The organism is Mucilaginibacter sp. P5_A4, from assembly GCF_056400605.1.
This window is the reverse complement of sequence record NZ_JBFUKX010000007.1, coordinates 113,353-169,254: the sequence shown is the minus strand read 5'-3', so window position 1 is coordinate 169,254 and position 55,902 is coordinate 113,353. Positions and strand designations below refer to the sequence as shown.

Sequence of the window (55,902 nt, the reverse complement as noted above, 5' to 3'; positions counted from 1 at the left end):
AAAGGATGCCTAAGCCCATTTATTGGCCAAATTCCTTTTTTTACATTTACGGAAATTCCTACTTTAAGAAATGAAGGGGATTCATAGAAAGGTGAGGCATACTGCTCACATACTATTTTTTGTTCTTTATTGTAATCCACGTAGTGTTTTGTATTTTAGAGTATTTGCCATTTCTGCGCCTTGTGTAGCTGAACACGTTGAACATTGATTGTACAGAACTTACAATCCTCATTTTTCTCTTATCTACTTTACTGTTGCATTAGACCAAGCCCGTATTCACGTCGATCCTTAACGTTACATTTGCATATTCAATACTTAGCATGCGAACCACAAGGCGAAGAGGCCTGCGGTAGTAACCAAAAGCCCTTACTGCAGCTAAAGAGGGGTTGCATAGTGCATAACAATATTGTAAACGTGTAACAGGATTATCAATTAATCAACTTTTTTAAAATGACACATTAATTTGACTTTGTTACAATCCATTTCGAATTTTGATTTTGCCGAATTGCTTCGTTTCCCTTTTTTAGGTTCAAAATCTGTTGAATAGTTTCATCTTGTTTAACTATTTGCCCTACAGTCACCATTATCATGTCCTCAACTGACACTATTTCATTGCTGAGAAACTGCCATTCATCCTCTTCGTCATGCACTACATATAAAATGGCTTTTTCATTATTAATTACCGATTTCAAGGTAAATACAGCTTTTTTTAAACCTTCTTTAGTTACCACGTTTTTTTAGATTTTGTTTTTTTGTTGTTAACTGCAAATTAGTGTTACTGTTTGTTCCATCTTTTACTTTAGCCAGTTTATGATCTCCTTCGACCTGATTCATGTCTGCTTTTACCCCCCCCCCGTCGGGATTGTTTAGATGGATTCATTAGTTGACCATCTACGTCACTTCTTAAAACTCCACTATTTTGTTTCGTGTTTAATTCCTTAGCGGCTTTAAGTTGCCCTGCTGCAAGGCTCCAGCCTTGTGACCCTCATCCTCATGCTAAGTATGCGCCATGCATTTAGGACACTATTATGTCAGCCACACGTGCGCCAGCCAAGGAAACGCGGCACTAGCGAGGAGGCAATTTGATGAGCCACGTTTTATCTTGTATGACAGGTCATTTCTCCCAGTCATACCTATCCAATATTTTTTCAAAATAAATTTCTTTAAACCCCGCCGCTTTAAGTTTATTTTTTGTTTCCTGTCCTATAATGTACAAAGGAGATTTTCTATGATAGCTTCCAAAACATATATCCGTTCTAAAAAAATTATCAGGTATTATTGATTTGTTTTTTAAACAAGCTGGGGTTGCCCCTATAATTTCCTCATATCCATTACAATGCTCGCTGTAGTTAATAAATTGGGTGCCCCTTGCCTTGCCATCATAATTAATAATATTATCAATTTTAAACCAATAAAATCCAGGGGTAGATAAACTGATAAATTCAAGATYCTCATACCCTTCAGTCTCACAAAAAAGCTTGAACCTATCGGACACAATTTTATAGCCATCATATGTTTCTGTAATATCCTTTTTTTTAGATACTTTAAATTCAGGATCTATTTTATCCGTATCATAGATGTTCCTATATTTTGTGCATTCATCTATCTCAAGTTTATAAAACATATACTCTCCATTGTCTGGGGGAGATAATACATAACCTAAAATCATATCTATATAAAATTAAAGTGAATGCTATTTAAAAAAATCTATCGCTCTTTGCCCAAGGCTCCAGCCTTGTGACCCGCATGCTAAGTATGCGCCATGCTTTAGGACAGCACTACGTTAAGCAATCAAAATATTGCATCCTTACAAAAACATCTATCTAAAAAACGGTTGCAAAACTTACAAAATATAATCCTTCCGGATTTCTGAATTTACAATTGTGGCACATGCGTTAAAAATACAAAATCCCGGATGAAACGTACATCCGGGATTTGCATATTCAATACCTTGCATGCGGGCCACAAGGCTGGAGCCTTGCGGCAGCTTTGGATCAAAAAGCCCTTGCAACAGCTTGAGTAAGTGTACCTCGCAAAAGTTTGATAGTCGCCTTTTATAAAGGCCTGCCCCATTAAATTTGACTGTTGTAGCATGCAAACATGCATTGAGTCTTTATAGATAGCCGGGGTTTGATCACGCCAATTTGACGTCACTAACATGAAGAAAATAAACAGTAGTTCATCTTATTTTATTTATTGTACAAGTAAATCTCTTAAATGATAACGAATCTTGCCATTAATAATCTTAATGTTACACACTAATGTATAATCGCTTCTTTGGTTATCATACCATAATACACAATCTATATCATATTCGTCTTCAGACCGCTTGTAAACCCTCATTAAATCAAATGCTGAATCAGGAAGTGGTGTTATATGGCCTGGATAATCTTCAACTGCTTCTTTAAGTTCTTCTAAACTCCCTAACTTATTGTAGTCATTATTGTATACTTTTTCATAATTTTCATCAACTAAATCAGCGACTACGCTTTTAATGGTATTTTGGATGTCGTTTATAGTCATAATACTTGTTATCTTCCAGGAATTCGTGTTATTGTATTCATGTTTACGCCTATCGAATGAAAATATCCGTCCGCTTGTCTTACAATACGCTTTGCTGCAGCTTCCTGAATATCTCGCTTTTTTTAATGCTTTGTAAGCTATTACTCTTTCTCTTGCATAAGTCCGTCTACGAAGTCCAATACTTACCCTTTGGGTTACCGTGGCGGCATTATGTCTTGTCTTCCCCCGCTGTCGCAAGGCTCTTGCCTTGTGACCCCGCATGCTAAGTATGCGCCATGCTTTTACGGGGGCACTATGTCAGGCAATCAAAATATTGCAGCCTTACAAAAACATCTATCCAAAAAACGGTTGCAAAACTTACAAAATATAATCCTTCCGGATTTGTGAATTTATAATTGCGGCTCATACGTTAAAAATACAAAATGAAACTAACATCAGGGATTTGCATATTAATCCTGTAGTTCAAAATTTTATGATCAGTGGTCCCTACAACCGGGATACATACAAAGTTACACAGCCCCTGCCATACCTATGGTGGCACTACTTTGTCAGTAGATATTTAATCCTCTTTTGGGGTCAAAAGCGCGACCGGGAAGCAGGCAAGGGTGTTAATCCGGTTAAAAAAATGCATCATATAATATTTGTATATTTTTCTCGATTTTTTTAAACTATTTCTATTCTTTATATCAATTATTGTCCATTTTTTTGAACTTAACTAAACATATTTTCCCGGATGCAGGTTGGCTTAACCGCAGGCCAAAATCCCACCAAATTTTTGACTTAAACAGAGGTTCGCATTTTTAAAAAACAGGTGTCCGGGCCGGTACTTGCAAATGCCAGACCATACTATTGTATGGTAGAATTACGGGTGGTGACGCTACTTTGTCAGTGTTTATATTTGAGATAGTTAAAGTGATGGATTATTTGATGTTTGGCAGGGTGTTTGCTGTATTTTACCTGTTCCAAAACACACAGTTTTTCAAGGGAATAACTGATCATAGTCATTTTTTTTAGTTTAAAAAATGGGGATATTTGTTTATCAATTCCCGGTAAACACCCGCATTGAATCTTGCCAGTTTATTACTCATTTATATTAATTCAATAGTAATGAAAACTATACTTGTTCTCACCGATTTTTCAGATAATGCTGCTCATGCAGCTCAGTCAGCTGTGAAACTTGCCGGCAAGCTTCAGGCTAATGTTTTGTTATTTAATGCTTACCAAACTATTCCGGTAACCAATTATTATACCAGTACGCCATGGGGAGGAGAAGATACTTCTTACTGGGAAAATCAGAGTAAAAATCATATTGCTGATTTTCAAAATCACCTCGAATCAGTTGTCAGTGAGATCCCTCAGGAAGAATTTAAACCGGCCATCAGCAACTTATGCGGGGAAGGGAATTTGGGAGAGCTGGTAAAAGAAATTGATAAACGGTATGATATTGAGTTGATTGTGATGGGTTCCCGGTCTGATAACTCGTTTGAGCATATCTTTTATGGGAGTGATACCTATTCTGTAATTGAGCATGCCAGCCGTCCTGTTTTGATCTTACGGACAGAAACCGAATTAACAAAGCTTAATAATGTTATAGTGGCAACCAACTTTAGCCAGGAGGATCTCAAAAGCCTGCGCTACCTCATTAGGCTTGGTCAAATATTCAACACAAAATTTGAGCTGGTACATATTATGCCATCGGAGGAAACCGGCACGTTAAAAACAGAAAAGGAGATTGATTTTATGGAGCAGGTAGCCGGTTTAAAGTATCCGCATATTGCTTTTAAAGACGTTAGGGGGAAAGAGGTGATTCAAAGGCTCAATCGTTTGTGCGAAGAGGATAACGCGGATGCTCTTGCCATTATTCATCATCCGCGCTCGTTTTTTTCACGGATGCTTAAACTAAGCCTTGCCTATAAAGCGCTCGACAAGCAGAAGATCCCGTTGCTGGTATTCCCGGCAAAAATGGATTTAGAAAACTAATATCCGTCAACAAAAATTATTGGATGGCAACATTCCCTTCGTATGACTTTTTAAAAACCTGGGGCGAAAAAGAAAGCATAAACTCTTCTGCTTTCTTAACCATATCTGCCGAGCCAATAAAAATTGCCGATCGCTGGTGAAGTTCTTCTACTTCAACATCAAGTATTCTTTTGTATCCATTGGATGCCCGTCCGCCTGCCTGTTCAACAATAAATGCCATGGGATTACATTCATACACCAATCTCAGTTTACCTTTATGTGCTCCTGAAGTGGGGGGATAAATAAAAACACCACCTTTAATCAAAGTCCGGTGTAAATCAGCTACCATTGATCCTGTATATCTTGAAGTATACGGCCTGTTTGTTTCTTTATCTTCTACCTGGCAATATTTTATATACTTTTTCACTCCATCGGGGAAATAATTATAATTTCCTTCATTTATAGAATAGATATTGCCTGTATCCGGTACCCGCAGATCGGGATGAGATAAACAAAACTCTCCTATGGAAGGGTCGAGCGTAAAGCCATTTACCCCCTTCCCTGTAGTATAAACAAGCATCGTGGAAGAACCGTAAATAATATAGCCTGCGGCTACCTGTTCGGTTCCTTTCTGAAGCGTATCATCAAGTGTAGCGGCCCCGGTTAACGATTTGCGCCGGTAGATGGAAAAAATTGTACCAATGCCTACGTTGACATCAATATTGGAGGATCCATCTAAAGGATCAAGCGCTACTATATATTTTGCATCCTTTGATACTTCAGAATCAATGTAAATGTATTCGTCATTTTCTTCCGAAATAACGATGCAGCACTCGCCTCCGCACTGCAGGGCCGCAATAAATTGCTCATTGGCATAAAGGTCTAATTTCTTTTGATTTTCACCCTGCACATTGACAGAGCCGGCTTCCCCTAAAATATCAATAAGACCTGCTTTATTAATTGCCCTGTTAACAATCTTTGCTGCGATCGCTAAATCCCGGAGCAGTCTTGACAATTCTCCTTTAGCAAATGGAAAATCCTGTTGCCTTTCAATAATAAACTGGCCTAATGTTTTAACAATACTCATAATTCTTATCTAAAACTGTTTCTCCTCAACTTTTATAAAACTGCTTTACGGCATTATAGAGATTACCAAAAAGATTGACTAATTATAATTTATGAAGCGGAAGTCAACCTGCATCTTTTACAGCCTGAAATATTTAAATATACCGCTATTGATGGCAATTCTTACAGGAATTCATCAAGATATTTACTACAACGATATCGTTCTCCTGTATTTGGTTAGTGATGTATATTGGTACTCCGGGCTCATTATTTATTATCTCTTGTAAAATCATTAATAGCCATCTGCCAGTTAAAGAATTGGCTTCCGTTTTTTGATGTGCCTGATATAACTGTTAAGTAGCTTCGGTCAAAAAATGAAGCTAAAGCAAATACCTGTAAGCCGCTTTGTGGGTTAAACAGTGTACCGGGCGCATAACCTTTCTCGTTATTTTTTGCACGCTTCTGGTCGAATGCAACCTTGCTGTTTACAAATTCGGGATGTGTTTTTTCACCAGTCATAAAAGGTACCATGTAATCAACCGATTTTTTGATGGAGGCTCCATTTGGAGTTTGATAAACAAAATAATTTTTGCCGGTATTCCTGTAAATGGCAATGCAGGTTGATAGGAGTGGTTCAAGGTCATAAATATGATAATGAAAAGCATCCCTTTGTTCAAGATCATGAGTGGTGCCGTCGGGATTTAAATTAACAGCAAGTTGTTTTTCCAGCTCAGTTATAATAAGATCATCATACTTATGATCATGCAAGGAATAGGCTATAAGCGTGATCATTTTGATCCGGTGCGAATTCCAGTTGTTTATGGCTGTGCTTTTGCCTGGCTTTGCCGATGGGCTGTTTACCTCAGCATCGGCAATACTTTGCAGCCATTGATCAATTATTACCCTGTTGGCTAATTGCACATCATTCCGGACCAGGTCATAGCCGGTAACCATATCTTCCAGCTTGGTTTCATTGATCGGGTCGCCGGTGGCAACGTTGGTTTTTGCCCAGGCCAGCAGGTATTCAGTGGCTTTATCCAAGTTGGTTTTGTTACTATCGTACTTATAAGCAAGTGCCAGCGCGTATACTTTATAAGCATCCTCAACAGCCTTTAAGCTTGCTGTTTTTTTAGGATCGCCTTCCAATAATCCCTGTGATAATATTTCCTTTATAGGATTTGGCGATTGGCTAAGTGCCTGTTTCGCGGTCATTAAATAAGGATCAAAGGCTTTTTTGTAACTTAACGATTCCTTTTCATCAAGATGTATAGCCTTACGCATTGCAACAACCTCCTTGTTATTAAGGCTTACCAATTGCGCTTTAGCTGGCAAAATCATAGCTAACAAACCCAACCCGCATATTATTTTCTTCTTCATTTTTTTAGTTTCCAATTTTAACTGCCTAATAATGCAGGTAGTTTATAAAGCATACTTTTCGCCATCAATCCTGGTGAAATCCCATCGCGCCGGGCTAAAAGCATCAACCAGCATACCTTCTTCCAAGCAAACGCAACCATGTATGGTATAAGGCGGTACATAATAACCATCGCCTTTGCTAATGATTTTTTTGGTATCGCCCATGGTCATTTCAAAAACGCCACTTTCCACATAACTCACCTGCGAATGTGCATGGCTATGTAAAGTGCCGCAGCTGCCTTTGTTAAATTTTACTTTTACCAGCATTAGCTTATCATCAAACCCTAAAACCTGGCGCTGAACGCCGTCGCCCGTTATTTCCCAGGTAGTATTATGTTCGTACAGAAATAAATTGCTTTGTATCATATTATTAGTTTTTTAAGCTGCCGGCCGCATTGATAACATTTTTTTTGTTGGCCAAACGTTTTTGTCGCAGCAAAGCTTCAAGGTAATAGTAATCAGCATAAATAATTGGTACATCTATCTCGCCTTGGGCGGGTTTATGCCCAGTGCTGTGTAACAGCAAAAAGCCTTTGGCACTATCAGGCTGTGCCTGGTAATTTTTGTTCAGGCTGTTCAATATCTTATCGGCGGTTGTTTTGTATACCCTGGCATTTTTACTATAAGTGCTCAGCTCGTAAAGAGCCGATGCCGCAATTGCCGCCGCCGACGCATCACGGGGCTGACTAGGTAGTTTGGCAGCATCGTAATCCCAGTAAGGAACCAGGTCGGCAGGCATGGCAGGATTACTAAAAATATATTTGGCAATTTTTTCGGCTTGTTGCAGGTATATTTTATTACCGGTTTCCCTGTAGCACATGGTATAACCATATAATCCCCAGGCTTGTCCCCGGGCCCAGGAAGAACTATCGGCGAAGCCCTGGTGGGTTTGTTTATGCAGTACTTTACCAGTCTGCGGGCCATAGTCAATTACGTGGTAAGAGCTATAATTGGGCCTGAAATGATTTTTCATGGTTGTATTAGCGTGTGCCACGGCCACTTTGTAAAAACTGGAATCACCGCTTAATTTGGTGGCTTCAAACAGCAATTCGAGGTTCATCATATTATCTATGATCACGGGAAACTGCCAGTCTTTACGGTTATCCCATGATTTGAGGCAGCCTACAACAGGGTTAAAACGGGTTATTAACGTTTTGGCCGATTGGATGATCACCTCTTTATATTCAGCATCGTGCGTAAGGCGATAGGCATTACCAACGCTGTTATAAACTTTAAAGCCCATGTCATGTGTTACACCGTTGGTTTTTTCGGTCTCCATAGCAGTGGTATAGGGTATGGATTGTTCTTTCCAGAACTTATCGCCGGTATATTCATACAGGAACCAAAGATTCCCGGCAAAAAAACCGCTGCACCAATCTTTAGTAGGTACAATAACCAAATCGCCGGTAACATTTAGTGCGCGCGGAGATAACAGGTTGGGATTGGTTGCTGCTTTTTTTGCCTTATAAGTTTCATTAAGCAACAATTTGGTTTGATGCTGGGCAAAAACGAAGGCTTTATCAGCATTATTTTGCGCAAAAAGACTGAGCGTTATTCCGTTAAATAAAATCAGTGGCAGTAAGTGTTTAATTTTCATAGAATATTTTAAAAAAAATGCCAGCGTTAATTGGCTACCTTAATTTTGATCACCAGTTTCTTTACAATGTCATAGCCGGGTACCTTGATGGTAGGTCGGTGTGCGTCCTGCGGAAAAAACAGGTAAAAGGTTCCGGGTTCTGCAGTATAGTAAGTGCCCTCGGCAGTGTAAGCGGCTCCATCTTTTGCTTCATTATAAGGTTTTGTAACAGTTGCACTGCTTACAGCAGCCACGCCTATTTGTTCTTTGCCTTTTATTACATATTGCAGGTCTATATATTTTTTATGCGATTCCCAACTTGTTTTTTCCAGGTCTTTTGATGGGCTTTCAGTAATACTGGCATAGGCGTTTTCTCCATCAATGGGATGTTTACCTACACTAAGCGTATCTAAGTTTTGCTCTTTTATAAACAGGAATACCTTATCCCAAACCGCTTTATTGGCATGGTATTGTTTATAAAACTCAACCGCATTAACCGATGGATACACATTCAACCTGATATGGTTGCTCCAGTCTTTGCTTTTCAGCCATTTTTCGGCGGTTTTTGGGTTGATGCTATCATTCTTAATTTGTTGTGCGGTCACGGTGTTTTCCATGGTTACCAAACTAATTATTGCTAAGATCAGCTGATGTACGGGTTTAATTTTCATAGTTTTATTTGGCTTGATTTATTAGTTAATGGAAACCGTAATTGGTAAAACAGTACCATGATAAATCAATATTACAATGTATTCCCTTAAATTGCATCGCAAACGGGTATTAATTCTACGCAAACGTTATAGTTATGGCAGGCAGATTTATAAGGCTGATTGCAACCTTATAAGCACTATTTGTGTTTTGGTTTACGTGTACATTTAAGCTGATTAAGCCGTAGCTGCAATTAAATTGCTAATGTTATTTAAGATTTTTTATATTGTGGAACTGCCCGCATAATCCGGTCGAAATTGCTTCGAGTTAACAGTTATGAATTTCAACGCTATTACAATAAAAGACATTGCCCGGGAACTTAATCTGTCTATATCCACGGTTTCAAAAGCATTAAGGGATAACTACGAAATCAGCGAGAAAACAAAAAAGAGAGTAAACGATTACGCAGAAAAACATAATTACCGGCCCAATCCTTTTGCCCAAAGTTTAAAACATGGCCATAGCAGGTCACTGGGTATAGTTGTATCAACTTTTGAAAATCAATTTTTCTCGCAGGTGATTAATGGGGTCGAATCCGTTGCCCACAAAACGGGATATAACGTTATCATTACGCAATCGCATGAATTATATGACCTCGAGGTAAAAAATATAAATCATCTTGCCCATCTCTCCATTGATGGTTTGCTTATCTCCTTATCAAGTGAAACCAGGGATTTTGAGTGCCTGCAAAAACTGCATCAGCAGGGCTTACCAATTGTTTTTTTTGATCGCATTACTGATGAAATAGATACACACAAGGTAATTGCCGATAATTTTAAAGGAGGCTATGATGCTACCCGCCATCTCCTCGATTCGGGTTATAAACGGATAGCCCATATTACAAGCCCGCCCAATATATCAATTACAAAAGAAAGGCTTGCCGGTTACAATCATGCATTGGCCGAAGCCGGGATAACAGTACCTGATAATTACATTAAACATTGCCCGGATGGCGGCAGGGACATAAACGAGATTGAGAATGCGCTGAAGGAATTGCTTTCGCTGAATGAAAAGCCGGATGCCATTTTCACAACATCCGACAGGATCACAACCGTTACCCTTTACCTGCTGAATAAATTTAAAATAAAGATCCCCGAAGAAATTGCCCTGATCGGTTATACCAACAACTCCCTGGCAGAAGTGTTAAACCCTGCATTAAGCTCTATTTATCAACCGGCTTTTGAAATGGGACAAAAAGCGACAGAAATGCTGCTAAATCTCATATTAAGCAAGAAACCCGCCACCCGGTTTGAAACTTTGGTTTTGCCAACCCAGCTATTTATACGTAAGTCAACCACTCCAAAAAAGTAGAAACTGTTTTCTGTTTATTTATACCCTTAGTGTTCCCAGATTGAGATAGTGTATCCTCTTGTTATAAGCCGGACTTTAGACTTATTTTTTAGGTTAACGAAAACGATGTCGTAAATAAATATGCCAAAAGCATCTGCACGGTGTCGTAATCGGGATATTTTTGATAGGTGCAGTAAAACATATTCCAATTATAGATCCTGCATACCTGGTAAAATATTTAATAAAAATGAAACGAAAGCTGTTCAATGATATGCCCTTCGTGTTTTTAATTGTATTAAATACAATCATTGACGTTGGTGGGTATAGCCCCGGCCTGTATCAATCATCTAAGAAGCTGTCTAAAAATAAAGAAACAGACCGTCATTGCGAGGAACGAAGCAATCCCCGACTATGCAGATCGGATTTGCAAAGCTACCCTGTAAGGTGGGGATTGCTTCGTGCCTCGCAATGACGCGTGGAGATGTGCTTCATTAGAAGTATAAAAATATTAATAAATCAAATTTAGACATCTAACATCAATAATTGAAGCTGATAAATGGTTTCTAATTAAAGGCCGTTAATTACTAACAAAAAAGTAAATGCTACTTACAAAAAGGTTAATATTCTTAACACTAATTTCCTGCATCGGGCTAACTCCAATCTGTTTTGGCCAGCAAAAGATCCGTTTAACCAATAACTGGGAATTTTTGAAAAAAGACCTGGGTGGAATATGGGAAGCCGTAAGGCCTGTAGGAGCCGGAAAACCCGAATCGCTGCCTATATGGACACCGGTATCCCTTCCACACTGCTTTAATGACCGCGACGCCGTTGACCCGGATGGAAATTATTACCAGGGCCCCGGCTGGTACCGCACCCGCCTAAATATAGATAACCCTTATCAAAACGGACGCACCTTGCTACACTTTGAAGGTGCAGGGCAAAAAACAGATGTGTATGTTTACGATATAAAAGTAGGTTCGCATTTGGGAGGCTATGATGAGTGGACAGTAGATATTACACAAGCTGTTGCCGACTTTAAAAAAACTGCCATTTTCACCAAACAATTTAAAGGGAAAATCCCTGTAGAAATTCGCTGCGATAACTCACGTAACCTGGAAACCATCCCCTCGCAATTATCTGATTTTAGTGTATACGGAGGATTATACCGGCATCTTAACCTGGTTTACCAGCCCGTTTTAAGCATCGATAAAATATTTGCCAGCGCCGTTGTTGATGCAAAAGCTGCAAACGGCTGGCTAAATACCAACTTAAGCTTTTACAACCCAACAGGTATAGGATCGGTCACCGGTGAATTGCTGGTTGAGGATGCCTTGGGCAAGGTAGTTGGGCGGAAAAAATATACAGCTGATAATTTACAGCAAGGTAATACCTGTTCCGTCGGGAAAATAAACATCAGTAAACCTCATTTATGGACCACCGATGCCCCTTATTTGTATACCATTGAGGTTACCTGCATTGCCGGGGGACAAACCTATAAACAAACAGACAAGGTTGGGTTTCGCAATTTCCTGTTTGCAGACCACGGACCTTTCTATCTTAACGGCAAGCGCCTGTTGCTTAGGGGAACCCACCGCCATGAAGACCATGCCGGTGTTGCCGCAGCCATGACAGATAGCATGATGCGCGAGGAAATGCAGCTGATAAAAGATATGGGTGCCAACTTTATTCGCCTGGGGCATTACCAGCAATCGCGTACCATTTTAAACCTGTGCGATAGTTTAGGTATTTTGGTTTGGGAAGAAGAGCCCTGGTGCCGTGGCGGTTTAGGCGGCGATGCTTATAAAGCGCAGGCCCACAGCATGCTTACCAATATGATACAGCAGCATTATAATCATCCTTCCATTATATTATGGGGCCTGGGTAACGAGAACGATTGGGACGGCGATTTCAAGGAATTTGACAAGCAAAAGATAAGGGCATTCATGAGCGAACAAAACAACCTGGCCCATCAGCTTGATCCATCCCGCAAAACTACGCTGCGCCGTTGCGATTTTTGTAAAGATATACCCGATGTATATTCCCCAACGATATGGGCCGGGTGGTACAGGGGATTTTATACCAGCTATAAAAAATTCACCCGGGATGAATTTGAAAAAGTGCCTCATTTTATCCATGCCGAATGGGGTGGCGATAGCCATGCAAACCGTCACTCAGAAGACCCTGACAGGGCCCTGGAAAAAATAATTACCGATACGGGCATTAATAAGCTTTTAGTTGATTCCACTTTATTTGGCGGCACTACACACATATCAGAAAACAGCGATTGGAGCGAAAGCTATATATGTAACCTGTTCGACTGGCATTTAAAGGAACAGGAAAATATGCCATGGTTAACCGGCTCCGCTTTTTGGACCTTCAAAGATTTCTCAACCCCCATCCGCCCGGAAAACCCTGTGCCTTATGTGAATCAAAAAGGGGTGGTTGAGCGCGATCTTACAAAAAAGGAATCATACTATGTAATTCAATCTTATTGGAGCACTAAACTAATGGCGCACATTTACGGGCACAGCTGGCCGGTAAGGTGGGGCGAACCCAATGAGGCCAAAATGATAAAAGTATACGCTAATGCCGATAAGGCCGAGTTGTTTGTAAACGGGAAAAGCTATGGCATTAAAAAACGCAATCCGCAAAATTTCCCGGCGGCGGGCTTAAGATGGATGGTTGTTTACAATAAAGGGAAAAACAATATTAAAGTTGTTGCCTATAAAGGAAAAGCCGTAGTAACTGATACCATAAGCCAGGATTATCAAACCGAAAAATGGGATAAACCGGCCAGGTTGCTGTTAACCAAAATAGCCGATAAAGATGGTGTGGCTACCGTACAGGCAACCCTGGTAGATAAAAATGGCATACTATGCCTTGATGCCGCAAACTGGATAAATTTTTCGCTGGCTGGCAAGGGCACATTACTTGATGACCTGGGTACATCCAAAGGCTCGCGTAAAGTGCAGGCTTATAACGGCAGGGCAATCATAAGTGTTAAACTGAATGCTGGTAGTTCTGTTATCGGTGTACAATCTGCCGGTTTACCCGCCCAATTTTTAAACCTGTAGCATAATGAATTATAAAATTATTTCTCCGTTATGCCTTATCACCTTATTGTTTTGCGGGTTTAAAACTGGTAACGATATTAAACAACAGGTTGAAAGCACCTTACGCCCATATGTTTTAAAAGAGGCAGCCTGGGCTATGCAGCAGCAGCCGGTAACCGTTACTGCACAAACCTGTGCCCGTAGTGCCGGGGCTAAACATGATTTTTATTCGGAAGGGGATTACTGGTGGCCCGACCCTAAAAATCCAAACCGCCCTTACATTCAAAAAGATGGCCTCACCAATCCCGATAATTTTGTAGCGCACCGTTTAGCTATGATTCGCTTTAGCCGTATTATAGGTGCGTTATCTTCGGCATATAAACTTACACATAATACAAAGTATATTAAGCAGGCTATTATCCATCTGCGGGCCTGGTTTATCAATCCCGAAACCTTAATGAACCCCAATTTGCAATATGCACAGGCATTAAAAGGTATCACTACCGGCAGGGGTATTGGTATTATTGATACCATCCAGCTAATGGAGGTGGTGCAGGGTTTAATGGTTATGGAGAATGATCCCGAAATGGATAAAATATTAGTAAAGGGTATACGCAACTGGTTTGCACAATACCTTACCTGGCTAACCACCAGCAAAAACGGGTTGGAAGAAAAGGCAGCGAAAAACAACCACGGTACCTGCTGGACCATGCAGGTTGCCTGCTTTGCCAGGTTTACACATGATACCGCTTTGATGGATACTTGCACTAACCGTTACAAAACTATTTTATTGCCCAACCAGATGGCTGCTGATGGCAGCTTGCCCCTGGAGCTAAAGCGAACCAAGCCCTTTGGTTATTCCATATTTGATTTGGATGCTTTGACAACGCTTTGCCAGGTATTATCCACGCCACAAAATAATTTATGGGAATATAAAACAACCGATGGCCGATCTGTAAAAATGGGTATAGCATATTTGTACCCTTACCTTGCCGACAAAAATAAATGGCCGTTTGCACATGATGTAATGTATTGGGAAAACTGGCCTGTAGCACAGCCATCACTTCTTTTTGGAGCCGTTGCCTATAATAATAAGGAATGGCTTAACACCTGGAAAAGCTTGGACCATGACCCTAAAGTAGAAGAAGTGATCAGGAATTTGCCGGTAAGGCATCCGCTGATATGGATTGATTAAATCATGATGAGAAGAAATTTAACTATAACCGGATGTTTGCTTACAGCATTATTAAGTACCGGCTTGGCTTTTGGCCAGGACAAAGGTGATGAGGATAAAACAATGGCAAACCAGGCGAAGAGCCGCGACAAAAAAGCTATTGACGATGCTCTAAGCGGCTGGTGGACAGCCAGCATGAAAACACATGATGCACGTGTAGCCTGGTGGCGCGATGCACGTTTCGGCATGTTTATTCACTGGGGGATCTATTCACTTCCGGGCGGCGAATGGAAGGGTAAAAGGGTGGATGGTTATGCCGAACACCTGATGCGTAAAGAGAAAATACCCCGTGCCGAATACCTGGAACTGGCCCACCAGTTTAACCCGGTAAAATTCGACGCGGATAAATGGGTAAAAGCAGCCAGGCAAGCCGGCATGCGTTATTTGATCATCACCGCCAAGCATCATGATGGTTTTGCCATATATAACTCTAAAGTATCTGATTTTAATGTGGTGAAACAAACCGCCTGGAAGCATGATCCCATTGCCGACCTTTCGGCAGCATGTAAAAAATACGGGATAAAATTCGGCTTTTATTATTCACATGCCTTTGACTGGGAACACCCGGATGCACCAGGTAACGATTGGGACTATAAAAATCCTGGCGGCGACCTGAACCTATATGGCGGACGTGACTGGTACGATCTTCATCCCGAATTGTTGCCTAAAGCAGTAAGGTATGTGGATGAAAAAGCTATACCACAGATTAAGGAATTGCTGAACCTGTATCACCCGGATATTTTATGGTTTGATACACCGCAGAAACTCCCGCTATCCGAAAATATCCGTATCCTGCAGGCAATCCGCGAAACAGATCCCAATGTTGTGGTGAACGGTAGGCTGGCCCGTAGTACTAACCTGAATATGGGCGATTACAAAAATACGTCCGATCGTCCTGCCGAGTTTTTTCCGGTTGATGGCGATTGGGAGGCTATCCCTACCACCAATGAATCATACGGTTATTCTAAATATGATAAGAGCCATAAACCCCTGGGCTTTTTTATACAGTTGCTGGCTAAATCGGCTTCGCGGGGTGGTAATTTACTAATGAATATTGGCCCCATGGGCGATGGTGAGTTTGCCCCGGAGGATGTAAATATTTTAAACGGACTGGCTAAATGGATGGATAAAAATTCGGAAAGTATTTATAGAACCACCAAAACACCTTTACCGTTTCAAAGTTGGGGTGTATCTACCCGCAAGGGCAATCTTTTATACCTGCATGTGTTCAATTGGCCTATAAACAAAAGTATTATAGTAGGAGGGATAAAAAGTGACATTAGCAAGGCGTATTTATTAGCAGATCCATCAAAGAAAGAATTATCATTTAAACGTATCGATTCGTTGGATGTACGTATAAGCGTCCCGTCGCAGGCACCCGATCAGGCAAATACCGTTATTGTTCTGGAAACAAAAGGCGCTATTCAAACAGATTCCATACGGTTACTATCCGGCAGCGGTGTTATAAACCGACTGCTGGCATTTGATGCCAAATTGATAGGCAAGGGTTTTGGTTTTGGCGATGGCAAAACCGGCAAATATTATGTGGAAGGATGGAGTAAAAAAGACCAGTTAATTAAATGGGATTTCAGGCTCATACAACCCGCTGCTTATAAAATTGTATTAAAATATTTGGCAGATAGCACTGATGCAGGGAGCTATCAAATTACAATAGGCAACCTGGTTAAAAAAGGGGAGGTATTATCATCTGTAAAAGAAGAAATTAAAACTATCGACCTCGGCGAGGTAAGCCTGACGCCCGGTGTACATACCCTGCAAATTACCCCGGTAGAGATAACAAAAAGCGCGTTAATGAAAATCCTCGAAATTCAATTAATACCCGTAAAAAGCGGTTTAAATTGATTTATGTATGTTTTTATATTTCTGATGAAATACATTTCCAAAAAGGGAAATGATGTTTTAAAAAGTTTGTCATCCTGAACGCAGTGAAGGATCTATTCGCAGACTGTACAGGGCGAAGAGGCATAGCGAATAATAGATGCTTCACTACGTTCAGCATGACAAAAGGCTTTTTTTTGCAAACATGTCATGAGTAGGAACGAAGCAATCGCATACTATACAGAGTGGACCTGCAAAGTTCGCGATTGCCGCGCTGCGCTCGCAATGACATGGTTGTTGTTTGGCTGCTGCTCACCCCTTCAATCACCAATTATAATTATTCAGCATGGTTTTTGCCCGCTTCGGTGTACTATCTCTAAGCACATTCCCTCAATTACTTACATTTGTAGTTATGTACCGTTTCTGATCGGGGGGATGACGATATTATCAAGGAAGAAGATCAAAGCTCATTTGCAGTAAGCATAAAATTGTTAAAAAATGAATATAGTAATCATTGAGGATGAAGGGGTAGTTGCAGATGAACTTGAGGTGAATATCAGGCAATTGGTAGATGAACCAGTGGATATTGTTCAGCTGAGATCAGTGAAGGAAGCTATTGCTTACTTCAAAAAAGCGGAAGCTCCCGACCTTATTTTCAGTGATATCCAGCTGGGCGACGGGTTGAGTTTTGAAATATTTGTAGCCGAACCTGTTTCCGTTCCTGTAATCTTTTGTACCGCTTATGACGAATATGCCTTAGACGCATTTAAAGCTAACGGAATAGACTACATATTGAAGCCTTTTACAATCCAGACCCTTGATCATGCGCTTCAAAAATACAGGCAGCTAAAAAAAATATTTTCGGCAGACCAGACACCACAATACGATGCATTGATGCAAATGCTGGCCAACCGCGAACCACAAACGGCTTCTTCGGTACTGGTTTATCACCAGGATAAGATCATCCCGGTTAAGCTGGAAGATATAGCCATGTTTTACCTGGCTAACGAGATCACACATTTGCTCACCTTTTCGGGCAAAACCTTTTACCCCAATAAAAACCTGGACGAGCTGGAAAAATTAAGCGGGAGCTACTTTTTCAGGGCTAACCGCCAGTTCCTGGTTTGCCGTAAAGCAATTACCGATGTGTCAAGCTTTTTCTCCCGAAAACTGTCCCTCAATCTTAATGTACCCTTTGGCGAAAAAGTGATCGTCAGTAAAGGTAAGGCACCTCAATTCCTCAACTGGTTAACAAAAGCCTGATGTGCTGATTGCATTTTATCCGTGTGCCCCTCCGCCTCAACTACGTGTGTGCAGAAGTAAGTATGCGCCGTTAGGTGCAACCTATTTGTAGTAATTTTGAACAAATGACAAGTTTGCTCCATAGGTGCAACCCCAAATAGCAAGGTATACGTTGCTGTTGGAGGGTAGCCTCTACGAGGCAAAGGTTAATGGGTATGTCTTTTCTACAAATAGGTAGCACCTAACGGTGCAGGCTGGATCTCCTTGCGTCTTTTAAAACACATAACACCGCTGGAGTTGGAAATGGTTGGTGAATCATTGACTCCGTAGGAGTCGCGTGTTTACCGGAAAACCCCAAAGCCTGGCTCCATAGGTGCCTCCTGCTTACAAGCGATTTTCCCGTTTAATCGCCCGTTTCAAAAGGCGAAGCAGGCAGTCCGTCCTTATTATATAAATTGGCCCCTTCGGGATTGTCAGCCCAGGCATAACGAACGTATGCCGGATGCGCAACGGTATCATTCCAAACAATCACTTCATCGCCTTTAATACTTACTTTGGCCCAAACATATTTTTTATCTGCGCCTGCTATTGCAAAATATGGCAACCCTTCTCCGTCTCTCAGTTCCAGGCCGCTACCTATATGGCTGAAGGTTAATATCATTTTACTGCCGTCTATTTTTACCGACTTGTAAATTGGGCCGGAGTATTCCGTTTTGTGACCTCGATAAGCAAAATGTTGCGCCGCCAATGCCAGGCGTTCGCCAATCACCTTCTTATTCAAAGGGTGGATATCGTTCCATTCGCCGGCATCAATGGTTACCACCATTGCTGTATTTGGCATTTGCAGAGCCTTCAATTGGCTCGATCTTAGCTCTGCCCAGTTACTTTCCGAAGGCAAATAATTTACTTCCATAAAATTGGGGAGTTGTACATATAAAAATGGCAAATTACCTTGTCCCCATTTGTTGCGCCAGTCGGCAATGAGTGCGGGCAATAGCTGTTGATATTCTTTGGGCTTATTCGTATTAGCTTCTCCCTGGTACCAAACCATACCTTTCAGGGTATAAGCAGTAGCTGGCGCCACCATTGTATTATACAGGCCTGTTGGCGAATTTTGCATAGCGCCAACATTAGCATTGTTATCCGCTGGTACATCTACCTGGCCTACGCAATATAGCCAGTCGCCTCTAAAATCGATATTTTGCCCGTTTGCAGTAATGTAGTAAGGTTTGTCGGGAACAAATCCTCCTTTACCAGCGGTATTTACCACTTTAACTACGATGATGTTTTTACCCGGTTTAAGTAAGCCGGCAGGGATTTCATACCTGCGTGGCGGGTATTGGTAAGTAGTTTTACCAACCAAAACACCATTAATATAGGTTTGATCAGCGTCTACAATCCGGCCCATAAAAATCTTGCCCGCCTGGCCCGCCATCGTTGCCGGCAAATCAATTTCCTTCCGGAACCATACCGTACCATTCAGGTTTTTAATGCCCTGGTCGGCCCAGTAACCCGGCAGCCAGAATTTATGCCAGAATTTAGGTTCGTAAGAAATATCGTACCATGTTTTCGGGCCGCTCAGTCCCTTGTCGGGCGTTGGTTGTTGTGTAGCAGTTGTAACCAGGGGATTACTAAAGTGTTTATTGGTATAGGCCGTATCCTTAAAGTTGTTGATGGCCTGTTGGCATTCGGGGAATTGCTTTAAGCCCGATTCGCTTATCCAGGCTTCTATAGGCGTACCGCCCACGCTCGCGTTAATAATGCCGATAGGTACGTGATATTTACGATACAGCTGTTGTGCAAAAAAATAGCTGACCGCACCAAAACCCAATACATTGGCAGGACTTGCCGCCATCCACTTACCCGGCGGCAGGTCGGCATGTTGCCGGGTAACATCAGCCAATGTGGGGATAAAGAAATTCCTGATTTGCGGAAAATTCGCTCCTGCAATTTCATCAGGATATTTTTCCTTTACACGTTCCATAGGTATTACCATATTGGATTGCCCGGAGCAAAACCATACATCACCTATTAATATGTTTTTAACCGTAATTGAATTTGCGCCGCTTATGTTCATTGTAAACGGACCACCGGCCGGCATAGCATCCATCACAATTAGCCATTTGCCTTCCGCGCTGGTATTTGTATGATATTTCTTTCCGGCAAAGCTAACGTGTACCCGTTCTCCGGGGGCAGCCCAACCCCATACATTAACTTTTACCTCCCGCTGCAGCACCATGTTGTCACTAATCAATACAGGGAGTTTAACGTTTGCGTATGCGGATGTAGCAAAGGTTATCAATAAGCTTCCAATGATATAGATTCGATAGGTAAATTTCATTTTTCTCTTGTAAGTGGCTGTTTAAAAATAGATAAATAGAGCGTCATTGCGAGGTGCCTGATAATGACATGATTGTAAGTTATTGATATCAATGCATATTTTACACATAAACCTCTTACCCGTCATTGCGAGGTACGAAGCAATCCCCAACTTACAGAGTAACTGTGCAAATCCGATCTGTATTTTGGGGATTGCTTCGTCGTACCTCCTCGCAATGACGATCACGAGGCGGTTGTGGTATTAGGGTATCAATGACATGGTTGTTGTAGAGTTCCATAATATCATAAATCCAAAACTTATTTATACAGCCAGCTAATTCATTATTTAATAGGAGTACAGTTTAACATGTTGTATGCCATATTCATTTACCGGTATACGTACATGCCTGCCCTGGTGATCCTGGTCGCCATTCATGCGGCGCTGATTAATCCATTGGCCATTTTTAAAAAAGCCTTCGTCAACACTTAGCAAGCCTGCCTTTTTTCCTTTCTCAACAGCCTCAAATGTCATAACAACACCGGTGCCCGCTATATAGTATTCATCCGGAGCTACAGCAATAATAATTACGCCCGTTTGCGGCCAGGTATCATTCTTTGATTCTGGCGACCAGCCCAATTTGTAATCATGTGTTACCTTTAAAATATAGTTTCCCAAAGTGAGCTGCTGCACTGCATCACCTTTGTCAATAAGACAACCTTTAACCGCTGCTAAAGGCTGGTATTTTGTAATCAGCGGCGTAAGCTGTTTTAAGATCCCATATGTTTTTGCGATCGGTTCTTTTTCGGGGTTTTCTGTTGATTCGATGGAAAACGGGGAAAAGCTAAGGCAATTGTAATTGCCAAAGGCGAAAAATGCCTTGGCATCCACACCCGGTTCAAATTTTATCTCGGGAATAAACAATGGGTTTGGGATCCTGGTATATAAATCGCACCAGAGTTTAAAATCGGGATTATAAAAATCAGGCGCCAATAGGTCTATCTCCGGTGCGCCCGCTTTCCAAATATCCATAACATGCGGCAATGGGCCTGCACTTGGATAATCTCCCGGTTTCACTCCCGGTCTGTTCAAGGCGGCATTCAGGTACAAAGGCAGGTTGTATACCTTTTTTCCGGCTATGGCAATTTCGTTCACAAAATCTGCAAACTGCCAGGCCATAAAAATTTCGTCTGCAGCCAGGCTTTGGCCAAATACTTTTGTCCAGTTTCCTGATGTTTGGCTGCCGTTGGCCTCCCATATCGTTTTTAGTTCGGGCAGTAATGTAGCCTGGTTATTTTTAAGGTAGGAGAGAAGCTTATCCGGCACAGCGCTTTCAAAGGCCTTATTGGCTTCCGTATCAAAGTTACGGGCATCGGGCAGCATACCAATTTCGTTTTCTACCTGTATCATAATCACCGTGTGATCTTTACCATCAATCTCTTTTAAGTGCTGCATCAGCCGCACATATGCCCGTTTATCGGCTTCAAGGTTGTTTTTACTCAGCGGACTCAATATTTCCTGCGGATTGCCCGAACGATCCACAATACGCGGAAACCTGGCAGGATTGGTTTTTACCCATGCAGGCACATAGCACGACATGCTGTTTTTCCAGGTTCCGAACCATAATAATACCAGTTTCAGGTTATTCAGGCGCGCATTTTTGATCAGATCATCCACCAGCGAAAAATTGAATTTTCCTTCTGTTGGCTCCAATAGTTCCCAATAAACAGGCGCTATCACCGTATTGAGTTGCATGGCTTTCAGCTTAGGCCAAACCGGTTTCATGTATTCGCTGCTGGATGCGCTGGAATTGCCGAGCTCGCCTCCCAGCACTAAAAAGGGTTGACCATCAACAATGAATTGAAAATTATTGCCCGATTTAACAATCCGGGGCATCGTATTTCCGGCTGCCTGCTGTGTATTGGCATGAGTTGCATATAACCCGAATAGAAAAAATAAAGCGAGTATGTTTTTCATAGTATAGTACTAAAAATTTAAAAGCCTGCTTATGTAGAAAGAATGGCTGCCGTTGCTATGCAGCCATTCAAACGATGAATCATAAAAAGGTGTTGCACTATTCCCGGTAATTAAAATTACATGTAATATTATTGTGCCTTTAATGCTGCTACCATGGCGCCGTAAGCCGGTTTCTTTTTGCCGTTGTTATCAAATAACAAAGGTGCATCATTTAACTTTTGCTGGGTTACTATCCAGCTGTTTTTATCCATTTGCCCCCAAATAGTTATTCCGTAACGCTGGGCTGCGGGTACATTTTTAATGTAAGATTGTACAATATACTTATACATACTGGCTTGAAGAGCATACAGCGTAGGCGAGGAAGCCGGATCAATTACCCTGTTGCTTGGGTTGAGTTTAACATCCAGCTCCGAAACGCGTATTTTCAACCCGGTAGCGGCCAGCTTTTTAAACATATTATCAATATCGTTATAGGAGGTACTTGTGCTGCTGTGCATTTGTGTGCCAATGCCATGGATAGGCACACCTGCCGCTTTTAACTCTCCCACAAGCTTAACCAAACTATCCACCTTAGCCGATCCGGATTCAAGATTATAATCATTGATAAACAACAGGGCTGTTGGGTCGGCCTGGCTGGCGTAGGTAAAGGCTTTGGCAATATAACCGCGACCTAAATACTGGCCCCAGTAAAACGTATCTGAAGCATCGGTCCCAGCAACATACGGACCTGCCCTTAAATTGCCGTCGTCTTTAACAGGTTCGTTCACTACATCCCAGGCGTGTACCTTGGTTTTAAAGTGATTTACCATACCACTTGTAAATGTTTGCAGAGCCGCGTCTATTTTGGCAGCAACGGTTGCAGCAGGCAGTGGTGTGGATAAGCTGGCATCGGTAACGGTGATGTCGTCAATAAAATAGGTATTGGCCTTTAAACCGATATCAATCAGCAGGCGTGTTTGCGCATCTTTGGCAACGAACGACCAGGTAACCTGGCTCCAGGTAGTATTAGTAGTTTGATCGCCCTGGTATTGCGCTGTAGGCTGAGTTGATAACCGAAACGAACCGCCTGCACTGGCCGACCGTACGTACATGGAAACATTGTAGGTAGTGCCAACGGTAATGTTCATCAAATCGCTGGCTAACTGTACTTTGTATTGTGCGCCGGGGTTATCGGTAGCGTTAACTACCTTTAAGGCGCGTGCGCCGCCATGTATCTCGGCAGCTACCTTGGTTTCACCAAACGAGGTGCCGCCGTTGTAGGCGCTCCAGTTGGTAAAGTTGCTGCCGCTCCCTGATTCAAAATCGCCGTTCGATAATAAATTGGGTACGGTATTACCGGCAGAGCCAGGTATCAGCGAGCGCAGATACGTGCCGTTTTGGTTTTGATGCCAGGCCAGCGTATGCCCGTAAACCTGTAAACCGGCGGCATTAACATTATCAACTAAAGCATCGGCCCGGGTAAAATCCAATGTGCCGTCATTTTTAACAATGGCGCCATGCTTCATGGTATAACCAAAGGTTACGGTGCTGGCCTCGCGGGTAACTATGCCACGGTCGCCATAAGTATTGGCAATAAAATCATAATCAATGGCCATACCAATAGTAGTAGCCGATATCGATTTTAGCGGACCGACCGTATCGGTATAGCGGTTTGATAGTGTACTGTTTGCTCCGTTATAAAATTCCTTTTTACAGGATAATGTACTAATAGCAGCAAGTAACATTAAACTCAATATAAATGATTTAATTTTCATTTTTTGTGTATTTAAATAACATAAAACTCAATATAAATGACATGTTTTTCATGTTTTGTGCCTTTTAAACGATTGACTAATAATAACCCGGGTTTTGATATTTATTCCTGTTCGGGTCGCCGGCCGGGTCAACTACGCTGTTGATCTGGCTCTGTGGGATAGGTCGAAGGTTATTGAATGCCGCAACTTTAGCCGCCCCATCGGGATTGTAGCGTTGAATACGATCAACCAGTTTATTCCTCATAGCCAGGTCGGGCCAGCGGATACATTCGCCGCAAAGTTCGCGGGTACGTTCATCCAATATAAAATCAAGATTGATTTGCGACAGGGTAACCTGGTTAGCAGCCACTCTCGCGGCAAGGTCGGTAGCAGTCAATCCCGGGCGATAAGCGGCACGGGTACGTAAAGCATTAATCAGGGTAACTGCATCGGCGGGATGCCCGTCCTGCATAGCAGCCTCAGCAGCAGTTAAATAAGTTTCAGATAATTTTGATACGATGAACGGTCGACCAGAAACATCCTGGAAGTTGGCGCGTACGCTATCATCATATTTTTTCAGGTTGGGAAACTGAAAACTTGGTTTGGTTTGATTGTTCCACCATTTGGTTGGGCCTTCAACCAGGTATTTTTTACCGGCTGCAGTTAACTGGGCGGCCCGGGCATCGGTTGGTGGCAGGTATATGGCAGTATCGCCTAATTTAAAGCCCACAGTTGCCAGTTTTGCTATAAAAGCCTGCAAATCGGCACCTGTGCGAATGGTTGCCACACGCCACATTACGCGGAAGGTATTATCATAACGGCTATCATTAAACTTATCTGCAAATGCCACATTGTTAACGTAAAGAGTTGGCGCAAGTTGCCGCAAAGGACGTCCGTATTGTAAGGGGCGGTCGTCAATTAAGGTTACGCCTCCAACAGATGCCACGTTTTGATATAAGCAGTTAAACATATTGTTGGCAATGTTTACCTTGTTGGCAAAGTCGGTGCTTGGCGAAAGGTCCTCATTGGCCGAGTTGTTTAGCGGCAAACGCTCAACAGAGTACAGGATCTCCTTATTATAATCATTACCTTGTTTGTGTACCTGGCCATAGTCCTGCAGCAGATCAGCGCCATATTTTGATTTATTGTTGATGAGTTCCATTGCCGTGGCATAAGCCATGTTAAAGTCTGATGACTGCTTAACTGCCGAGTAGCCCCTAAACAGGTATACCTTGGCTAATAAATGCAACGCTGCGGCCTGCGACAGTTTAAAGGCCCCGGCGGGGCGGGTTACCGGCAAATTTTGTGTGGCAAAGGTCAGGTCATCAACCATGGCTTTGTAATCTTTAACCAGGATATCATTAAATGGCAGGCGGTTAAAGCCATAATAAGGCACATCAGTAAACTGCAAATCCCCTGAACCTAAATCTACGGGTACAGCCCCAAAATTTTCCACAAGCATCAAGTATAGGTGGGCTCTTAAATAATGCGCTTCGGCCATAATAACATTTCTTGAAGCATCGCTCATATTAACACCGGGGGCAAATTTTAGTATAGCATTACAAAGATTAATACCGTTGAAATTTCTATTCCACGGAGTTAATATCGCCCCGTTGGTTGATGGTATCTGGTAGCTGCCAAGCTCCAGGAACTGGCCCGAACCGGCTACCTGGTCGCCATAGGTAAATTCATCCGTGCCTACGTTGCCTAATGCCATTGCACCAATAGGACCAAAGTCATAGCGCATATTGGCATAAACCGCGTTTACAGCAGACTGAAGGCCATCGGCAGTTTTATAATAATCGGTTGTGAAAGCTGTATAAGGATGTTCTTCCAGGGACTTTTTACAGCTGCTTCCCGCTGTTGCGACCAAAAGCAGCAGCGTAATCTGTATAATATATCTTGGTTTCATAATTTAAAAAATTGATGTTTATAATGTGATATTGATACCTGCAATAAATGACTTAGTTGAAGGTGTAGCTACCCCAATAGTTAATGCCCGGCTTGATATGTTACCGGGGTCCTGAACACCCTGATTACCTGTACCTGTAGCTTCGGGATCTATACCGCCTGCACGTACGTAAGGCGAGAACAGTATAAATGGATTTTGCGATGATACATATACACGCAGGTTTCGCATACCTATCTTTTTAGCCCATTCTTTATGCAGGTTATAGCCAAAAGTTATGGTCCTTACTTTTAAAAAGCTGGCATCAAAATAACCCAGGGTGCTACCCGCATCGCTGGTTAATGCCGATGAAATCTGTCCGCCGGAAACATTTGGTGACGGGTAGAAATTCGTTGGATTATTAGGGGTCCAGTAATCAACAGCTACCTGGTTGCGGCGACCGTCATTTATAGTGGTGTAGCCCGCCAATGGCTGGTATACCTGGCTAATGAGGGTGCCGCCAAGCCGGCCATATAATACAAATGAAAAATCAAAATCTTTATAAGTGAACCGGTTTGTTAATCCACCTTGTATTTTGGCTTGCGCGCTGCCTATTACATATTTATCGTCTACGGTTAGTTTACCATCGCCGTTATGATCCTCCAGTTTTATCTGGCCTGGTACAAAACCATATTTGGCAGCCTCTGCGGCTTCACTTAATTGCCAGATACCCAATTTTTTGTAATCATAAATAGCACTTAATGGCTGGCCCACAAATAACTGGCTGCTTATTACCTGCGTTACACTTCCGTTTAAGGCTACGAGTTTGTTACGATTAAAATAAAAGTTCAGGTCGGTCCCCCAGGAAAATCCACCGTTGGATATTATATTTTGACTGGAGATGCTAAACTCCATACCCTTGTTGGTTACATTACCCACGTTGGTTAAATAAGGGTCGGTTATGCCGGATGTAGGGGGCAATGCAACGCCATATAATAATTTAGTGGTTTTGGCGGTATAGTATTCCGCGCTGCCCGATATGCGGTTATTAAACAAACCAAAATCAAGGCCAACATTCGTGGTTCGGGTATATTCCCAATCCAGGTTAGGGTCAACAATGCGGCTAACATAGTAGCCGTTAACAATGGTGGAGCCATAGTTATAGCGAACCTGCGGACTACCCGGCAGACTTGTATTTACTGCCGACAGACCACCTAATGTGCTATATGCAGCAATACCCTGGTTGGCAGTGATCCCAAAACCGGCGCGCAGTTTTAAATTTGAAATTACCGGAACACGCTGCATGAATTTTTCATTGCTAACTACCCACCCGGCAGATACCGCGGGATATGATTTGTATTTGTTCCCTTCACCTAACCTTGACGAACCATCACGGCGGCCGGTAAGCGTGATCATATATTTATCATCATATATATAATTGGCACGAAGCATCATTGCTACCAGCGAGGATTTTGCTTCACCACCGCCCAGAATAGGGGCCGGGCTAACTGATGACTGTCCAAGGTTGTAGAACTGTACAAAATCTGCAGTGATAGAATCCTTCCGTACCGAAGTATTATGTGATTGCTCCTGCTCAAAACCAAATAACGCGGTAACGCTTATCCGGTGTTTTTGGGCAAATGTTTTATCATAGCTAAGCAGGTTATCCAAACTGTATTTGGTAAGTGTACTATTATTAACGCTGGCGGTATTGTATGTGCCCGGCCGGAAGTAGCTATCGGTTCCCTGGAACTGCGCACCTTCTTCCTGCTGAAAATCCAGGCCGGCATTTAACCTGTATTTTAAACCATCGATAATCCTTACCTCGCCATATAAGCTATTGAAAGTATGGAAGCGCCTAACCCTGTCAACAGATGCTTTTGGGTTGGCACGCAACAACAGCGGGCTGTAAGTATTGTTGTAATCATCTGTATTACCTGCGGGTTTGATATTGATAGAACCATCGGGATTATAGGGAGAAGATAACGGGCTAAGCGTTAATAAAGGGAAGACGCTTGCAGGTGATTGGCTGCCATGCGTAATATTATAGTTTGACAGGTTGTTAAACCCGGCTTTTACATTTTTGCTGATAGTAAAATCGGCGGTGATTTTTATTGTACCCCTGGTAAAGTCCTGGCCGGGTAAAACGGTAGTTTGTTTAAACAGGCCACCACCTGCCGAGATCTGGCTTTTTTCGCCGCCACCGGAGATAGTGAGGTTATGGTCGGTGATGTAACCATTCTTGTAAACCAGGTCCTGCCAGTCGGTATTACGGCCTGTTGCCACGCCTTGCAATTCATCAGCGCTATACCCTTGCGTGTATATAGAAAGATCGCGCAGGGCCCGGTACTGATCAGCATCATATACTTTGTATTTAGATGTTACGCTGCTGATACCGTAATAGCTATTTAAAGTTACTTTGGTATCGCCTGTAGCGCCTCTTTTTGTAGTCACTAAAATTACGCCATTGGCACCACGTGATCCGTAAATAGCGGTGGCAGAGGCGTCTTTTAATATGTCGACGGAAGCAATATCATCAGGATTGATGTCATTTAAGTTGCCGCTGTAAGGAATCCCGTCCAAAACAAAAAGCGGATCATTACCGGCCTGGATAGAGCGTTCACCGCGTATCCTGATCTGGGCGCTTGCACCCGGCCTGGTACCTGTAGCCTGTACCTCCACGCCGGCTGCCCGGCCCTGCAAGGCTTGCTGTATGTTAGCCACCGGAACTTCCCTCAGCGTATTACCACTAACGGAAACCACCGAACCTGTAACATCCTTTCGTCGCTGCGTGCCATAACCAATAACAACCACCTCATTGAGGTTTTTTGCATCTGGAGTAAGGCTAACCGTATAATTACTCACACCGGGTTTAAGACTGATCTCCTGGGTGGGGTACCCTATAAAAGAAACCAATATAGCGGTTTCATTGGTTTGTACACCAATAGAAAACAACCCGTTGGCATCTGTTACAGTTGCAGATGTGCCAACCTTGGTCTTGATTGTTGCTCCTGGCAATGGCTGGCCTTTCTCATCATTGACCGTGCCGGTAATTTTGTTGTTTTGCGCCCATAAAATCGCCGGATACATCAGCAATCCCGAGACGATAAACACTTTAAGCAAATGCCTTAGTTTGATTTTCTTCATAATCGTTTGGTTGTAATGGATAATTGGATGAATACTTTGAAAAGTATAATACAAATATTACAAATTATTGCAATCGATTGCACAAACTTAGAATTTTTATTATATTGATAGACTATGACTTAATTTGGTTTGTAAATTTCAATACAATAAATAATAGCTTGAATTTATTGCAATAATAAGGAGCATTTTTAGCAGGTTTATTTTAAATAAAGCAATCGATTGCACGAATTGTGTCGTGTTGATTTGGAAATTATGAGTGTAACTGCTTGGATGCTATTTGCAGATCTTACTATTTAAGCATTTATAATACATTGTATTTAATGGAAACAGCCCCGTGCAATAGCTGTGCTTAAGCGAAAGATTTAGGATGAACTTATTTATGAATTATCGATCGGGATGAGGCGGCGCGGAAAGCAGACAATAATTTTATCGGTGAGCCATGATTGTTGGGTAGAATGTATAACATTTGATGTCGGTCTATGAAAAGGTATTGCAATAGGGTCCGAAAGGAGTCATTAAGTAGTTGATAAGGTTAAAACAGTGCGAATACAGAAAACGATGTGACAGAAATAACCGTAATGAATAACCCATAAGTTTGCCTCTTGATAATCGCTCTTTTTCGTCTCTGTTGCGGTGTTGTTGCGATTTATAAATTATGACAATCTGTAATTTATTGATTATTAGATAGATGTTGTTTTTTACTGTTTCACCTGTTGCGAACGCAACAGCACAACAGCTTGGATATATAAAAATGGATACATACAGTAGCGCCCGGGAAAAAATCTTTCGAACACTGAAGTGAGGAAAGCCGTAACCTTAAAAACCGATGGAGTTACCGCCATCAACCTGGAGCACTACACCTGTTACATATTTTGCGCTATCGGTGGCCAGGTAATAAACGGCATCAGCCACATCGGCCGGATCTCCTAATTTGCCCATTGGTGTACGGCCTAATACCTTTTGTTTCCTGTCGGGGTCGTTATCCAATGCCTTTGCCGACATATCTGTTGCGATAAACCCTGGAGCCACGCAGTTGATACGAATGCCCTGCGGTGAAAGTTCGGTAGCCATGGCCCTTGTCATGCCTTCAATGGCTGTTTTTGAAGCTGTATAGGCTATCACATAGGGTATGCCATATTGAGCAGCCATTGAGCTGATGTTCACAATGCTCCCCCCCCCGGCAACAAGCATCACTTTAACAACCTCCCGGCTCATTGCAAATATCGAAATAAGGTTAGTTTGTATTATTTGCTGAAATTCCTCGTCACTAACATCAGTAAAAGATTTTTTGAGGTTGATGCCAGCGTTATTTACTAATATATCGGGTGTGCCAAATTCTTGTTCAATTTCTGAAATTAATTGGGGGATACCCGAGGTTACGCCCAGGTCATATTGCTTATAGCTGCAAAGCCCGCCAAATTGTTTCACAGCATCGGCCAGCTTTTGTTCATCGCGGCCAATAATAATGGTGCGGATATTATTTTCAATGAATTTTTTAGTGGTTGCGAGCCCCAGGCCCGAAGCGCCGCCTGTAACTATGGCAAGTTTTGTTTTCGGTGTTATCATTTAATATAGTTCATGTGGGCTAATTATAATTTCTTCCTGAGGGAAGATTGGCGCACGATCAGTTCCGACCTTAAAATAAGGCTATGGGTTTGTTGTAGGTCGTGTTTATTCACCAGGTGGTTAATCAGCATGTTAGCGGCAGCCTCGCCCATTTCGTATCCCCTATAGTTAACAGTTGTTAAATTGGGTTCAATTACGCAACATAAAGGGTCATTATTAAAACCAGCTACAGCTATATCTTCCGGGATTTTTATTCCGGCCTTTTTAAGTACCTGTATGCAACTTACGGCACAAACGTCATTAACGGCGAATATTCCATCGGGCAGGGGATTCATCTCCAGTATTGCTTCGGCAGCGGCAACCGATTCCCTGGCGGTCAGGTCGTTAATTATCAGTAGCTGATCCTCAAATTCAATATGATGTTTTTCAAGTGCAGCTTTGTAGCCCCTCAGTCTTTCCGAATAAACATTGCGCAACTGGTTGCCGGTAATATGCACTATTCTTTTACAGCCCTGTTCAATGAGGTGGTTGGTGATTTCATAGGCGGCCCTAAAGTTATCAATATAGATCTGCGGGTAGTGACCGTGCTCGAAGATTCTGTCGAAAAAGATAACCGGGATATTGCGTTTTATAAATGGCTCAAAGTGTTCAATATTTGTAGTATCATAAGCTAAAGAAACCAATAGGCCGTCTACACGGTTATTGAGCATAGCCCCGGCATTGTTAGCTTCTTTCTTCATTGTCTCCAACGATTGGCTGATAATGAGGTTGTAATTATTGTCATTCACTACCTTTTCAATGCCGGCAATTACATCGGCCATGAAGCTGCTGTTTAGCCTTGGTACAATAACCCCGATTATATTGCTGTTCTTTTTCCTTAAATTACTGGCGAAAGAATTGGAGCGATAACCCATTTCTTCGGCTGCTTTGATAATCATCCTTTTGGTATTTTTATTAACCCGTGGATGATCTTTAAGCGCCCTGCTAACTGTTGCTGCCGAAACTTTAAGTTTTTCGGCTATGTCGTATATTGTGAGCTCTTTTTTACTGTCAGGCATAAAATTTAATTAATACGCTTAAATAGCAACGGCGTTACCATAATGTACCACTATAAAAACGATTAACGGCTAAAAGTAAAAATTAATTACCGATTTACCTATTTTTTGGCAACCGATTGCATAACTTTATTTCTCAATTTTATTTAAGATATGATACATGATTTAGAGCAGACTTTCAGGTGGTTTGGGCCTGATGATCCGGTTACATTGGCAGCCATTAAACAAACCGGCGCTTCAGGAATAGTGACGGCCCTTCATCATATTCCATGCGGCGATGTATGGAGTATCGACAGCATAAGGCAGCGGCATGCTATTATCCATGAAGCTGGTTTTAAATGGCTGGTTGTGGAGAGCGTGAATATTCATGAAAGTATAAAAACAGGTACACCCGAACGGGATTTTTACATAGACAATTACATTAAAACCCTCGAAAATTTAGCCGCAGAAGGGGTTTATATCGTGTGCTATAACTTTATGCCGGTGTTAGACTGGACACGAACCCATCTCGATTACAGGTTGAGTAACGGCGCCTCGGCTTTGCTTTATAACGCAACCGCCCTGGCCGCCTTTGACTTGTATATTTTACAGCGGGAAAATGCATACGATGAATTTTCCATCGAACAGCAGAATGCCGCTAAAATATATTTAGATAGTTTAAGCGAGCAGGATAAAGCTCTTTTAACCAATACCATATTAGCTGGCTTGCCTGGCACCGATGAGGTTTTTACAGTTGATGAATTTAAGCAGCATCTGCATAAATATAGTGGAATTGACTCCATAGCGCTGAAAGAAAACCTTTTCTACTTTTTGCGGGCAATAATCCCGATTGCCGAAAAACTGGGTATAAAAATGTGCATTCACCCGGATGATCCGCCATTCCCGATATTGGGTTTGCCACGTATAGCCTCATCACTGCCGGATTTAACCGATATTGTAAATTGCTTCCCTTCAATTGCCAACGGTGTAACACTTTGTACAGGTTCATTGGGTGCTTCGGTTAAAAATGATATTCCGCTTATTATTTCACAGTTGGGCGGTCATATTCATTTCCTGCACCTGCGTAATGTAGCACGCCAGTACGATGGTAGCTTTTATGAGGCTGATCATTTGAACGGCAGCGTTGATATGTATGAAGTAATGAAAGCCATTATTAATGAGCAAATAAACAGGGGAAATATGGGTAGGGATGATGTTGCAATTCCGATGAGGCCCGATCATGGGCATAAATTGCTTGATGATTTTAACTACAATAACTATCCGGGTTACTCAGTAATTGGAAGGCTAAAGGGGCTTGCCGAACTTCGCGGACTGGAAATGGGTATTAAAAGAGCGATGGCAGAAAAATAGTGCTCTTATATATCTATAAACAATTGGTTTTAAATTGCTAATATAAAAAAAGGTCATATATTTGCAATCGATTGCATAAAAGATAATTTGTTTATAAACCGTATTTTGGAGCATTGATTATAATGTTTCTTTCATGAGCTTTAATTAAATCATTTTAAACGTTTTTTGAACTGCCATGGCGCAGGCATAAAGCGTAATTTACAACACCATGGCCAAATACTTTTTAAAAAATACGTGTTTGCTGATGCTGCTTTTATCAGCATGGGTAAATAATGCGCATGCTGATAACGGATATAAACTATGGCTTGAATATAATAAAATAAGCGACCAAAAAAAGGCAGCGCTTTATAGCCGGCAATTAAAATACCTCGTATTTCCTGCTGCTTCAGCACAGCTTAAGGCAGCAAAAGAGGAACTATTAACAGGCCTTAATAGTATGTTATCATTAGCGCCTACAAATAGTAAGGCTGTAATCAATGGACAAACACTCGTGGTTGGTACACCTCTTTCACTAAAATCATGGGCAATAGCTGTTCCCGATAGTATTGGAAATGAAGGATACCTCCTGAAGACCGTTTCTGTAAATAAAAAGGAATGCACATTAATAGTGGCAAATACAGATGCCGGCGTTATATATGGTGTTTTTAATTTTTTAAAGCTTATCCAAACCCGGCAGTCAATAAACAGCCTGGATGTTTCGGAGCATCCCCGTATCATGTACCGCATACTTGATCATTGGGATAATCTTAACCGCACTGTTGAACGTGGTTATGCCGGCTCATCCATCTGGAACTGGCACAAGCTGCCGCAGATTATCGACCAGCGATATATTGATTATGCCCGGGCTAATGCATCTGTAGGCATAAATGGTTCCGTGGTAAATAACGTTAATGCCGATGCTTTGATTTTATCCCCTCAATATTTGCTTAAGCTGCAGGCACTGGCTAATGTTTTCAGGCGGTACGGCATTAAAATATATATATCCGTAAAATTCAGCAGCCCGGTTGAGCTTGGAGGCTTAAAAACAGCAGATCCACTTGATGTGGAAGTGAAAAGATGGTGGATAGATAAGGTGAATGAAATTTATAGCTACATCCCGGATTTTGGTGGTTTTTTGGTAAAGGCAAATTCCGAAGGGCAGCCTGGTCCCCAAACTTATGGCAGAAGCCACGCCGATGGCGCCAACATGCTGGCTGATGCATTGGCACCGCACAAGAGCATAGTGATGTGGCGCGCATTTGTATATGATAATAAAGTACCCGACGACCGCTCGAAACAGGCCTATAATGAGTTTAAACCTTTTGATGGTAAGTTTAAGGACAACGTGATTATTCAGGTAAAAAACGGGCCTATTGATTTCCAGCCCCGGGAACCTTTTCATCCTTTGTTTGGCGCAATGCCCAATACGCCTTTGATGATGGAGTTCCAGTTAACGCAGGAATACTTAGGCTTTTCAACTCATTTAGTTTATGAAGCACCTTTGTTTGTCGAGTGCCTGCAATCAGATACTTATACTCATGGCAAAGGCTCAACGGTATCAAATGTGATAACAGGCAGGTTTAACAAAAAGCTGATAACAGGCATGGCGGGCGTGGCCAATATCGGTACGGACTTAAACTGGTGCGGGCATCCTTTTGCACAAGCCAACTGGTATGCCTTTGGCAGGCTGGCCTGGAACCCTGATCAATCGCCGGGTATTATCGCAGGCGACTGGATCCGGATGACGTTTACCAATGATGCCGGTTTTGTAACTCCTGTTAAAAAAATAATGCTGCAGTCGCGGGAGAATACCGTTAATTATATGACACCGCTTGGGCTGCATCACATCATGGGACTTTCAACCCATTATGGGCCGGGGCCATGGGTTGACCAGGCCGGCCGGCCTGATTGGAATTCTACATACTATCACAAGGCGGATTCTGCCGGTATTGGCTTCGACCGTACGAGCGCGGGCAGCGATGCACTGGGACAGTATGCGCCGCAGGTTAAAGCATATTGGGAAAATCTGGCAACGTGTCCCGATGCATATATTTTATGGTTTCACCACTTAAAATGGACATATAAGATGCGATCGGGGAGACCACTGTGGGATGAATTGGTAAATCATTATTACATGGGTGCTGGTTCGGTGAAACAAATGGGTTTGATATGGGACAGTATTCCAGGAATGATAGATAATGAGCGCTATATAGCGGTGAAACAACTTATGAATGTTCAGCTTGCAGAAGCCAACAGGTGGCGTGATGCTTGTGTGCTATATTTCCAGACCTTTTCAAAAATGCCAATTGATAATAACTATCCCAAGCCCGAACACCCGCTTTCTTATTACAAAGACATGAAATTTTACTTTGTGCCGGGAATAGGGGGGAATAATTACATGACCAATTAATCATCACCATAAATTAACCGCCAATGAGCAATCAAATTACAACATCAAAACTAACCATTGCCTTATTTTTAGCATGTTTTTTAAACGCATGTACTTCAACAGGTAAAAAAGCCGATAATGCAGATAGCAGCAAGGCCGACACCAGTAAGAAAGTGAAATACCTTGCGGAACCCCTTATCAGCTCTATTTACACAGCCGACCCCTCGGCTCATGTATTTAACGGTAAAATCTATATCTATCCCTCACATGATATTGATGCGGGGATTCCCGAAAATGATAACGGCGATCACTTCGCGATGAAAGATTATCATATCCTCTCTATGGATAGCATTGGTGGTAAACTTACAGATAATGGGGTAGGGCTCGACATAAAAGACATTCCATGGGCTGGCCGGCAATTATGGGCACCTGATGCTGCTTATAAAAACGGCACCTATTATCTTTATTTCCCGGTTAAGGATAAAAAAGATGTATTTCATATTGGTGTTGCCACATCAGCTAACCCGGCAGGTCCTTTTAAAGCTGATCCCGAACCAATTGCAGGTAGTTACAGCATTGATCCTGCCGTGTTTACCGATACTGATGGCAAAACATACATGTATTTTGGTGGTATCTGGGGTGGACAATTGCAACGATGGATAACCGGGAAATATGAGGCCGATGGTTCAAAAACTGATTCGAAACAAGAGGATGCACCTGCCATCAGTTGCAAGGTGGCTTTACTTAAACCCGATATGAAGAATTTTGATGGCAAAGTAAAGGACGTGGTTATTTTGGATAGCCTGGGTAAACCTTTGCTGACCAAAGACCATAACCGCCGCTTTTTTGAAGGGTCATGGATGCACAAATACGATGGTAAATATTATTTCACCTATTCAACCGGTGATACACATCTGTTGTGCTATGCTACCGGTAGCAGCCCACTGGGGCCTTTTACTTATAAAGGTGTTTTCATGAAACCGGTTCAGGGCTGGACCACCCATCATTCTATAATCGAAATAAAAGGAAAGTGGTATATATTTTATCATGATACCGAACTATCGGGCAAAACCCACTTAAGAAATATTAAGGTAACTGAACTGCAGCATAATGCGAATGGTTCTATTAAACTGATCGATCCTTTCAGCCGCAATTAAGCTTTAGGATTACTATAAATCTCCTGATCAACTGGATGGTGTAAGAGATAGCGCAAAAATATGCCGAAACCATAAAAAAGCCCGTTTTCGAAAGAAAACAGGCTTTTTTTAGTTGAGATTATCAATAAAAAAACTACTCCTGGCAGTCATTTTTTATTCCCCTTAGCTGTATTCCAAATCTTCAGGGAGTATAAAGGCCACGCACAATCAACTTATCACCAGAGTCGTCTACTTCAAACAAATGGGGTATCCGGCGGTACCGGCCATTAATATTCTGGTGACTATGTACTGCCATCAACAGTTTGCCCTGGAATGTTTTGAATAGCATGCCATGTCCGAAATTAGGCGGGGTAATAGGTTCTTTCTCCTGTACCCAGGGGCCGTCGAGCGTACCGCTTGAAGAATAGGCCACGCCTTGCGTATAAACGTCATACACCCAACTCGTCCAGATCATACCCAGGCGTCCTGTTTGGGTACGGAACACGTATGGACCGTCTGTAACCTTATTGGGATGGACATTCCCATTTTCATCCTTTTCCCTGCTCCATGGGGAATCGCTGGCATGGAATAATACTTTCCCAGTTCCCACTGAGCCGCTCAAATCAGATTTCAGTTCTATTTTCTCGATAGTCCCGTTCCAGTTCTGTAACCATTCATAGCAATATATCATATAAGGCTTCCCGTCTTTGTCCACCCAAAATGTTCCGTCCAGCGTTGGTTTGTTAGCGGGCAAATAAGTAGCCTCTTGCATTGGCACATAAGGTCCGTCCGGTTGATCGCTGACCAATATATGAGATGCGCGGCGTTCTATGACATTACCTTTTACTGTATCAATCTTGACGTCACGGTTAGTGAAGGTAGCAAGGTAATAATACTTGCCCTTATACTCATGCAATTCCGCAGCCCAGATCATTGGGCGAGGCCCCATCCAGGACTGGGGATCGGTCTTTGTAAGCTGGAAGGGGCCGTCCCACAATTTGAGATCTTTGCTTTTCCAGAGCATGCCGCCGGTCCCTGTCATGTAATACATGGTAGTTTTAGGGTCTGCGAGGATACAAGGATCGCTAAGCTGGATGGAATCAAGCGGAAAATTTTTCCTCGGGATATTAATTCTTTGCTGAGCGAAAACGGTGAGTGAAAAAATCAACAAAAAATATAAAAGGGAAAAAGACTTTTTCATATCAATAAAAATTTGGCATTCTGTTTATTTATGGTTTTTTAATATTGGCTAAATACGAATGTAGGGTTGTTTTATGGAAGATTTCAACTTCGATTTTTCCATTAGGTGGGGTATCTCACCACTAATATCACTCCAAAATACATTGGCTAAATGTGGTTCAATCTTTACTTTACCAAGGCAGTCGGCGGGATGTTGTTTGGACCTCAAATATTTATTAAATTACAATGTAAAAGGGGGCATTTCGGTGATGGATAATCTGCTCATATTTGTCTTTAAAAAGAGCATAAATATTGATTTTTTTGCTGTTTTAGTTTATGGCGTTTTACTAAAATGGAACAATATTTCTAAAATTAATTGTTTATTTATAAAACTAAGTGTTATTTCGATAATAATTGTAAGCAATGATTCTTTCTGTCTTTTTGAACTTTGTTTAATGGATTTGAAAGACTGGAGATAATACAAACGGTTTAATTTCAGTAATACACCTTCAGGTTAGCGAACACCAGGCTACTTGTTATTTATTCTTATTAATAAATCGTTGAGATAAATGTGATGAAGAGATTTTGGTTGTTGGTATTGCTCCAGGTTTTTATTTCGATAAGCTACGGGCAGGCGCCCATAAAGAATAAAGTTCTGAAGTATTCACTAAAAGATGGTCTTTCTTTTGGTATCGTAAATAGTATTACCCAGGATGAAAAGGGTTTTATCTGGTTTGCCACAAATGACGGATTAAACCGGTTTGATGGCTCTACTTTTAAAGTATTCAAGGCAAAGCAAGGCGATTCTACCGCACTGTCAAGTAACTATGTTCAGAAAATATTTTCAGATCACGCCGGTTATATCTGGGTATCATCACGGGATGGCTTAAGCAAGCTGGATACAAGAAACGAAAGGTTTTATCATTACAGGTTTACATCCAACCGAACAAAAAAAAATGATGTGAACGATATCATACAGAGCAAAAATGGTAATTTTTGGATCTCCTCGTATGGTTTAGGTATTACTTATTTTAAAACAAAATCCGGCGCTTTTATTAGCTATAACCGGGCAAAGCTGCCGCAATTATCCAGTGACAGGATAGTTTCTATGCTGGAAGATTCGCAGGGACTGCTTTGGTTAGGAACCCAGGACGCCGGAATTAATGTATTTCATCAGAAAAATGGAATTATCACAGATAAAATTGATATCTCTTCGCAGCTCCGCGATTTCCCCCCGGGAAGGATTAATGATATTTTTGAAGATCATCTTCACAATATTTGGATAGCAACCGGTAACGGCCTGATTCATTATAATCGGAATTTAAATAAGTTCATACGGTACCAAACCAGTCAAAAGAATATAAAAAGCAATAGGTATATCTCACTTATTGAAGATAAAGATAAAAACTTGCTTATCGGGCTCCAGGATGGCGGGCTGTATAAATTGCCATTGCAATCCGTTACCGATTCCGGTTTAAAAAACTTTTCACTTACACCTGTCACCGGTGATGATGGTTATAATATCACGCAAAGATCAGTACAAACCCTATATGTTGACCGCGACCAGAATATTTGGGTTGGTACATATGGGGAGGGGATTTATATGATTAGCAGCATTAGAGAGAAGTTTACGAAGATCCAAAAAAACAGATCTGATACTGTTGGTAAAAGCTTAATCAGATTTTATGGGATGTGCCAGGATGCAAACGGGTCGTTATGGTTTGGAACCGATGGCGATGGTATCTTTAAAGCTTTGCCAGATGGAAGTATTGCAAAACATTATTACGCAGATGGACGCCTGGGGAGCCTAACAGATAATGCTGTTTTATCCGGTTATCTTGACCGTGAAAATAATTTATGGTTTGGCACATATTCCAAAGGGCTCTTTCGCTATGATAGAAAAGCGGACTTGTTTGTCAATTATAGTCATAGCGCCGACGACATTAAAACTATCGGCGGGAACGATGTTCGGGTTATTTATCAGGATAGCCACAAGAATTTATGGGTTGGTACTAATGGAGGCGGGCTTAGTCTTTTCAATCCGGATACAAAGACCTTTACAAATTATAATCCGGGAAACAGCGCACTTAGTTCCTATGATGTAAGGGCAATAATTGAAGACAATAAAGGAAACTTATTTATAGGAACTTATGGTGGTGGATTAGACTATTTGGAGGTTCAAAGTAAAAAGATCCGGCGATTTTTTAATTCCGCAGAAGAAAAGGTATACATGCCGAGTGAGGTTATTTTTTCATTGTATCTGGATAATAAATATAGGCTTTGGATAGGCACGGAAGGTGATGGTCTTGTGATCTATAATTTCCAGAATCGAACATTTAAGCAGTATAATGAAAGGAACAAACTGGCCAATAATACAATTTACGCCATTAAAAAGGCCGGCGATAATTCGGTATGGTTGAGTACAAATAACGGCATATCCAACATTGACCCAACAGCAGGCAAAGTATTGAATTTTGATCAATCAGATGGCTTACAGGCCGGACAGTTCAATGTAGGGTCTGTTATGTATGATAGCCGGAGCAGGCTGATGTATTTTGGAGGCACCGAAGGTCTTAACGTTTTTGAGCCAGAAAAAGTAAGCAAAAGCAATTTTAAACCTAAAGTTATCATAACGGGCTTACAGATTTTCGGAAAACCGGTTGAAGTGGGGGATCCCGGCGAAAATGGAGCTGTTTTGTCGCGAACGATTAATGAAACTAAACAGTTGATTTTGCAACCCGATCAATCGGTGTTCTCCATTCAATATACTTCATTGAACTACGCTTATCCGCAAAAAGGCGCTTTTGCTTATAAAATGGAAGGATTGGACAAATCCTGGAATTTTGTTGGTAACCAACGATCAGCAACATACCGGTACCTGGAACCGGGAGATTATACGTTCCGGGTCAAATGTTCCAATCAGGACGGCATATGGTTTGATGATTTTGCAACATTGCAAGTTAAAATTTTGCCGCCCTGGTATAAAACATGGTGGGCATATCTATGCTATATTGCAGTGGCAGGCCTTATTATCTATTATTACCGGCTTTACCGGGCAAACCAGTCCAGGTTGAAGTACGAAATAAAGATCACCCAATTATCCGCTGAAAAAGACAGGGAACTGAATGAGCGTAAATTATCCTTTTTTACCAATATTTCCCATGAATTTCGGACACCTTTGACGCTTATTATAAACCCTGTTAAGGAATTATTATATCATGAAAACGAGATTGACACAAGTAGCCTTAATATAGTTTATCGAAATGCTAAAAGATTGTTAAGTCTGGTAGATCAGCTGCTTCTATTTCGTAAGGCCGAATCGCAGGCGGATGCATTAACTATTTTCCGGCTTAACATCGTTGAATTAAGTAAGGAAGTGTTTTTATGTTTTACCTATCAGGCAAAAGCTAAAGGCCTGTTTTTTGAATTCAATTGCACAAATGAGCATATTGAAATATTTGCCGACAGGGAAAAGATGGAAATAGTGCTTTTTAACTTGTTGTCAAATGCCATAAAATACACGCCAGCCGGTGGAAGTGTAAAATTGGTGATTACGGAACAGGAAGCTAACGTAAACATTGAAATTATTGACACTGGTTATGGTATTAAAGAGGGGACGGGCGACAAGCTATATTCACAGTTTTACCAGGAGGAACATATCAAAAATCCTTCAACCGGCGGTTTTGGTATCGGTTTGTTCCTTGTTAAAAAATTTGTGGAGGATCATTCCGGAAATATAAATTATGAAAGTGCTGTAGGTGGAGGAACACGATTTACGGTTACCTTATTAAAAGGAAAGGAACATTTAAAGAGCAATATCATTTTCGAAGACGATGAAACCAGTTCCGTTATTTTGCAGGAACTCGTTGAAAGCGAAATTGTAAACAATCCGGAAGCAGAAGATGTCAATTTACTTTTTGAAGATGCTGACCTTAATGGCGATTTAAAGTCAATATTAATTATAGATGATAATAAGGATTTAAGAGAATATCTTAAAATGATTTTCAAACATGATTACAAAGTTTATTCAGCCGATAATGGTAAAGAAGGGCTGTTAATTACCAGGGAGCATTTACCCGACATCGTGATCAGTGATGTGATGATGGACGGAATGAGCGGTATAGAGCTTTGTGCCGCGATACGGGAGGATATTAACATCAGTCATATACCGGTTATACTCCTCACTTCAAGCTCATCTCCTGATATAAAATTAAAGGGTATTGAAGGCGGTGCGGATGATTACATCAGTAAACCTTTTGATAAAGAGATTCTTAAAGCCCGTGTAGCAGGTATTTTAAAAAATAAAAATACTTTGCAAAAGTACTTTTATAATGAAATTACGCTTAACTCAAGTAACCAGAAAATACCCGCCGAGTATAAAAACTTTTTAGAAAATTGCATAAAGATTGTTGAAGAAAATATCAAGAACCCCGACTTTGGTATTCAGATCCTGGCGAGGGAATTGGGCATATCAAATTCTACATTGTATAAAAAGGTCAAATTTATTTCGGGCCAGTCTGCCAACGGATTTATAAGATTTATCAGGCTGAGAAAAGCTGCCGAGATATTGATCAATACCAGGCATAATGTCTTTGAAACAACTTATCTTGTTGGAATCAACGACATCAAATATTTCAGGGAACAGTTTAAAAAGCTATTTGGCATAAATCCGTCCCAGTATATTAAAAAGTACCGGAAAGTTTTTTCTGAAGATATGGTACATAATGAATTCAATAATACACTTAAAGATTTGCGGGAAGACTAAGAAGCTATTAATTTGATTTATTAAGTGTTCCATTTGAGTGCAGTGGAACACCCCGAACGCTTTGGAACGCATTGTGGCTGATTATCAATAACTTAAGCTTTGTAAAAATCAACAAAAAGCGGAACACTTATACGGCTGATAATCAACATTATAAACCCAAATATTAACTTGTGATTAAAATCAAGCTGACGGATTGTAGGCCGATATCTGAATTTATCTCGCGCAAAGACGCTAAAACGCAAAGTGATTTACTTCTTTTTTTTTTGTTAATTAATTTCTATATAGTGTTCCTGTCTTCACTATAAATACACTTTTTTGAAGAAAAATCAATTTATATCGGGATATATAGAGCCGGATTAATTGGAAACTTATCAGCCTCTGAGACTTTCGGTTACTAATACTTTCGGCATACGGTTCACCTGTGACGTTACAGGTACCCTTTGGCGGCAGGCATTTTCTAATAGTGTGTGTTTCATGATACGAAGAGGACTTTGTATTTAAAAAGGTTATCGTTGGTAAATGAAGGATACCCTTGAAACAGTCTTGTTGATCCCGTCAGTATGTTCCTGCAGACAACCAATTCTTTTCTGAACTCATCAGGAATTCATTTAATATTCATTTACCGAAGGGAGTAAAGCTGATTTTTTTGTCGTTTTTATAGCTAAAATATCTTTTTACCCCTTTTTTTTTGACGATTAACCACCCGTCGGTTATATGGATTTGATCGACCTTAGCTGCCATAAACCAAATTCTGCGTGCTTTATTTATTATTTGATCTATAGCCAGCCAGGTGATAAACCATTGGCGGCTGAACAAATTGCACGTGTTTTTTTAATCAATAATTAACCCTAAAATTTTAAAACATGAGAAAAAATTTACTGAAGGAATTTTCACCGCATGGAAACGCAGGAAGAACTTTAAGTATACTGCTTGTTGGTGCTGTTGCCTTTTTATCCCCACTGGGCGGGCATGCGAAGAGCCTGGGGCATGCAATAACAGCTGAAAGGCTGAAAAACGCGGACCTGACCATAACGGGTGTGGTAACAGATGAAAAAGGATTGCCACTTCCCGGGGTCACTATTCTTGTTAAGGGAACTACACAAGGTACGGTATCTGATAGTAACGGTAAATATTCCATAACTGTGAAGGATCAAAATGCTTATCTCGTATTCAGTTCTATCGGCTATATTTCGCAGGAAATCGCGGTAAACGGGAAATCAGGCATCAATGTACAGTTGGTTGGGGATTCCAAATCTTTGAACGAGATTGTAGTTGTAGGCTACGGCTCACAGAAAAAAGCCACCCTTACAGGTTCAATATCACRGGTTAAAGGGTCCGAGTTGGTTAAAAGCCCCCAACCCAATCTTTCAAATGCGCTTGCCGGCAGGTTTTCGGGCGTTATTGTCAATAACCGCAGCGGTGAGCCTGGCTATGATGGCTCAAACATAACTATTCGTGGCTTAGCAACTACCGGTAAAAATGATGTGCTTGTTGTAGTTGATGGTGTACCCGGTCAGATAGGCGGTTTGGAAAGGCTTGACCCTAATGATATCGAAAGCATGTCGGTACTAAAGGATGCATCGGCAGCCATATATGGTAACAGGGCGGCCAATGGCGTTATTTTGGTTACTACCAAAAGAGGTAAAACCGGTAAGCCAACCATTAATTACAGCTTTAACCAGGGCTTTAGTTCACCTACCCGCCTGCCTAAAATGGCGGATGCGGCAACTTATGGCCAAATCATGAACGAGATCAACTATGACTCGAACCCTGCCGGTGGCTTAAACCAATCTTACACCGCCGCTCAGATCCAAAAATTCAAAGACGGATCTGACCCGCTTAACTATCCAAACACCGATTGGGAAAAACAAACGCTTAAGAGTACTGCTCTGCAAAATCAACATAGTTTGTCTGTAGCTGGTGGAAGCGATGACGTGAAATACTTTGTATCCCTTGGTACCATTTACCAGGATGGTTTATATAAAAACGGCGCTACCAAATATCACCAATATAACTTCCGCTCAAATATTGATGCCAACGTTACCAAACGGTTAAAAGTTGGTTTATCACTCTCTGGTCGCGAAGAAGACCGGGCATTCCCTGTGGTTGGTGCAGGCAATGTTTTTCGCTCTATATACAGGGCAAAACCTATAGTTGGTGCATATTATCCAAACGGCTTGCCAACAACGGGTATCGAAAACAACAACCCTGCTGTACAGGTAACTGACATTGGCGGAACAAATAATAACCCAACACAGGTTTTAAACGCTATTTTAAAGGGCAGTTATGCTATACCTGGTATTGAAGGTTTATCACTCGATGGATTCTTTTCAGTAGATAAATCAAATACTTTTGATAAAAACTTTAGCAAGCCGTACATTTTATATAGCTATGATCAAACCACAAATAATTATAATAAAGTTATAGTCGGCGGCAATAACAATAAGGCTACGCTGTTCGAATCACAGAATAACCAATCGCTCATCACCTCAAACATCAAGCTTAACTTTGTACGGAATTTTGGGCTGCATGACATCAACGCGTTTGTTGGTTATGAGCAAAGCAAAAATCACCTGGAGTATTTCGATGCTACCCGCTTTAACTATTTATCATCACAATTGCCAGAACTGTCACAAGGTGGTGGTGCAGCTACAGACTACCTAAACTCTGGCTACAGCTCAAACTACAACCGCCGTAGTGTTATTAGCCGTTTAGCTTATGCCTATGACGAAAAGTATTTATTTGAAGGCCAGTTCCGCGCGGACGGCAGCTCTATCTTCCCAAGTGGGAAGCAATGGGGATATTTTCCATCAGCTTCTGTTGGTTGGAGGATCTCAAAGGAAGACTGGTTTAAAAACAGTGTTGGTTTTTTTAATGATCTGAAGTTAAGGGCTTCGTACGGTTCATTAGGTAATGATAACGTGAACGGTTTTCAGTATTTTGATAATTATGTTTTGGTTAACAATGGCTTTGTTGCCGGCGATCCCTCGACCAATACAAATACTATCCAGCCAAACGTTAACCTGGTAAAGCTGGCAAACCCCAATATAACCTGGGAAGTAGCCAAAAAGCTTGATATAGGTATAAACGCCACTTTCCTGCATGACTTTACGTTAGAGGCCATCTATTTTAAACAAAAAAGATCTGATATTCTTACTGCCCGTAATGCTTCATTGCCCGGTTCTTCGGGTATTGTAAACCCTTATAATGATGGATCTGCTAATTACAACCCTTTGGTACCATCTGAAAATATAGGTAAAGTTAACAGCCAGGGTTTTGAGGTAACTTTGGGGTACAACCACACCAGCAATGAGTTTACCTGGGGTGTAAGCGGCAATATTACCTACGCTAAAAGTAAGATCATTTTTATTGATGAAGCCAGCGGTACTTTAGCCTATCAGCGCCAAACCGGTTTGCCTTTAGGTACCAGCCTGCTTTACAATAGCATTGGTATGTTCCGTACGCAACAGGACCTTGACAGCTACCCGCACGTTACCGGTGCTAAAGTTGGCGATTTGAAATACCTGGATTATAATGGCGACGGTAAAATAACAGCTGATGACCAAACACGCACCAAGTATGGCAATATCCCGCAAATTACTTACGGCTTTACGGTTAACGCAGCCTACAAAAGATTCGACTTATCAGTATTGTTTTCAGGACAGGCTCAGGTTAGCCAGTATGTTTTACCAGAAGCGGGTAGTGTAGGTAATTTTTACAGCAGCTGGGCAGATAATAGGTTCAGCCCGTCAAATACCAATGGAACTTATCCGAGGGTAACCGACCGGGCATCTAATGCTATAAGCGGCGGACAATATAATAGCACTTTCTGGCTTAATGATGCATCGTTCTTCAGGTTAAAGAATGTGCAGTTGGGCTACAATTTCAATGCGCCGTTCCTTTCAAAAATTAAAATCGGTGGCTTAAGGGTATATGCAAGCGCATTCAACCTGTTTACCATTACCAAGGTGAAGGACTACGATCCGGAAGGAACAAGTGGCAGCGGCCAGTTTTATCCGCAGCAAAGAATTTTAAACTTAGGTGTTAACGTGAAATTTTAATCAGAAGACGATAATGAAACTACAATATAAAACCCCGCTATATTTTATCATGGGCGGTATGCTGACTATAACAGCATGTAAAAAAAATCTTTTAGATGTACAGCCTACGGATAGGATAGCTACTTCGGCCATTGAGGCAGACACGGCTGTTTTTGAGGCCTTTGTAACCAACCGTTATATAGGAGCCAAGTTACAAGATAAAGAGGGTGATGGCTCAAACCCAGGTTTTGGCCGCGGTTTTGAATATAGTATGTGGAGCTCCCTTACCGACGAATCGATCTATAACAATGATGACGCTACCTGGCTTGTGCAAAGAGGGCAGCTGGCTCCTGAAAATTTAGGCGGCGCCGGTGTACTTTGGGGGCGTAGCTACAGGAGTATCAGGGAATGTAATTACGCTTTAAGTCTTTTGCCGAATCTGCCTTTTAGTACAGGGCACAAAACGCGTATTGAAGGCGAGCTGAAATTTATAAGGGCGTTCCGCTACCAGGACCTGATTCGCAATTATGGCGGCGTTGTTTTAATGAGCGATAAAGTGACTAATCTTACTGATAATTTGCAGGATCCAGCACTGTTTAAAAGGGCCAGTATTAAAGAAAGTATTGATTACGCTGTGGCCCAGCTTGATGATGCTGCTTCAAAACTCCCTTTAGATAATGACGGCAGCTGGGTTTGGGGGCGTGCTACCAGGGGCGCTGCATTGGCTTTAAAATCAAGGTTGTTGCTTTATGCTGCAAGTCCTTTGTATAATGCAGGCAGCTGGACTAATGCTGTTACCGCAGCACAGGCGGTTATCAGTCTGAATAAATATGGGATATATGCCGGAGGGTATAATAATCTCTTTTTAACAAATGCAACCAACGAAACCATTTTTGCACGTTTATACACCAAAAACGCTAACCATACCCACCTGGAAATTGCCAACGGTCCAAACGGTTATGGCGGCTGGGCTGGTAATACCCCGCTGCAAAACCTGGTTGATGATTATGAAATGATGGACGGTAAACCCATCACTGATCCCACATCTGGTTATGACCCTACTCATCCATATGTAAACCGCGACCCAAGATTTGCGGCAACCGTGCTTTACAATGGGGCTACCTACAGGGGGCAAACGATAGACGCTTTTGTTCCGGGCGGCAAGGACAGTAAGGATGGACCTGATAACTGGAATACCACTAAAACAGGTTATTATCTAAAGAAATTCATGAACGATGCATATCCGCTTCAAAACCCCTGGGGTAATGCTGGTTTTCAGCCATGGATCTATTTCCGTTATGCCGAAATCCTGTTGAACTTTGCTGAAGCGGCCAATGAGGCGTACGGCCCCGATGTTATCCCGGCAGGTTCAACCATATCTGCACGCGCAGCCATTAACCAGATCAGGTCGCGTCCAGGTATTAACATGCCCGATCTGGCCCCAGGCCTGTCACAATCGCAAATGCGCGATGCGGTGCGCTATGAGCGCCGCGTTGAGCTGGCTTTTGAAGAGCATCGTTTTTATGACGTTCGTCGCTGGAAGATTGCCGAGGTTACCGAAAATAAGCCGGCCGCCGGGGTTATCATAACCAAAAACGCCAATGGCAGCTTTGTTTACACACCTAAAGTAGCGTTGGATGGCCGTTCCTTTGCAACTAAACACTACTGGCTGCCAATACCACGAGCCGAAATTCAGGCATCAGGTGGTCAGTTGCAGCAAAACGCCGGCTATTGATAATAATTATACCGGGGGAAGGAACTTCTTGTTCTTTCCCCCTTTTTTTAACCAAATACTAACCTATAACCCAAATTATGAAGAACCTACGTATTTTATTATTGATGGGATGTTGTGTGGTGGCAGGCTGTAAAAAAGACATGATCGCGGTAAAGCAATCATCAACAGTTGAAGTAAAAACCGGAGAAAAACCAGTTAAAACAGACTCAACACCGGCAAGCGCGCTTAAAGGTGTTAACTGGGCGGCAGATGGCGATAACTTCAGCGATGGGATCCTGGTGTTGAGCGGGCTCACTTCGTCAGATAGTTATGCTACAGTATCGGCCAAGGCTGACGCGGTATTATCCGGCATTCAAACCAATACCGGGGCCAATACGGTAAGGTTGCCGGTTAATTATTCAACCGTATCACAAGCCTGGTGGAACTCTTATACAGGGGTTATCGATAAAGCCCTGAGCAAAGGAATGAATGTTATATTAGGGTACTGGGAAGCCAAATCATCCGAAGATGGGAAGATTGATAACACTACGGAGTTTTGGTCAATGTGGCAAACCATTGTTACCAAATACGGCGGTAACGCACATGTATATTTTGAGGTTTTTAACGAACCTCATGGTTATTCTTTAACCGACTGGACTACAATTTGCGCCCAATGGTTAAGCAACTACCCTTCAATACCCCAGGGCCGGATCCTGATCAGCGGCACGTCTTACTCGCAGGATATTACAGGCGTAGGTGCCGACAGCCGTTTTTCTGGTTGCCTTTTATCCATACATGATTATACTTTTTTTAGCAACGGTACCAATACAACCGCGTTACAATGGGAAAACAGGTTGAAAGGTAACATAGGCAGCTACAGCAGCCGTGCGGTATTAACCGAATTTGGCGTACCGATGACCGGTGGAAAAAATTACACCAGTGCAATTGGCGGAGACGTGGAGATAGCTTATCTGCAGGGCCTCACTAACCAGGTGCGCTCCTTTGGAATGGGAGCTGTTTACTGGCCGGGTATTCGTACCGGTGATAGTTACAGTATCCAGCAGCTGAGTGGTACCGGCACAAGCTTAACCGTATCCACCACAAATGCATCAGGCTTAAGCCGTATCAAATATAGCTGGGGCGTGGGCGCCGGGGGGACCGATACCTTTTATACAGGTGCATACTATCGGTTTTTAAATTTAAACAGCGGCCTGGCACTTGATGTTAACGGTGGTTCAACAGCCAATGGGGCAGGCATCATACAATGGCCGCAAAATGGCGGCAATAATCAGCAATGGCAAATAACCAATAACGGCGGCGGTTATTACAAAATAACCAACCGTAACAGTAGCCTGGCGCTTGATGTTAACGGCGGTTCAACAGCCAATGGAGCGGGTATAATACAATGGCCATGGAATGGCGGCAACAACCAGCAGTGGCAGCTTACTGCAACCAGCGATGGTATATATAAGGCTATTAACCGTAACAGCAGCCTGGCGCTTGATGTTAACGGTGGCTCCGTGGCTAATGGTGCGGGCATAATACAATGGCCATGGAATGGTGGCAACAATCAGCAATGGCAAATTGTACAACAATAATAATTTTGCAATAAAACAGTGCGGCAGCGCACTGTTTTATTTAAATATGATGATACTAAGATCCACTATAAAAAAAATCCTCCCGGCTGTCATAGCTTTAGGGTTAACTGCTCATTTTGCAATAGGCCAGGTTAAGGAGGTTACAGTAAATATCAATGTTTCAAAAACGTACCAAACCATCAATAACTTTGGTGCTTCTGATGCATGGTCATGCCAGTTTGTAGGCAATTGGCCCAATGATAAACGAAACAAAATTGCCGACCTGCTTTTTAGCCGTGAAACATACGCCGACGGCTCACCCAAAGGTATTGGCTTGTCGTTGTGGCGGTTTAATATTGGTGGAGGCAGCACCCAACAGGCAGATAAAAGCGGGATTAAAGACGAATGGCGCCGTGCCGAATCATTTTTAAACAACGATGGCAGCTACAACTGGCAAAACCAGGCCGGGCAGATATGGTTTTTAAAGGCAGCCAAAAAGCGGGGGGTAAATCAGTTCCTGGGCTTTAATAATAGCCCGCCGGTGCAGTTTACCATCAATGGTAAAGCTTATGCAAGCGGTGGTAAAGTAAATATTGCCGCTGCCAAATATGATGCCTTTGCGGCATACCTGGCAAAGGTGGTAAAAGGAGTGGAGCAGGTAAGCAAAGTTGAATTTGATTATATAAGCCCGGTTAATGAGCCCCAATGGGACTGGAGTGATGGCGGACAGGAAGGATGCCCCTATAACAACACGGAGATAGCGGGCCTGGTGAAGTCAATCGAAAAAGAGTTTGTGAAAGATAATATCAGTTCAAAAATTCTTATCGGTGAGGCAGGGAGCATTAACTATTTGTTTACCGTAGGTGATAAGCCGGGGAAAGGGCTCCAGGTAAATGATTTTTTCAGACCGGGGTCGGCAAACTACATCGGCAACCTGCCGGCTGTGAGCAAAACAATTGCGGCCCACAGCTACTTTACCACATCTCCGATGGTATCAGCAGTAAAAGCCCGTAAGGCGCTTGCAGATAGTATAGCCACTATAAAGGGACTTAATTTCTGGCAATCGGAATATTGTATTTTAGGCGATAATGCAGGTGAGATAGACGGTAACAAACGCGATCTCGGTATTAATGCTGCGCTGTACTTAGCCTCGGTGATCCACACCGACCTAACCGCCGCAAACGCATCGGCCTGGCAGTGGTGGACAGCTATTTCGGCTTATGACTATAAGGATGGCCTCATCTATATAGATAAAAATAAAACCGATGGTAATTTTTACCCCAGTAAAATGCTTTGGGCCATGGGGAATTACAGCAGGTTTATACCCCCCGGTTCTGTAAGGCTTGATGCCAAAGTTACCGCCGCGGAGGATAGCCCATTGCTTGTTTCCGCATATAAAAAGGGGAAGAATTTAACTGTAGTTATTATCAACCCCACCCCTGATAATGTAAATGCCGGATTTAACACAAACAATGCCAGGGTTCAATTTACCTCCTCATACATAACGTCGCAGGCAGATGAACTCAAAGCCGATAAAATAAAAGGAACTAAGAATATAATACCGGCCCGCTCTATTATAACGTTGACCGGTGTTATCGAATAAAATGTTATTCTATCTCAAATGAAAAATAAAATCTGTCTGCTTCTTTTTTTTACCGGTATATTGTTCCTGCCGCTCATACTCAGAGCCCAGGACGCAGGTAAGCCTAGCTTATTCAATTCTGCCTGGAGCTTTCACAAAGGCGACATCAGTACAGGTATTAATGGCCTTGCCGCCGAAACCCAATGGAAAACAATTGACTTACCCCATGACTGGAGTATCGAAGGGCCATTTAGTGATGAATGGGCAAGTGCTACCGGCTACTTACCCGGCGGCATAGGCTGGTATAAAAAAAGTTTTACTGCCAATAGCAGCTGGCAGGGCAGGCAGGTATACATTTATTTTGATGGGGTATATAAGAATAGCGAGGTGTGGATAAACGGCCATTACCTTGGCAAGCGCCCTAATGGATTTATTCCGTTTAAGTATGAGCTTAGCCCTTATTTAAATTTAAATGGCAAAAACACTTTAGCCGTTAAGGTTGATCACAGCGAATTTGCCGACTCAAGATGGTACACTGGCTCGGGCATTTACCGGAATGTTTATCTAATTGTTAAAAATAAGGTACACGTTGACCCATGGGACGTGGCATTTTCTACACCAACGGTTTCGGCCAATCAGGCTACGGTAAAGGTTAAAGTAAATATTACCAACAACACTGTAGGTGATGCAAAAGTGACCGTAAAGGTGAACCTGTTTAACTACAAGTTTAAAGCGGTTGCATCTGTACAAAAACAGCTTAGAGTAAAAGCCGGAAAACAGGAGGTGGAGTTCGGGCAAAAAATAGTTGGCCCGGAATTGTGGGACACCGAAAATCCTCACCTGTATAAACTCCGTGTGTCGCTTAGCCGCAATGGCAATTCCATTGATGAGGTAACACAGAATGTAGGCATTCGTAGTATCCGTTTTGATAAAGATAAAGGCTTCTTTTTAAATGAGCAAAATACCAAGCTGAAGGGGGTATGTATTCATGATGACGCGGGTGCGTTGGGTGTGGCTGTCCCGCAGGAAGTTTGGGTGCGCCGCCTTAGGATATTGAAGGATGCAGGTGTTAATTCACTTAGATTGAGCCATAATCCCCATGCTGATTATTTATATGATCTGTGCGATAAAATGGGTTTTTTGGTAATGGATGAGGCCTTTGATGAATGGGAAATAGGCAAAAATAAATGGGTATCCGGCTGGAATGCAGGCACCCCCTCAAAGAATGGTTATCATGAATATTTTAAAGAATGGGCCGATCGCGATATTCGTGATATGGTGCTGAGGGCACGTAACCATCCCTCCATTATTATGTGGAGTATCGGTAACGAAATTGATTACCCTAATGACCCTTATACACATGAAATATTAAACACCGGCCGCAATCCGCAGATCTACGGGAAAGGGTACCTGGCAGACCATCCTGCCGCCAGCGGGCTTACCACGATAGCTAAGCAACTGGTTAAAGCCGTAAAAGCTGTTGATGAAACCCGCCCGGTAACTGCTGCATTGGCAGGTGTGGTAATGTCGAACGAGGTTGGTTTCCCGGATGTATTGGATGTTGTGGGCTATAATTACCAGGAATACCGCTATCCGGATGATCATAAAAAATATCCCGGCCGAATCATTTACGGCAGCGAGAACGGTATGCAACAACAGGCCTGGAACGCTGTTGACAGTAATGAATATATCTCGGCCCAATACCTTTGGACAGGAATTGATTACCTTGGTGAAGCCGGCAAATGGCCGCAGCGCAGTAATGGCGCCGGCCTTATTGATTTGGCCGGCTTTAAAAAGCCCGAGTATTTTTTCAGGCAAAGCCTTTGGGCTGCTAAGCCGATGGCCTACATAGGCACACGTGAAATTACCAGCACCGATGGTAAGGGCATCTGGAGTCACCGTACGGCCGAGCCGGTTTGGAACTGGCAGCCAGGCAGTAAAATAAAGATTGATTGCTTTACCAACTGCCAGGAAGCAGAGCTGTTTCTGAATGGCCGATCGTTGGGTAAACAATCGCGGAGTGCGGCAAAGGGACAGGTACCTTCATGGTCGGTAGACTATCAGCCAGGTGAGCTTTTAGTTAAAGGATATAACAACGGTATTGAAGTATGCACCAATACCATAAAAACAGCCGGCGCGGCTTATCAGCTTAAAGCTATAGCTGATAATACCGTATTTGCCAGCAGAGTAAAAGGTTTAAGCCAGGTTGAAGTATACATAACTGATAAAAATGGCAACCCTGTATTTGCCGCGGATGACGAGGTAGCGGTATCAATTATTGGTCCGGCTAAATTATTGGGATTGGAAAATGGAAGCAACAGCAGTCATGAAAGCTACCAGGCCAGTCAACGAAAAGCGTTGCGCGGACGTTTGTTAGCTTATATACAAACTACGGGTAAGCCGGGAAACGTGAAAGTGGAATTCAGCGCCGGTAGCCTCAAATCATCAACCATAACATTAACCGTAAAATAGCCCTTACATAATCCCTTATAAAAATTTAACACCTGTATTTTAATTTATGAAACTAATAAAACTATTGTCCCTGTTTGTTGCCCTGTTAGCGTCGACTCAGTTGCAAGCCCAGAATGCCAAACACACTTTCTCCCTTAGCGATACCGCATTTATACTTGACGGGAAGCCGCTGCAGATCATATCCGGCGAAATGCATTACACCCGTGTACCGCGTGAAGCCTGGCGCCAGCGCATGAAAATGGCTAAGGCTATGGGACTTAATACTATTGGTACCTATGTTTTCTGGAATGTTCATGAGCCGCAAAAAGGGCATTATGATTTTACCGGTAATAATGATATAGCTGCGTTTGTTAAAACAGCCCGGGAGGAAGGCCTTTGGGTAATATTACGCCCAAGTCCCTATGTTTGCGCCGAATGGGAATTTGGTGGTTACCCATACTGGCTGGAAAACGAAAAAGACCTGCAAGTGCGTAGTACGGAGCCAAAATACCTGGAGGCCTATCGTAAGTATATTATGCAGGTAGGTAAACAGCTGGCGCCATTACAGGTAAACCGGGGTGGTAATATTTTAATGGTTCAGATTGAAAACGAGTACGGATCATACGGAAGTGATAAGAATTACCTCGCCCTTAATCGTAAAATGTTCATTGATGCAGGCTTTGACGGTCAACTGTACACATGCGACCCCGAACCTGCCATTAAAGACGGTCACCTGCCCGGGCTATTGCCAGCCATTAACGGCGTGGATGATGTGGCCAAAGTAAAACAACTGATAAAGGAAAACCATGACGGAAAAGGCCCGTTCTTTATTGCCGAATGGTACCCGGCCTGGTTTGACTGGTGGGGAACTCAACACCATACTGTTCCAGCCGAAAAGTATTTGCCGAAGCTTGACTCTGTACTCAATGCCGGCATCTCCATTAATATGTACATGTTTCATGGCGGCACAACCCGTGGTTTTATGAACGGTGCTAATTATAGCGATAAAGACCCCTACGAGCCGCAGATCAGCAGTTATGATTATGATGCCCCGTTAGATGAAGCGGGCAATGCTACCGAAAAATTTATGGGCTTCCGGAATGTGATTGCAAAGCATTTGCCTGCCGGTGTACAATTGCCCCCGGTTCCTGCAGCTAAACCTGTTATCAGCATAAAATCAATTCAGCTTAAGCAAACTGTAAATTTATTGAATACATTACCAATACCTAAGGAAAGCTTAAACCCGCTTACTTTTGAAGACCTGCACCAGGACTATGGTTTTGTTTTGTATCGCACCACAATTAAAGGAGGCAAAAGTGGTTTTATCAAGCTTGATGGATTAAGAGATTATGCGGTAGTAATGGTAAATGGGAAAAGAATAGGGACCCTTGACCGCAGACTAAGACAGGATAGTTTACAGCTTACTTTACCGGCAGGCAAAGTAACACTTGATATACTTGTTGAGAATTTGGGTCGCATTAATTTTGGTAAATATCTGTTGCAAAACAAAAAAGGTATTACCGGAAACGTGCTTTTTGACGGTAATCAATTACTGAAATGGAAAACGTATTCTCTACCTTTTAGTAATTTGAGTGCGGTAAAATTTGGCATTCAAACAGAAAACGCACAATCGCCGGTTATTAAAAAAGGACAATTTAACCTGGATACTATCGGTGACACCTACCTTGATATGAGCAATTGGGGCAAAGGCGTAATATGGGTAAATGGCCACAATTTAGGCAGGTACTGGAATATCGGTCCGCAACAAACGGTTTATTTACCGGCCGAATGGCTTAAAAAAACGAACGAAATTGTTGTATTAGAGTTAATTAAACCAGGGGAGCGAAACCTGACCGGATTAAGTAAGCCGGTGTTAAGTGCAATGTAACGTAAAGAATGTTTATTGTGCAGCATAAGACGAGCTAAATGGGGGGCTGCTAATAAAGAGTTAGGCCAGTAACATTTGGAAATACAAAAACCAAGACGGTTACGGTATCGCAGAGAACTGCTTGCAAGGGGGGGTCAAACATAATCTCATTTATTCAGAGGGGGCGTTTAGAACACCCTCTATCAGTGAAGTGTTTGCTCATCACCCTCTTAGGACCAGAGAAAAATGGCTGATCTTTGTGAAACAATCATCGATGTTTTTGCG

The 55,902-nt window shown here is 42.2% G+C and carries 33 protein-coding genes; 16 read left to right on the top strand and 17 right to left on the bottom strand.

Annotated features, from left to right (window positions below; translation table 11 throughout):
- The 4 genes from AC1DQW_RS07105 to AC1DQW_RS07090 form a co-directional block, all read right to left on the bottom strand.
- On the bottom strand, positions 1-140 hold a 140-nt coding region (locus AC1DQW_RS07105; RefSeq protein WP_477453457.1), incomplete at its 3' end, for an immunity protein Imm33 domain-containing protein.
- 318 nt (positions 141-458) lie between these two features.
- Positions 459-731: a hypothetical protein gene (locus AC1DQW_RS07100; RefSeq protein ID WP_477453454.1), complete on the bottom strand. Its 273-nt coding sequence runs from the start codon at positions 729-731 to the stop codon at positions 459-461.
- 383 nt (positions 732-1,114) lie between these two features.
- Positions 1,115-1,669: a hypothetical protein gene (locus tag AC1DQW_RS07095; RefSeq protein WP_477453453.1), complete on the bottom strand. Its 555-nt coding sequence runs from the start codon at positions 1,667-1,669 to the stop codon at positions 1,115-1,117.
- Positions 1,670-2,193: 524 nt separating this feature from the next.
- Positions 2,194-2,523: a DUF7668 domain-containing protein gene (locus tag AC1DQW_RS07090; protein WP_477453452.1), complete on the bottom strand. Its 330-nt coding sequence runs from the start codon at positions 2,521-2,523 to the stop codon at positions 2,194-2,196.
- Between the two features lie 1,107 nt (positions 2,524-3,630).
- On the opposite strand from AC1DQW_RS07090, the gene AC1DQW_RS07085 reads away from it, so the two are divergent.
- The gene (locus tag AC1DQW_RS07085; protein ID WP_477453451.1) at positions 3,631-4,503 is read left to right on the top strand and encodes a universal stress protein; all 873 of its coding nucleotides are present in this window, start codon (positions 3,631-3,633) and stop codon (positions 4,501-4,503) included.
- A gap of 16 nt (positions 4,504-4,519) precedes the next feature.
- Here the strand turns inward: AC1DQW_RS07085 and fbp are convergent, their stop codons facing one another.
- From fbp to AC1DQW_RS07060, 5 genes are all read right to left on the bottom strand, one after another.
- Complete coding sequence (fbp, locus tag AC1DQW_RS07080; RefSeq protein ID WP_477453450.1) at positions 4,520-5,569, bottom strand: class 1 fructose-bisphosphatase; 1,050 nt, start codon at positions 5,567-5,569, stop codon at positions 4,520-4,522.
- Positions 5,570-5,814: 245 nt separating this feature from the next.
- Positions 5,815-6,924: an alginate lyase family protein gene (locus tag AC1DQW_RS07075; RefSeq protein ID WP_477453449.1), complete on the bottom strand. Its 1,110-nt coding sequence runs from the start codon at positions 6,922-6,924 to the stop codon at positions 5,815-5,817.
- A gap of 42 nt (positions 6,925-6,966) precedes the next feature.
- Complete coding sequence (locus tag AC1DQW_RS07070) at positions 6,967-7,329, bottom strand: cupin domain-containing protein (protein WP_477403333.1); 363 nt, start codon at positions 7,327-7,329, stop codon at positions 6,967-6,969.
- A 4-nt stretch (positions 7,330-7,333) separates the two neighbouring features.
- Positions 7,334-8,560, bottom strand: coding sequence for a glycoside hydrolase family 88 protein (locus tag AC1DQW_RS07065; RefSeq protein WP_477453448.1), 1,227 nt, complete (start codon positions 8,558-8,560; stop codon positions 7,334-7,336).
- Positions 8,561-8,586: 26 nt separating this feature from the next.
- Complete coding sequence (locus tag AC1DQW_RS07060; protein WP_477453447.1) at positions 8,587-9,210, bottom strand: NanQ anomerase/TabA/YiaL family protein; 624 nt, start codon at positions 9,208-9,210, stop codon at positions 8,587-8,589.
- Between the two features lie 313 nt (positions 9,211-9,523).
- Here AC1DQW_RS07060 and AC1DQW_RS07055 point away from each other — a divergent pair, with 313 nt between their 5' ends.
- The 5 genes from AC1DQW_RS07055 to AC1DQW_RS07035 all read left to right on the top strand — a co-directional run bounded on the left by AC1DQW_RS07055 (position 9,524) and on the right by AC1DQW_RS07035 (position 17,926).
- Positions 9,524-10,558 (top strand): LacI family DNA-binding transcriptional regulator, encoded by a 1,035-nt coding sequence (locus AC1DQW_RS07055; protein ID WP_477419955.1) that lies wholly within the window; start codon positions 9,524-9,526, stop codon positions 10,556-10,558.
- A gap of 578 nt (positions 10,559-11,136) precedes the next feature.
- Positions 11,137-13,611 carry a glycoside hydrolase family 2 TIM barrel-domain containing protein gene (locus AC1DQW_RS07050; RefSeq protein ID WP_477453446.1) on the top strand — a complete coding sequence of 825 codons (2,475 nt, stop codon included), beginning with the start codon at positions 11,137-11,139 and terminating at the stop codon, positions 13,609-13,611.
- A 4-nt stretch (positions 13,612-13,615) separates the two neighbouring features.
- Complete coding sequence (locus AC1DQW_RS07045; protein WP_477453445.1) at positions 13,616-14,785, top strand: alginate lyase family protein; 1,170 nt, start codon at positions 13,616-13,618, stop codon at positions 14,783-14,785.
- 3 nt (positions 14,786-14,788) lie between these two features.
- Positions 14,789-16,687, top strand: a complete 1,899-nt coding sequence (locus AC1DQW_RS07040; RefSeq protein WP_477453444.1) for an alpha-L-fucosidase — start codon at positions 14,789-14,791, stop codon at positions 16,685-16,687.
- 474 nt (positions 16,688-17,161) lie between these two features.
- A complete protein-coding gene (locus tag AC1DQW_RS07035; RefSeq protein ID WP_477453443.1) occupies positions 17,162-17,926 on the top strand; it encodes a LytR/AlgR family response regulator transcription factor in 765 nt (254 codons plus the stop codon).
- Between the two features lie 382 nt (positions 17,927-18,308).
- Here the strand turns inward: AC1DQW_RS07035 and AC1DQW_RS07030 are convergent, their stop codons facing one another.
- The 7 genes from AC1DQW_RS07030 to AC1DQW_RS07000 all read right to left on the bottom strand — a co-directional run bounded on the left by AC1DQW_RS07030 (position 18,309) and on the right by AC1DQW_RS07000 (position 31,591).
- Positions 18,309-20,246: a sialate O-acetylesterase gene (locus AC1DQW_RS07030; protein WP_477453442.1), complete on the bottom strand. Its 1,938-nt coding sequence runs from the start codon at positions 20,244-20,246 to the stop codon at positions 18,309-18,311.
- Between the two features lie 324 nt (positions 20,247-20,570).
- Positions 20,571-22,199: a GH35 family beta-galactosidase gene (locus AC1DQW_RS07025; RefSeq protein ID WP_477453441.1), complete on the bottom strand. Its 1,629-nt coding sequence runs from the start codon at positions 22,197-22,199 to the stop codon at positions 20,571-20,573.
- Between the two features lie 128 nt (positions 22,200-22,327).
- The gene (locus tag AC1DQW_RS07020; protein WP_477453440.1) at positions 22,328-23,953 is read right to left on the bottom strand and encodes an endo-1,4-beta-xylanase; all 1,626 of its coding nucleotides are present in this window, start codon (positions 23,951-23,953) and stop codon (positions 22,328-22,330) included.
- Between the two features lie 76 nt (positions 23,954-24,029).
- On the bottom strand, positions 24,030-25,844 hold the full coding sequence (locus AC1DQW_RS07015) for a RagB/SusD family nutrient uptake outer membrane protein (protein WP_477453439.1): 1,815 nt from the start codon (positions 25,842-25,844) through the stop codon (positions 24,030-24,032).
- Positions 25,845-25,862: 18 nt separating this feature from the next.
- Positions 25,863-28,967, bottom strand: a complete 3,105-nt coding sequence (locus AC1DQW_RS07010; RefSeq protein WP_477453438.1) for a SusC/RagA family TonB-linked outer membrane protein — start codon at positions 28,965-28,967, stop codon at positions 25,863-25,865.
- 816 nt (positions 28,968-29,783) lie between these two features.
- A complete protein-coding gene (locus tag AC1DQW_RS07005; protein WP_477453437.1) occupies positions 29,784-30,533 on the bottom strand; it encodes an SDR family NAD(P)-dependent oxidoreductase in 750 nt (249 codons plus the stop codon).
- Between the two features lie 23 nt (positions 30,534-30,556).
- The gene (locus AC1DQW_RS07000) at positions 30,557-31,591 is read right to left on the bottom strand and encodes a LacI family DNA-binding transcriptional regulator (protein WP_477453436.1); all 1,035 of its coding nucleotides are present in this window, start codon (positions 31,589-31,591) and stop codon (positions 30,557-30,559) included.
- A gap of 150 nt (positions 31,592-31,741) precedes the next feature.
- Between AC1DQW_RS07000 and uxuA the strand changes: the two genes are divergently transcribed.
- The 3 genes from uxuA (at position 31,742) to AC1DQW_RS06985 (ending at position 36,463) form a co-directional block, all read left to right on the top strand.
- Positions 31,742-32,938, top strand: coding sequence for a mannonate dehydratase (gene uxuA / locus AC1DQW_RS06995; protein WP_477453435.1), 1,197 nt, complete (start codon positions 31,742-31,744; stop codon positions 32,936-32,938).
- 208 nt (positions 32,939-33,146) lie between these two features.
- Complete coding sequence (locus tag AC1DQW_RS06990) at positions 33,147-35,327, top strand: alpha-glucuronidase family glycosyl hydrolase (RefSeq protein ID WP_477453434.1); 2,181 nt, start codon at positions 33,147-33,149, stop codon at positions 35,325-35,327.
- Between the two features lie 23 nt (positions 35,328-35,350).
- Positions 35,351-36,463, top strand: a complete 1,113-nt coding sequence (locus AC1DQW_RS06985) for a glycoside hydrolase family 43 protein (protein WP_477453433.1) — start codon at positions 35,351-35,353, stop codon at positions 36,461-36,463.
- Between the two features lie 181 nt (positions 36,464-36,644).
- On the opposite strand, the gene AC1DQW_RS06980 is transcribed toward AC1DQW_RS06985, so the two are convergent.
- Complete coding sequence (locus AC1DQW_RS06980) at positions 36,645-37,643, bottom strand: glycoside hydrolase family 43 protein (RefSeq protein WP_477453432.1); 999 nt, start codon at positions 37,641-37,643, stop codon at positions 36,645-36,647.
- A gap of 552 nt (positions 37,644-38,195) precedes the next feature.
- On the opposite strand from AC1DQW_RS06980, the gene AC1DQW_RS06975 reads away from it, so the two are divergent.
- The 7 genes from AC1DQW_RS06975 (at position 38,196) to AC1DQW_RS06945 (ending at position 55,638) form a co-directional block, all read left to right on the top strand.
- Positions 38,196-42,386 carry a hybrid sensor histidine kinase/response regulator transcription factor gene (locus AC1DQW_RS06975; RefSeq protein WP_477453431.1) on the top strand — a complete coding sequence of 1,397 codons (4,191 nt, stop codon included), beginning with the start codon at positions 38,196-38,198 and terminating at the stop codon, positions 42,384-42,386.
- An 863-nt stretch (positions 42,387-43,249) separates the two neighbouring features.
- Positions 43,250-46,447, top strand: a complete 3,198-nt coding sequence (locus AC1DQW_RS06970) for a SusC/RagA family TonB-linked outer membrane protein (protein ID WP_477453430.1) — start codon at positions 43,250-43,252, stop codon at positions 46,445-46,447.
- A 13-nt stretch (positions 46,448-46,460) separates the two neighbouring features.
- Complete coding sequence (locus AC1DQW_RS06965) at positions 46,461-48,161, top strand: RagB/SusD family nutrient uptake outer membrane protein (RefSeq protein WP_477453429.1); 1,701 nt, start codon at positions 46,461-46,463, stop codon at positions 48,159-48,161.
- Positions 48,162-48,238: 77 nt separating this feature from the next.
- Positions 48,239-49,738, top strand: a complete 1,500-nt coding sequence (locus tag AC1DQW_RS06960; RefSeq protein WP_477453428.1) for an RICIN domain-containing protein — start codon at positions 48,239-48,241, stop codon at positions 49,736-49,738.
- 46 nt (positions 49,739-49,784) lie between these two features.
- Positions 49,785-51,320: a glycoside hydrolase gene (locus tag AC1DQW_RS06955; protein WP_477453427.1), complete on the top strand. Its 1,536-nt coding sequence runs from the start codon at positions 49,785-49,787 to the stop codon at positions 51,318-51,320.
- 18 nt (positions 51,321-51,338) lie between these two features.
- Entirely contained in the window at positions 51,339-53,771 is a 2,433-nt protein-coding gene (locus AC1DQW_RS06950; RefSeq protein WP_477453426.1) for a glycoside hydrolase family 2 TIM barrel-domain containing protein, read from the top strand.
- Between the two features lie 46 nt (positions 53,772-53,817).
- Positions 53,818-55,638 carry a glycoside hydrolase family 35 protein gene (locus AC1DQW_RS06945; protein ID WP_477453425.1) on the top strand — a complete coding sequence of 607 codons (1,821 nt, stop codon included), beginning with the start codon at positions 53,818-53,820 and terminating at the stop codon, positions 55,636-55,638.
- Positions 55,639-55,902 lie beyond the last annotated feature (264 nt).

What these genes read in the sequence shown, in the direction of transcription:
- AC1DQW_RS07090 (WP_477453452.1), bottom strand. Translation starts at nt 2,523, where the DNA reads ATGACTATAAACGACATCCAAAATACCATTAAAAGCGTAGTCGCTGAT.
- AC1DQW_RS07085 (WP_477453451.1), top strand. Translation starts at nt 3,631, where the DNA reads ATGAAAACTATACTTGTTCTCACCGATTTTTCAGATAATGCTGCTCAT.
- fbp (WP_477453450.1), bottom strand. Translation starts at nt 5,569, where the DNA reads ATGAGTATTGTTAAAACATTAGGCCAGTTTATTATTGAAAGGCAACAG.
- AC1DQW_RS07075 (WP_477453449.1), bottom strand. Translation starts at nt 6,924, where the DNA reads ATGAAGAAGAAAATAATATGCGGGTTGGGTTTGTTAGCTATGATTTTG.
- AC1DQW_RS07070 (WP_477403333.1), bottom strand. Translation starts at nt 7,329, where the DNA reads ATGATACAAAGCAATTTATTTCTGTACGAACATAATACTACCTGGGAA.
- AC1DQW_RS07065 (WP_477453448.1), bottom strand. Translation starts at nt 8,560, where the DNA reads ATGAAAATTAAACACTTACTGCCACTGATTTTATTTAACGGAATAACG.
- AC1DQW_RS07060 (WP_477453447.1), bottom strand. Translation starts at nt 9,210, where the DNA reads ATGAAAATTAAACCCGTACATCAGCTGATCTTAGCAATAATTAGTTTG.
- AC1DQW_RS07055 (WP_477419955.1), top strand. Translation starts at nt 9,524, where the DNA reads ATGAATTTCAACGCTATTACAATAAAAGACATTGCCCGGGAACTTAAT.
- AC1DQW_RS07050 (WP_477453446.1), top strand. Translation starts at nt 11,137, where the DNA reads ATGCTACTTACAAAAAGGTTAATATTCTTAACACTAATTTCCTGCATC.
- AC1DQW_RS07045 (WP_477453445.1), top strand. Translation starts at nt 13,616, where the DNA reads ATGAATTATAAAATTATTTCTCCGTTATGCCTTATCACCTTATTGTTT.
- AC1DQW_RS07040 (WP_477453444.1), top strand. Translation starts at nt 14,789, where the DNA reads ATGATGAGAAGAAATTTAACTATAACCGGATGTTTGCTTACAGCATTA.
- AC1DQW_RS07035 (WP_477453443.1), top strand. Translation starts at nt 17,162, where the DNA reads ATGAATATAGTAATCATTGAGGATGAAGGGGTAGTTGCAGATGAACTT.
- AC1DQW_RS07030 (WP_477453442.1), bottom strand. Translation starts at nt 20,246, where the DNA reads ATGAAATTTACCTATCGAATCTATATCATTGGAAGCTTATTGATAACC.
- AC1DQW_RS07025 (WP_477453441.1), bottom strand. Translation starts at nt 22,199, where the DNA reads ATGAAAAACATACTCGCTTTATTTTTTCTATTCGGGTTATATGCAACT.
- AC1DQW_RS07020 (WP_477453440.1), bottom strand. Translation starts at nt 23,953, where the DNA reads ATGAAAATTAAATCATTTATATTGAGTTTAATGTTACTTGCTGCTATT.
- AC1DQW_RS07015 (WP_477453439.1), bottom strand. Translation starts at nt 25,844, where the DNA reads ATGAAACCAAGATATATTATACAGATTACGCTGCTGCTTTTGGTCGCA.
- AC1DQW_RS07010 (WP_477453438.1), bottom strand. Translation starts at nt 28,967, where the DNA reads ATGAAGAAAATCAAACTAAGGCATTTGCTTAAAGTGTTTATCGTCTCG.
- AC1DQW_RS07005 (WP_477453437.1), bottom strand. Translation starts at nt 30,533, where the DNA reads ATGATAACACCGAAAACAAAACTTGCCATAGTTACAGGCGGCGCTTCG.
- AC1DQW_RS07000 (WP_477453436.1), bottom strand. Translation starts at nt 31,591, where the DNA reads ATGCCTGACAGTAAAAAAGAGCTCACAATATACGACATAGCCGAAAAA.
- uxuA (WP_477453435.1), top strand. Translation starts at nt 31,742, where the DNA reads ATGATACATGATTTAGAGCAGACTTTCAGGTGGTTTGGGCCTGATGAT.
- AC1DQW_RS06990 (WP_477453434.1), top strand. Translation starts at nt 33,147, where the DNA reads ATGGCCAAATACTTTTTAAAAAATACGTGTTTGCTGATGCTGCTTTTA.
- AC1DQW_RS06985 (WP_477453433.1), top strand. Translation starts at nt 35,351, where the DNA reads ATGAGCAATCAAATTACAACATCAAAACTAACCATTGCCTTATTTTTA.
- AC1DQW_RS06980 (WP_477453432.1), bottom strand. Translation starts at nt 37,643, where the DNA reads ATGAAAAAGTCTTTTTCCCTTTTATATTTTTTGTTGATTTTTTCACTC.
- AC1DQW_RS06975 (WP_477453431.1), top strand. Translation starts at nt 38,196, where the DNA reads ATGAAGAGATTTTGGTTGTTGGTATTGCTCCAGGTTTTTATTTCGATA.
- AC1DQW_RS06965 (WP_477453429.1), top strand. Translation starts at nt 46,461, where the DNA reads ATGAAACTACAATATAAAACCCCGCTATATTTTATCATGGGCGGTATG.
- AC1DQW_RS06960 (WP_477453428.1), top strand. Translation starts at nt 48,239, where the DNA reads ATGAAGAACCTACGTATTTTATTATTGATGGGATGTTGTGTGGTGGCA.
- AC1DQW_RS06955 (WP_477453427.1), top strand. Translation starts at nt 49,785, where the DNA reads ATGATGATACTAAGATCCACTATAAAAAAAATCCTCCCGGCTGTCATA.
- AC1DQW_RS06950 (WP_477453426.1), top strand. Translation starts at nt 51,339, where the DNA reads ATGAAAAATAAAATCTGTCTGCTTCTTTTTTTTACCGGTATATTGTTC.
- AC1DQW_RS06945 (WP_477453425.1), top strand. Translation starts at nt 53,818, where the DNA reads ATGAAACTAATAAAACTATTGTCCCTGTTTGTTGCCCTGTTAGCGTCG.